The sequence below is a fragment of the bacterium genome (genome assembly GCA_016786595.1).
In the GTDB taxonomy this organism is placed as follows: domain Bacteria; phylum Bdellovibrionota_C; class UBA2361; order SZUA-149; family JAEUWB01; genus JAEUWB01.
This window is the reverse complement of the sequence record JAEUWB010000053.1, coordinates 1-56652: the sequence shown is the minus strand read 5'-3', so window position 1 is coordinate 56652 and position 56652 is coordinate 1. Positions and strand designations below refer to the sequence as shown.

Below are 56652 nucleotides of genomic sequence, written 5' to 3'. Positions count from 1 at the left end.
TGAGGCGATTAGTTTAGGTCTTCCAGTAATTGCCTCGGATTTTCCGTGCTATCGAGAACTTTTGGGAGGAGGTGAGCGGGGCATATTATGGGAGCGAGGCGGGGTGTATAGTTTAGCTCGCGAAATTGTAGAATTATGTGAGAATCAAAGTAGATTAACTTCGATGAAGCACTCGCAGCGAGAATATTACGAAAAAAGACTTTCGCCAAAAGCTATTGGCGAGGCATATTTAAAGCTCTATCAGAGTTTAGTCATATGCCGATGACCTTAGCAGAAAAGCAAGAATATTACTCCTTACCTGACGTAGTTCAGCGCTATGAATATTTGCGCTTTGGCGGAGCCGGTGGTCAGTATGTAGATCAACGTGAGTGTGAAATTTGTGTGCGCTTACTCGGTGATGCTAAATTAATTCTTGATGTTCCTTCGGGGACAGGTCGACTGACTAAGCGCTTATTGGATCGGCCAAGCAATGCGGCAAAGGTGATTGCCGGTGACTATTCATTGCCAATGTTACTATTTTCGAAGTCTGCAGGTCGAATCAATCATGCTACCCGCTTAAATGCCTTTCAATTGCCATTTCCAGATAATTCATTAGATGCAGTTGTGACTTTGCGTTTTCTTTTTCATATTGAGAGTCTCGAACCATTTTTTAAGGAAGTGTATCGGGTCTTAAAGCCCGGCGGTAGTTTAGTTGGCAATACTGCGACGTGGAGTCCAAAATCAATTCCTGGAGTGTCAAGATTTTGCGGAGGAGATGTCTATCTGCATGCCCCACGACAAGTTGTTGAGGTGGCCCAGAAGATTGGCTATCAAATTGAAGTCGAGGAGGGTGCGTTTCTCTTTACTCCGTTAATCTATCGTTACTTACCGAGGTTAGTTATTAATGCATTATTCTGGCTCGAAAGTATTGTTCCCCAGCGGGCGAGAGTTAATATGTACTGGAAACTGACTAAATAGTGAAGAATTCCCAGGCTGGAATTACTTGAATTAGACCCTCTGGAAGTTTTATTTCTTCACGCTCATCCATGCTAACTATTTGCTCATGTTTGATCGATAACTCTCTCATTGCAGATTGCAAGCCTCTTAATTCTCTACGCCTAGTGGCTTCATTTTTAAGACTTTCGCAAACTTGAATTAACTTATATTTATTACTAATCTCGGCTACTAAATCTACTTCATAATTAGCTTTGCTTTTATAATAGAAAATGTTTTTTGTTTTTCTCCTAAGTTCCAGGAAGACTGCATTTTCTAACAATAACTCTTTATTCTCTGAAAATGCTACGTTCAGGGCAGATGTTAATCCATTATCGATACTGTATATTTTTCTTGGATTTACTTGTCTGCGGGAGTATGAAGGGGACAATAATTGTACCGAAAATAATGCATAACAATCTTCTGCCCAGTCGATGTAGTCCGAGATTTCATCCTTCCTAACTTTTAATCCGAGAGAAGCAATTTTTGCAACAAGCTTATTTACTGTGTAAAATGAGGACGTTTGACTGAAAAGAGTTTTAAATGTTTCACTTACAGCTTGTGGGTTGTTAGGATTGTAGCGGTCAAAAATGTCACGATACAGCAAAACACTAAAATATTCCTGCAGTACGGGAATCTGTTTATTTTTTGTTTCGAATAGTATTTCTGGAAAGCCACCCTCCTTGGTGTATTTCCTAAAACGGCTCAATATCTTTGCTTGCTCATTAGTATTCGCATTTTTAAATTTAATATTTTCAGCAGACAGTATTTCTTTAAAACTAAATGGGAACATTTCGATACTGTGATCTACCCCGCATTGAGGTAGCGATTTCCTTGCTTAATAGTTTTGCTGAAGAGCCGCTGATATAAACATAATAATCTTTGGTGCGGAGTAAGCGGTTGACAAAAGGCTCCCAGCCATTAACGACTTGAATTTCATCTAGAAAAAAAGTGCAGTTCACTATCTGGTGCTAGCTCTGGTTTAGTGGCAGAATGAGAATTGTTAGTTGATTCTCTCAAAAAAGCGGCATTGATGAGAGTAATTTTAAAATCGATAAAACTGTTGAACAATTATGGCAAAGTCGAGTCGACCTGAGTATTTAAACTGTATCAGATTGATTACTGTTGTGATTTAAATGCATCTGAGAAGTAACGAATTATGAATGGTAAAGACAAACGACGTGAATCAACTGGAGACGTGCGTTCGTTTTACGACAATTTTTGGACTGCGCATGCAAATGATGAGCAATTTGAAAATGATCTAAATCGAGTGCGTGGTGATTTGTTAAGTGATGCTCGTGAGCGAGTGCGTAAGTATGAAGAGTTTGGACCGCTGCTTGTAATTGGATGTGGGCCAGGATCTGAGTTAGGTCGCTTCAGTGACGCGCGATGCAAAATTGTTGCAGTAGATATTTCGCTTGAAGGTCTTAAACGCGCGCGCAAGGCATTTCCGAATGCCTTTTTCGTATTAGCTGACGCGCATTGCTTGCCGTTTAGAGACGATGCCTTTGGTGTAAGTTACCAGTCATTAGTGCTGATGCATATGCGCGCTGCTGAGCAAATTAAAGAACTTTTACGAGTGATTAAACAAGCAGGGGCTGCGATAATCGTTGAACCATTAAAACATCATCCAGTGGCAATCCTATATCGTTTACTTGGCTCAAAGTTTTCCCAGACATCTCCTAATTACCTCTCAATGTCGCAACTTAATAGTGTATTATCGAAATGTAATAAATCTAAAGTGACAGCCTATTATTTTCTTACTCCTTTTCTGCTTCCATTGTTATTTGCACGTCTTACTCGAGGCATTTTATTTTTCCTTCTTCTGCCGTTACGCAAGCTCGATCTTGCATTAATGAGAACTGTACCGCGGGCCGAGCTTGTTGCCTGGATGGCGTTAGTCGAAGCAAAATCATAATGACTGCTAGTTTTTCTAAAAAGCAGTTTTTAGGTTTTTTAATATTTCTAAGTATTGCCGTACTGATGCGCTGGAATACATTCACAGCACCACTAGAACGCGATGAAGGTGAGTATGCCTATGGCGCCTGGATTATGACCAAAGGCATGCTGCCTTACGTTGATACATTTCTGCAAAAGCCACCAATGATTATCCACATTTATCGCTTTGGAATGATGCTTAGCGACCACCCCATTTTACCATTTCGACTGTTGGCTTTTTTATCATCCATTATCACTTCGCTACTTGTCGCAAAGATTGCAGCCAAATTCACTGGAAAAGAATATTTTTGGGTCGGTGCGTATTTCAACTTTGGTCTATTGTCTCTTCCTAGCTTCTTTGCATTCGTTGCCAATACAGAAATTTTTATGATTTTACCTCTCACTCTTGCATTGGAGCGATATTATTTTGCTCGCAAAAGTGATTCACTGCAGTCGGCGATTTTTGGCGCACTATTAGCGATTGCGCTTTTTACTAAACCGATATGCATGCCAGCAACAGTCCTATTGGTATTGTGCTGGGCCTATCAGGTTCAATTTAATTTGGCAGTTACCCGTTTATTCTTTGTTGTTCTTGGAGGCGCGGCTGCTATGTTGATGATCCTCGCGCCTTTTCTTAGTGTAGATGCTATATATGCTATGTATGATTCCGTTGTTAGATTTAATCGCCTATATATTCAATTTTTTGAACCCTGGGCTGCTTTAGATGTGAATATGAGGGAGTCAAGTGTTCTTGTGTTTTTCTTGATACTCGGATTTTATGGGCAGCTTAAATCTAAAAACCATATTTTACCACTTTGTTTGTTAACTCTTTCAATTTTGGTTATGCGGTGGTCGGTATTCCCACATTACGCGATCATGCTAGTTCCATATATAGCTCTCATCGCAAGCATAGGTCTTGCCTATTTATTGGCTAATATTTATACATCACATTCAACTCGAGACCGGATAGCAGTTCTAGCTGTAATTTTCACTTTTAGTATTTCCCCGAGTTTGCAATATATATTACTTAAGCCCGAACTATATTCTTGGTTCATATACAACGAGTCGAATAATAATTTTACAGGTGCAAAAAAAATAGGTGAGCGCTTAAATGAGTTAACTACTCAGAATGATCGTATATTAGTTGCAGGGCTAGAACCTGAGATTTTATGGTATGCTAAACGGCTTAGCTCTTCACGCTACATCATTCAAGCACCGCTTGCTTTAAAAACATCCGAAACGAAGCGATATGTAGAAGAATTTAAAAGTGAACTTAGTTCAAATCCACCAAAGTATATAGCAATTGCACTTGCTGAGAACTCCTATTTCTACAGGAGTATTACCGATGCATTCGACGAATATTCAAGTATCATAATGAATGAAATTTCTTCTCATTATCAATTAGTTGGTGGCGTCAACGGCTTAAATTATGATGCGGAATTTCTCTCTGAACTTAATTTTAATGTAAGCAGAAAAAGAGACCCTGCAATCTACCTATTCGGCTTGAAAAGGTAATTATAATTTTCTATGCGAGAGAATATTTTAACATGTGTCTTAATATTTACGTATTTCGTGTTTTGGGCTCTGGTCAAGCCACCTTTTCAGGCGCCGGATGAATATGCTCATTATGTACGTTATCTAAGCATTAAGTCTGGTTTGTATGTTTTACCGGGACTCCCTGTTCAAAACATTGAGCTTAAGGTTAATGCTGTTATTAAATTGTATAACGATCCTGTTTTAGAAAGAATTACAGGCCGAGACTATGTGCAAGAACAAAAGCTTAATGATACTGAGCTTGAGTACTTACTTAATATTAAAAGTGAATCGGCTATTAGGGCGCAATCATACACAACCACCGCTGCTGCCTACCCGGCAATTTATTATTTATTGCTACACTATTGTGAAAATATTACTAGCAATTTCATTGCGCCGCAAAGCGAATACTCTATTTTTCTGTTACTTCGCATCCTGACTTGTTTTCTAGCAGCATGTTTGTGGATCCTTGTTAAAATAAACTTAACACAGGTGGGGCTAAGTAATTACCTACTTACATGGTTACTGCTGAACCCAATGGTGCCGTTTTTATCATCGAGCATTAATCCGGATTCAATTTTAATACCCTGCGGACTGCTGGTAATGATTTACTCTTACAAATACCATTGTCGTGGTTCTCTAGCTGCTGGCATGTGGTTTTGTACTTTAATTTGCAATCTGATTAAACCAGCTGCTTTAGTGCTCTATCCGACTTTGATTTTACTCGAAGGAATATATTTCAAACATAAGACAAGGCCTGCAATCTATCAAAGCGCAGGGATAGGAGGTGTAAGTCTTTTAGTTTTATACTTTTTGCGTTTGAAGTGGTCACCTCCGATTTTGCAGTTTCACGGAGCAAAACCAGCTGACGTGTCAATGTTTGAATACGTTTCTTTATTATGGACTCGCTTGCCCGATTTTCTCTCAGGTTATTGGGGCGCATTAGGTTGGATGCAATTTGGACTACAAATTTATTTTTATTGGGTTGCCACAATTTTTGCTTGTTTCGGAATTATTCTTACCTTTATGCGGCCGCGATGTTTAGATCAGTATATGTTCAGCAAATTTTCTTGCATTTACTTTTTTTTATATATAGCATTTACAATCGGAGTTGATTACTATTGGTATGATGTTGTGGGGAGTCAGTTTCAGGGGCGATATGCTTTACCTGCAGCCTTAGGCCTTGCAATTTGTATGAACTGTAGATCTCATAGATATCAATTTACATTTATATCTTATTTAATACTTTTAAATTTTCTATTATTAAATGCCTCTGTTAATTTCTATTTTAGTTCTAGCTGGGGTGCTATTGGGTTGATCGTAAAAAATATTTTTATTTAAAATTATTTTTTCAGCCCAAGTGGCAGTAAGAGAAAAGTTCTGATGATTGACCATCCATCGTGCATGACGCGGATATGGGATACTCTAGATTTATGCAAATGGTCGTATTTAATTGTAACTGGGACTTCTTTAATTCTAAGTTTCAACTTGCAAGCATAGTAATGTAAATAGTATTCGAGCTCATAGCGATCGAGCCATGATTGTGAAATATGAACTGAGGCGTGCATCAAAAAGGACAGGCGGTATGCACGATATCCACATGTAATATCGGTAAATTTTCTACGCAAAATTATACTAGCAATGTTTGAAAAAATTGGGATAGTTATCTTTCGAAAAAGTGGTAACCCGGGACTACTTCCACCTGGGATAAAACGACTGCCGGTCGTATAATCTGCTTGATTCGTTAAAATCGGGTCAACTAAGTCTTTGATAAATTCGGGAGGTGACTTCCCATTGCCAGAAACCAGCGCAATGTAACTGTAGTCATGCTTTAATGCATACTCCAATCCTGTGCGAATTGCTGCGCCAACGCCCTGATTATGGGTGTGCGAGATGAATTGTAGCCCACTTTTTCGGATTATTTCGACTGAGCCATCAGTTGATCCATCATCAACAATTAATATTGTTTCTGGGCGTCTAAGCGCAATGCATGAATTTATGACTTTCTCGATTTCAATACATTGATTATAACATGTAATGATTATTAAGCCCTTTTCTTCTGATATTTTATTTTGATTAACCATCTAGTAAATTTTCACCAATTGCTAAATCGCAGTCTGCTTCAACTAATATAACCCCGTCTCTGGAGCTTATTAAGTGATAGTTCTGATGCTTTAATATGACTTGACCAGGTTGCTTGTGAATGTAGTAATTTTTGAAAGTAACTTTCTGTCCGTTGTTACGAAGACAATAAGCACCGGGATAAGGTGGCAGCAAGGCTCTAATTTTGGAGAAAATTTTACGAGTTGAATCAGACCATGAAATATTTCCGTCTTCAGGCTTGCGTAATGGAGCGTAGCTGGCTTCTTTCGGATCTTGCTTGAAGCTTTCAGGTAAACCTCCTGTGCTGTCAATTAGTCTAATGATTTGCTTAAGTAATTGAGCTCCGATGTTGAGAGCAGTTGCTCTGATAGTATTAATATTATCATTGTCATCGATTAAAAAGCGTTTCTGTAGAAAAATCTCTCCTTCATCGAATCGGCTAGATAATTTATGAATACTGACTCCAGTTTCTAATTCATCATTAATTAAAGCCCAGTTTAGTGGATGGCGACCTCGATATTTAGGAAGCAAACTTGCATGAATATTAATTCCTCCATGCCGAGCAAGTTCATAGACTGATGCTGGAATTAAAGATCCAAACGCAGAGCTAACTACTAGATCATATTTGGTTTTTTTTAGCCGCTCTTGGATCTGAGCGAAACTACCATCAAAAATAAGCATCTCAGTATTGACTCTTAGTTTTGATGGGATATTTGGCATTCTTGTGGATGTAATGACTAGTAAATCACTCACATTGAGACAGGCGTCAATAGCTTCAATTGCCACCACGCCAGTATCGCCTGAACAAAATAGTGCTATTTTCATTTTAGCTGCTTAACGTATGTGGTTCTTCTGAAACCTTGCGCACCGGTTCCTTCTTTAAAAAAGATCAAACTGCGACTGGGCTCCATCAAATTATCTGACTGTGTATTCATTGAAACGCCAAAATCGAGCCAATTATAGCCCGACTCTTTTGCCCAAACCATAGCTTCGAGAAACAGTCTATTAACTGCGCGTAGCTGTTGGTATCTATAGTAATGCGCGATATAAAATGCCAAAACCGCCTCAGTGTTGCAACTAAATAAAACAAGTGCTGCAATATTATTGTTCAATGAATCATAGGCATTGAGCAGTTTTATTTCCATTGGGAATAGTTGATGTAATTTGACTAATTCTTCTAACGTGTGAGTAGGATGTGCATCAAATTTTGATTTGTTTTCGAGAAGCATTGGATAGAAGCTGTCCCAATCATCTGAAAAATTTACTCTTATTTCAGAATTAAAAGATTTCTTAATTGCTCGATAGTGTGCATCTGAGATGAGTTGATCTATGTCTTCACGAGAGGTGAAGCGCGATAAATCTGCGGCGTGAGTGATTAAGCTTACGGTCGGGATGTAGCCTTTATAATGTAAGAGAAATTCTTCAACTTGATTATAGTTCTTTTGATAAAATAAAGGTGGGGGGGTTAGCCTTATCTCTAACCAATCCATTTGTCTTGCATAGTCTTCTAGGCAATCAAAAATTTTTTCATATTCAATCAATGAAAGGTCGCGGCAAATTAATGAGCCATAGCTTGCACCTAAGCATGAAATATATTTACCATCTTTCTCGACGCCAGTAAGGATCGCTTTGATGTTGCCGTTGTGATCAGTAAATTTTAGATTATGAAATTCAAAGCGGTCAGTGGGGTGATAGCTTAGAAATTTTAGTTTATGAAAAATTGTTCCATTATTTGACTGATCAACAAACTCATCCCAGAACGAATTATTTAGCGAATTAACACGTTCGACTCTTACTTCTAATAAGGTATTCATTTTTTAAAGTTACGCATGCAGCATTGATATTTATAAATAATAAACACATAGATCGATATAACAAGCCAACATAAATTATGATGCTCTTGTGGTTGCTGTGTGATAACATAAAATAAGTAAACTTGAATTAGTAGAATTAAAATACTTTGGAACCTAGTTTTGTTATTGTTTTCCAGCCAGCGTACAGCAAGCGGCGCAATTATCGCATAATCAAATACCCATGCTAGAGGAGCATTGGTTATTACTAAAAATAGGATCAGAGAGAACGTTTTAATATTATTTTCTAGTCTAGCAGTGTAATAATTAAATATTATTAGTAATAGTCCGCATATAAAAGGAATAATTGGATATATTCGCTGTAAATATACGTCACAGATTTCAGGGATGATACTGCGCATATAACTAACTAGGGTTAAGCTAAGCCAAGCTTTGGGATGTGGAACTAGAGCAATTGCCGTAGCTGAATTGATTGCCTGATTCCAGGCCTGAAGTAATTCAATCATGTGCGTGCAAATTATAAGTAACATTAGGAGCAATATTAATCCTGTACGGGCAACTATGGCTTTATCTCCATGAAAAAACTCTTTCCAAAAAATAAATATTGCTAGTGGAATGCAAAAATGAGGTTTAAGGCTTAGGAAAAGAATGCCGACAGCAATTAAGATTGAAATACGGGAGATTAGTCCACGATAAATGCAGGCTGCACCAAGTGCCAAAAAAGATCCGAGTTGGCCGACAAACATTGAATGCCAAAATGGTGCAAATAAAAGTGATAGCAATAACGCATCTTTGTCATTCGAATATAAACGCACAGCGATTAGATAAATTAAAAAATTAACAATCAACCAAAGTATTGCCGCAGTACTAAAGCTCAGCGATAAAATTGGGCTAAAAAGCGTTAAAATCCAAGGTGGGTTCCACATCATTAGCGGTACGTCGATACTCGGATCCACAAGCCTCTGGGTCGCTTGCATGACATACGGATCGTACGGATTTAGACCAGCCGCATACGCATGCCAGGCCGACCAATACTCAATAAAATCATTCGTGCCATATTCTCCATACACAAGTTGGCCGTCACTTAATGCTTGCGTCAATGGAACAATTTGCGTCCAAATTACAGTGCAAATACAAAAAGCTATTGAGAGCCAATAGGTTAGCTGAAGAGCTCTGTCCCTGATATCGGACATAGAATTATTTTTTTTATGGTCTTGAATATTGCACCCCAGCAAGCGTCAGAACACTCGATTGCAGGAAAATGAAAGTTAAAATCCTACAGTCACACTAGCTCGAACCATCCACACTCCAAACCCCGGTGCTTAAAACACCGGGGTTTTTTATTACACTCACATTTTGCGTAAGTTTTAAAAATTGCACAAGGTCCGCATTTGAATTAGTACATATAAAAAGCGACTTCTGAACGAAAATAGCAATAGCCTTTTATGGGCACAATCAGTGTTTAATTATTAAGTATGCACTAAATCCGTATGAGAACTTTACTGCAAATCATTTTATTCTTGATCTTCGCTTCGTGCTCGCAAAATAAATCTCCTGCAATTACAAAAGTCGAACTCGTTCCACAAGATAAACCAATTGCCTACGTAGAGCGAGGACCGATGAAGGTTTATGTCCAGGCAAATGGTCGTGATGTTAAAGATTTCGATAATAAACTAGTTGATTACTTCTCACTCACGAAGAAAGCCGTTCAATCGTTTCAGCAAAATAGTAAGCTAAAACTTGAAACAGAACTCGATCGCGAAAAGAAAATCATGGGTCTGAGGATTAGAGAAGTAGGGGATAATCCACTCGGTTTAAAAACAGGCGATATCATACTCGCCGTAGGTAAAGATAAAGTTAGCGATCCCAAACACTTTGAAGTCTTTTATGAAGATCTGCTGCGTAGTGGTAAAGAAACGATTTCTCTGGAAAGACGCTACAGGCCAAGAAAGTTTTTTTATAATATTGAATAAGTCTGAGACTGTCCGCGTTGAATTAATCAATCGGTAGACGTGTCAAATTGGGTCGTGAAAAAGGCTTGGCATCCCAGAACACATACATATTTCCACCTGGGTCTTTAGTTACGAAAGCAGTGCCACGTTCATTGGTGATCAGATTTGATAAGCCGGGTGCAGGAAGTTCTTGAGACGCCGCTAAAAGAGTATTCGTAATTAACTCTCGCACCTCACCGATGTCTTTCTTCGCAAAGCGCTTGGCTAATAATTGATGCAATTTCTTGATTGAAGTCTTGATCCTATAGACAAGAATAACAGGCTTAGCGCTTGCGTTTAACAGTAGGCGCCGCTTGTCAGGGCCCAAAAATGCCTTTAGCTCAGCATGCTTTGTGATGATTTCTTCAAAATCCAAAATCTGAGATAAAAATTCTGCTGTTTGTGAAAAATCGCTAGCGGCAATCACGATTCCGTCATACCGAACGACAAAACGGTCATAAATCGAACGCTGCTCGGACTGCCCCGACCAGATCATTGCGCCAATGACAATTGCTGTGTAAAAGAAGACTGTCAGTGGTATTTTCCACTGTGAATTTATTTTTTTTATATTCGATGACGTTACGACTTCGTTTTCTTGCAATTCTCGGGATCCTTATAAGCCTCGTACTGTTATGGGAACATAACCAAGTTAAATATGGCTTGTCTTCAGGTAATCTATCATTCTGCCATTTAAATGAAATAGTCGATTGTTCCGCAATAGCAAAGAGCCAATATTCAGAGATTTTTGGCATTCCAAATCCTGTGCTCGCAGTCGTTACGTATATTTTTATTTTACTTGGTCTGCAGCGCTATCGTGCGGATACTCAAAGGCAATTTAACTTTGCTTGCTTTTGGAGTTACCTACTCATTTTCGCGACAGTGGTTTTTGCTATAATTTCATTCGTAATCATCAAAAAAATCTGCATTTTCTGTACATTTATCTATGTTGTTAATCTTACCTTCGCGGCTGTTGTCATCAAATGGAAAAGGGAAAATCTACAAGTTGAGAGGCCCAGGCTAAGTGAACTGCTGATCACAGGCTTATCAGCTGTCGAAGCAAAAACGACTTTTCTCTCAGTAATTGCTTCAATTATCTTCGGAATAATCTGCGTAGGTTCGCTAACGTATTTTTCAAATCAACTCGCCTTAGCATATGTCGATATAAATAGTCATAAAGAGCTGCATGATAGCCGCTTAGCTCTTGAGCATTGGTTGAATACGCCTCCGAGTCAAGAATTAAAAATCGACGATCAACGTGATTTTTATAAAGGTGACGTAGATGCGCCAGTTGAAATTGTAATGTTTAGCGACTTTGAATGTCCTGGATGTAGAAAACTTTCTGGTTTTTTTGATGACCTGATTGAAGAATATAAAACTAAAGTAAAATTTATTTATAAGAATTTTCCCTTACATCAAGAGTGTAATCCAAATCTGACAACGCTAATGCATCCGCAGGCGTGCTACTTTGCTGAGCTAGCACGATGTGCAGGACGTGAAAGGCCCGACTATTTCTGGGAAATTTATGCTGCGATCATTGCAGATAGTGTGAATGAAAATAACGCCACTCAGGTATTGTCTAGTATCGGAGCAAATCCCACTCAAGTTTTAAAGTGCGTGAATGACCACGAGGAGATTCAGCAGGTCATTAGCGATGCTAAGCTTGGTGGCGATATTGGGGTGAACTCAACACCGACAGTGTTTATTAATAAAATTAAGATCGAGATTCCTTTTACGCCAGAAAGCATTAAGTTGATTGTTGATAGCCTAGCTAAATCTAAGCGCTAGAAGTGATCAGCAAACCACTCGATCATTCGTGCTTTAACTTTAGTAAAGAGCGACTGATCGTGACTTATTTTCAAGGCTTCATATTCGCCTTCTTGAGCACCGTAAAGCACTAGCCCCACGCCAGTTGCATAAGCTGGTGAATTGACCACATCAATCAATCCGCCCACGCCCGTTGGCGATCCTTTGCGCACTGGGATATTGAGGATCTGTTCAGCGAGTTCAGCAGTGCCTTCAAGTAAAGAACTTCCACCACAAATTACTACCCCGCCTGATAATAATTCATCTAGGCCAGAACGTAGCAGTTCACGGTGAGTTAAAGTGAAAATCTCCTCGGCGCGTGGTTGGATGATTTCAGCTAGAGCTTGGCGAGTCATGCTGCGCGGTTCACGGCCACCAGTTAAAGGCACGTCAACCATTTCACCATTGGCAACTAGTGAAGCAAGTGCACAGCCGTATTTTTTCTTAATCGCCTCTGCTGATGAAGTTGGAGTTCTTAACCCTGCAGCGATATCAGCGGTTAAATGGTTGCCGCCAATAGGTAGTACTGCAGTGTGTTTCACTGCGCCGTCGTGAAAGATCGTGATATCGGTTGTGCCACCACCAATATCAATCATCGCAACGCCAAGTTCTTTCTCTTCAGGTGAAAGCACAGCTTCTGCTGATGCAAGCGGCTCGAGCACAATGTCTAATACATTCAAACCAACTCGATTTGCGCACTTTACAATATTTTGCGCACTAGAAACGGAACCCGTGACGATATGCACTTTAGCTTCAAGGCGCACTCCAGCCATGCCGATCGGATCACGAATGCCATCCTGATCGTCCACTATATATTCTTGTGGGAGGATATGTAAAACTTCTCTGTCCGGTGGGATCGGAATCGCGCGCGCTGCATCAATTACGCGCTCGACATCTTTTGGTGTGACTTCCTTGTTTTTGACAGCAACAATTCCGTGACTATTAAAACTCTTGATGTGACTGCCGGCAATGCCAGCATAGACGCTAGAAATTTGGCAGCCCGCCATAATTTGCGCTTCTTCAACTGCACGCCTAATTGAATTAACGGTGGCCTCAATGTTAATCACAACTCCCTTACGAAGTCCTGTTGAGGGATGTGTGCCCACACCTATGATATCGAGTTTGCTCTCAGACTTACTAGAGCTAGTACGCTCGGCTACTACAACGGCAATTTTGGTTGTTCCAATGTCTAAGCCGACAACAATGTTAGATTTTTGAGCCACGGTCCTCCACAATACAGCTAATTTAGACCTCAAAATACTTAAGCCAGATAGTAGCGTGAGCAGGCTCAGTCGCTAATACTTGGAACAAGAATAAAGGCACAAATATACTGTAAAAGTATATCTATCAAGATATTTATTTAAATTAGTTGAACTAAACATAAAACTTTGCTAGTAAAACCATGTAATTTTTATTTGAACATGGATATTCTGAAGAAATACAGGATATTACATGTAAATTAACAAATATTGCTTAGGGAATTTACAATGGGAAAAAGCAGTAAACGTCGTAAACGCAGGCAAAATGCAAATTTGGGGCTTAATTTTTCAAATTCTAGTTCTCCAAGCGGCGGGTCAGTTGAAAATTTTTCTGAGAATTCTGCCCCAGACACTTTTTCTCCCAACGATAAAGATCTATTATCTGACACCGCCGAAGTTTGCACTTCAAGTGTGGAAAATTTAGCGCGCACAGAAATGGAATTTGCAAATCCAGTAACTGAATTTGCAAGTTATGAATCAACCGAGCAGGAATTTAGTTTCGAGAAGAATCAAACAATAGACAACCTAAAAGAGGAGCAAGTAGTACCTATGTCTGAAAATAAAAATAACTCCACTTCAACCATTGAGACAAAAACAAACGAGGCAAAACAGGGTGAAGTAAAACTTGCTCAGACAATTCATGTCTCCGGCACGTCAACGCCGACACGCTCGCCATTCAGTAATTTTGCTGATGATGGACGCGACTATAGTAATGATCCACTCGGTGCGCGCATTAAGGTTATCGGTATTGGTGGCGCAGGCGGTAATGCCGTTAATAATATGATCAAACTTGGCTTGAAGGGTGTAGAATTTATTGCTGCGAACACTGATGCGCAAGCTTTGAAGTCATCTAGCGCTGAATCAAAGCTACAACTCGGATTGGCCTTAACTAAGGGCTTGGGTGCAGGTGCAAATCCACTCGTTGGAGAAGGCGCAGCCAAGGAAAGCATTGAAGACATTAAGCAGGCCCTTGCTGGAGCAGACATGGTGTTTGTCACAGCTGGAATGGGCGGTGGAACTGGCGGTGGTGGAGCTCATGTCGTCGCGCAAATCGCTAAAGAAATGGGAGCACTGACTGTTGGTGTAGTAACTAAACCGTTTCTTTTTGAAGGCAAACGCCGCATGACTAATGCTGACGCTGGCATTGAAGCGCTCAAGCGCGAAGTTGATACATTGATTACCATTCCTAACCAACGCTTACTCTCGATTGCCGGACGCAATACAACTTTGTTGGATACATTCCGCATGGCGGACAATGTGCTCTATCAAGCGGTGCGCGGTATTTCAGATCTGATTTTATTTGAAGGTCTTGTTAACGTTGACTTTGCTGACGTTAAGGCTGTGATGAGTGAAATGGGTATGGCGATGATGGGAACTGGCGAAGGTCATGGTGAGAACCGTGCCGTTGAAGCCGCAGAAAAAGCAGTATCTAGTCCATTGCTTGAAGATATTTCAATCCATGGTGCTAAGGGCGTGCTCATTAATGTGACTGCAGGTCCAGATGTAACGCTGCAAGAAATCAACGAAGCTGCACAATTAATTCACAGCGAAGCACATGATGACGCAAACATCATTTGGGGTATGGTGATTGACCCAGAGCTTAAAGATGTTGTGCGCGTGACTGTAATTGCCACTGGTTTTGGTGATGTCGCTCAGCGCCGTCCATCAATTCCTACTGCAAGCGTAACTCCTCGATTAGATACACGTGCAGGTGAGCGCGATTTAGATGTGCCGACTTTTGTACGTCAACAGCGCGAAAATTTCGACGAAATGATGAAGCGTAAGCGGATGCAAGCACAAGCTATGCCTAGTGGAGAAGAAGATGAAAAATACGAAATTCCTACTTTTCTACGCCGACAAGTTGACTAGTCGAGACGATTGATAACCTGTTAGTAAGGCTCCTTGTCGTAAAAAAACAGGGGGCCTTCATTTTTAATCAGCCATTAAAGAATTGATATGATCGCGCAAAAAATTATTGCAGTAGCAAGTGGTAAGGGCGGGGTTGGCAAGTCTACTATTGCTGTGAACTTGGCTGTGGCGCTAGCGAATTTCGAAAAGCTTCGAGTTGGTCTCCTAGATATTGATTTCTATGGACCAAGTATCCCGACAATGATGGGTGGTGGAGAAATTCAGGCAAATCATGAGGGCAAGTTTATTCCGCCGTTAAAGCACGGTGTGAAATATATGTCGCTGGCGTTTTTTCTTAAAAATCCCGATGACGCGGTTGTTTGGCGCGGTCCGATGTTTGGTAAGGCGATTCAGCAATTACTTCAAGATGTGGAATGGGGTGGCATTGACGTACTGGTAGTTGATATGCCCCCAGGTACAGGTGATGCTCAGCTTTCGATGTCTCAACTCGTAAAAATGTCTGGCGTGGTGATGATAACTACTCCTCAGGAAGTCTCTCTTGTCGATGTGCGTCGTGCGATTAATATGTTTGCAAAAGTAGATGTGCCGGTGTTGGGCATAATCGAAAATATGGCCGGATTAAAGCTTCCTAACGGTGAAGTTCTAGAAGTTTTTGGAAGCGGCGGCGGCAAGGAACTTGCTGCGCAATATCATACGCCATTTTTTGGATCACTACCGCTAGAAATTGCAGTGCGCGAGAACTCTGATTCAGGCAGGCCCTTTGTCTTGCAGGATAGTTCTGAGGCGGCGCTTAAAATGCGTGAAGTAAGCAAAATTGTTTTAGCTACGCTAGAAAATCAAGCTCGACCCCAGGTTGAAATTGTAAATTAAATGATTAAATCTGAAGAAAAAGAATGGACAGCCCCAGATCTTGGATTTGGTAACGATGCTCCAAAGCGTAGTGAAGCACGCTTGTTGAATATTGACGGGACATTCAACGTAAAACGCACGGGACTATCTTTTTTTCGTAACCAGACACTTTATCAGTATTGCATTCGCATTAGTTGGGCGAAATTTCTCGGACTAATTTTACTTGTTTATCTTGCTTTAAATTTAGTTTTTGGCTCTGCCTATTTTCTCTTAGGGAAAGACGGCCTGAATGGATTAAAAAGCCCAACTATAATTGGTCATTTCCTGGAATGCTTTTTCTTTAGTGTGCAAACACTGGCAACAATCGGCTACGGTCAAATTGGGCCAAATAACCTCACGGCGAACTTTATTGTCACTTTCGAAGCAATCACCGGACTGATGACCGTGGCGCTGGCAACAGGGTTATTCTTTGCGCGATTTTCTCGACCAACTGCGCAGCTTTTGTATAGCAAGAACGCGTTAATTTCCCCCTATCGTTCAGGTTATTCACTGCAATTTAGAGTTGCCAATGAACGCAATAGCCAACTCTTGCATTTATCAGCGCGAGTATTAGTTTCGCGGCGAGAAAAAGTAGGAAATGATCGCGTCCGAAGATTTCATGAATTAAAGCTTGAGCGTGACCAGGTCTTATTTTTGCCACTAAACTGGAATATTGTGCATATCATTGATGAAACGAGCCCACTTTATAAAGTTACTGAGCGAGAATTACTTGAATCTGAGGCAGAATTTTTAGTGCTCATTAACGGCATGGATGATTCGTATTCCCAGACTGTATATTCACGCACCTCCTACTTGGCAGAAGATCTCGTTTGGAACGCGCGCTTCTCTAATATGCTGTCTTATGCTGATGATGGGACGGTGTATCTCAACCTAGAAAAAATTAGCGATTATACGTCAACATCATCCTAGCTCGATAAGGCTAGGGAAGTAAGGATTCAGCGATCTTCAATAAGGTCTCACGCTCGTTTAGTGTTGGGTCATCTAACACTTTCTCATGCAGCGCTCGCAAAATTTCTCCGATTCTTGGTCCAAAAGGAACGCCAAGCTCGAGTAAATCTCCACCACGAAGCGCGAGCGCAGAAAGAGGGGAGACGCTTGGCTCTTTTTGAACTTGCAACATATTTTCGTCAAATTCAGCAAGCATCGCTGACACTTCTGCTTGGGTAAAATTACAAGAACGTAAATCAGCCTCCTTCAGAGCGCGCCAGGTTTTGTAATGGTCACCCGTGTCACGTAAAATCCGGCGTAGTCCAGGCGCCTTACAATCCAGTGGTCGCATGTGCGTCTCGACAAGATTACTTACCGTTTCGATTTCATGGTTAGAGAAACGAAGGCGAGTAAGAATTTCCTTGACGCGACTGGCGCCGACATATTCATGTCTATAAAAATGCCTTTCACCGTCTATGCCAATGCTTAAGGTCTCTGGTTTGGAAATATCATGAAAGAGTGCTGCAAGGCGCAAGATTATTTCTGGCTCCGTACGCGCAACAACTTCAAGTGTATGGTAAAAGACATCGGCCTTGTGAAATTTATTTTGTTCACAACCGCGCATCGCTTCAATTTCTGGAAAAAGTAAGGCAAGCACGCGAGCCTCGGCAAGGAGTTCGAGTCCATGGTTAGGGCGATCGGAAATTAAGATTCTTGAGAATTCATCTCTGATGCGTTCAATGCTAACTGTTTTCAGAGAATCGACTAGTTTAATCGCCGCATGCCAAGTTAAACTATCAAGTGTAAAGCCGTTCTTGCAGGCAAAGCGTACCGCGCGCATAATTCTTAATGGGTCTTCCTCGAAACGCTTAAGCGGATTGCCGACAGCGCGAATAATTTTACCAGCGAGATCTTCCTGCCCACTTGCTGGGTCAGTGAGTTTACCTGTCCACGGGTCGAGGGCGATTGCGTTAATAGTAAAATCTCTAAGTAAAAGATCTTCTTCTAAGCTACGGGTCGGGCCGCGAAATGTTGTTATTTCTACTGGCGGAAGTCCTGGGTAGGGTAAGACTGTCAAGGTTTCATGCTTGAGTCCTGTTTGATAAGTTTGAATTTGAGCTGAACTTAAGCATGATTCTAACTCGCCAACAGATAAGGCGGAGGCAAAATCTAAATCACGTGAGCCAAGATGTTGTAGGGCATCTCTTACGCAGCCTCCGACGAGTGAAAGCTTGGAGCTAGACCCGAGCACCAGCGCTAATTTGGCTGTGCGGGGATCTTCAATAAGTTTGCCGATAAAGTATTTAATTTTTGTTTCCACGAGTGCGCTTATATACATGGAAATTCAATTAAAACCAAGTAAATGCACCAAATAAGAGATTGCCGTAGAGAGAATTGGCATATTCCTCTAGCCAACAATAGTATTAAGACGATATTATCTATAAGTATCACGAGAATTATGATTTTAAGATCTGCGCAACCAACTAATCAATCTGGATTTACGATTATTGAGTTGATGATGGTTGTAGCTTGTATTGGAATTTTATCTACAGTCGCTGTTACTCATTTCCAAGAATATAAAGAGAAGGTCTATGACCATCAGGCACGAATGCAAATTAGAAATTTGATCATTGCCGAAGAAGGTCACTACGTTGCAAATCAATCCTATCCTGGATCAACAGGTAAGGAAGATAATATACCCACTAGCATGGCATACTTAGCAGATGTAGCTGAAGTTCCAGGAATTAGCTATGGGTTTAGTAATAGCGCCGAGATTGGTGGTGGCGCGCAAGATGGATTTATTTTGGCGGCATGTCACCCAAAGAGTAAAAAAGTATTCTGGTTTTCATCTAATACTATTCCAGCTTCTTTGCCACTAGTCGGACCAAGAGGTGTGATTTTTGGTAAAAGCGCCACATGTCCTACGAGTGAAATGGGGGGATATGTTAAAAGTGGTGGCGCTGGATAGCTAGTATGGCCATTAAGATAAAGATGGCAGCCTAGGTTACTCTCATCTTAATCGGATTGAATGCACATCGGATGATGCATTCAATGAGTCGAATGATCCCCAATTATTATAATATAGTATTTGCTTTACAAAAGTTAAGATCAAATTCTAGATCTAGGGTATGACCACCTTATCTGCTGCGGTGCTGCTATTTTTTGTGATCGACCCACTAGGGAATATCCCGCTTTTTATGACCTCATTAAAAAAAGTGGAGGTCTCAAGGCAAAAGCAAGTTGTATTACGCGAATTAATCATTGCTCTATTTGTTTTAATGAGTTTCTTGTTCTTGGGGCAGTATTTCTTGCAGCTACTGCATCTTTCAGAGACCGCGTTAACAACCTCGGGTGGGATAATTTTAATGATTATTGCTATCCGTATGATTTTCCCTAGCCACGATAAGTCTCTGAGAGAAGACTTTGACGATGAGCCATTTATTGTGCCGCTAGCAATTCCCTATGTGGCTGGACCTTCTGCGATGGCAACATCGCTACTGCTTATGAGTAAAGATCCTTCACGTTGGCTGGATTGGACTACCGCGCTTTTTCTTGCTTGGCTAATGGCTGCAATTATTATTTACTTTTCTGGGTATTTCACTCGCTACTTAGGCGAGAAGGGTTTAATCGCGATTGAACGTTTAATGGGCATGCTTTTGATCACAGTTGCCGTGCAAATGCTTTTAACAGGCATTGCAGAATTCATTAGAACAATAATGCTTAAATAGCTTCGATCGCGATAGTTGTATGATTTTAGAGTTAGATTCGTCTATATTGCTCTTCACTAGTGCTGTAAATGTTTTACAGTAAGAAACTTTAAATTTAGGAAGGACGACTATGAACAAAATAACGACTACTACTGCTGCTTTGGCATCTGCAGCATTGATGGGCTTAATGATCGGCTGTACGCCAGCTGCCAAATCAAATTCTGGAGCTGCGACAGCTCCAGCTGCTACGGATAAAGCAAGCTGTAAAGGTATGAACGGCTGTTGCGGAAAAAATTCTTGCGACGGAAAGTCTTGCGGTACTGACACTTGTAAGTGCGATGGGAAGAAAGGAGATAAAGCATCTTGTAGTGCTAAAGCAAGTTGCGGCAAAGATAGCTGCGGTGGTGCTGCCGATAAAGCATCTTGCAAAGCAAAAGCTGGATGCGCTGCAAAGAAATAATTAAGCTCTAGTTTTAAAACTGCGAGGCTGATTCTTGATTGATTAGCCTCGCTCATCTCTACAAAAAAAAATGCCTGCAAATCGTCATAATGGGTTTACCGAACTAGGTGTCGGGCTGGGGTTACGAATTCCGCATTATGATCATATTCTCGAGAAAAAGCCTGTTTGTGGTTGGTTTGAGATTATTTCTGAGAATTACATGGTCAAAGGCGGAAGACCTTTGGCTGTGCTTGATAAAATTCTCGAGCACTATCAAGTCGTCCAGCACGGCGTTTCCCTATATTTCGGATCAACCGATCGTTACGACAGAACTCACCTAAGTCAACTTAAAGCACTGGTGCGGCGGACCAATACTAAATTTTTATCAGATCATCTCTGCTGGGGCAGTATCGACGGAACTTACACTCACGATTTATTGCCCTTGCCCTACACATTTTCGGCTGTCAAAAACACAGTCGAGCGAATTAAGTACATTAGAGATTTTCTCGAAGTTCCAATTTGCGTTGAAAATGTAAGTTCTTATGCTGAGTTTAATGAATCGCAAATGACAGAGTGGGAATTTCTGCAAGAAGTAGCTGAGAAAGCTGATTGTGGGATTTTACTCGACGTAAACAACATTTATGTTTCATCTAAGAATCATGAATTTAATGTTTTGGACTATTTAAACGGCTTAGATTTAAGCCGCGTTGGGCAAATTCATCTGGCTGGTCACAGAGATTTTGGTAGCTATTTACTTGATACGCATGACCAACCGGTCTGTGATCCAGTTTGGGAATTGTATGCCGAGTTAATTCGTAGAATCGGACCAACGAACACTTTACTCGAATGGGATGCAAATATTCCAACGTTCGAAGAGGTATATCAAGAGGCTTCAAAGGCAGAGAAATTTCTGCAGTCCTCTTTAAAAAGCGTAGCCTTAAAAGATGCTCACGTCGAAGCTGGGGCAGAATGAAAGAGGTAGCAAGCAAAGAATCTTCTCAACTTAGAGATTTGCAACGCGCGTTTGCAAGTTTTGTTTTTGAAGAATTGACGGACCAGCAAAGAATAAAACCTACAGATAGCGCTGGTCAGAATACTGCTGAGCTTGCAGCTTCACTGGTTAAACCGAATTCTAGACTAACAAGTCTAGAGCGGGTTGAGATTTATAATCGCCAGTATTGGTTTAGATTAATCGACTGCATTTATGAAGACTTCCCAGGAGTGCATGCACTCTTAGGAGATGATTCGTTTTACCAAACAGTGATTGATTATTTAAAGATTTATCCTTCTCGGTCATATTCATTGCGTGATTTAGGGATAAACTTCTCGGCGTTTCTTTTAGCAAATTGCGATAGCCGTGAAATCTTTACTGCTGCCGCTCAGCTTGCAAGTCTTGAATGGGCCCAGATTGTTGCTTTTGATGCTGCGCATCACGAGCCGCTCCAGCAAACTGACCTAGTAAATCAAGATATTTCTGCATTGACTTTAAACTTACAGCCGCACATTACATTACTGCGCCTAGATTATCCTTTTGACGATTTTGTTCTTGCCTTGAGAAATGGCAGACTGGATCAGATTACGAAATCGTATTCTGAGGCAAGCACGGGGCAGCTTGAAGCTACTGCAGTCACTCAGCGTATGCTTCCTGAAAGAGAAGACGTTTATCTAGCGGTGCACAGGGTAGAGTTTACGGTTTACTATAAGCGACTTCGAGATTATGAATTTCGAATTCTCTCTGAAATTCGTGACCATAAAGTAATCAGTCAAATCTTTGCCAGTCCTGAATTATCTGCGATTGACCCAGTTAGTGTGCAGTCTTCATTTGCAGAATGGCAAAGTCTGGGGTGGTTTTATCAAGAAAAGAACATAAGCTGACAGATATTGGGGATTCATTTCTGCATATTTGAATTTGTTAGAGATGAATCTTGCTCTGAATAACCTGAGAAGAGTTGGAAAAATGTTAATGAGTAATGCTCTGCCACGTCATCACCAACCTGTCATCTTGAGCGAGCAATGTATTCATTCGATAGAATGACTACAAGCGCAGTCGAAAGATCTCCAAGTAAATTGCATGCCTGATTTGTTAAATTTCCAGGTGGATTCCTTTCGAGATCTTTCGACTCATTTTGTGCTCACTGACGTTCACACAAAATTCGCTCAAGATGACAGTTGCGGGATCACAGCATCATTGGTCACGCCCCGGGGCGTGACGGGTTCGATCCCGACATGGCTCAAATGGAATAAATTCGGTTTTCTTTTGCTTACTTTTCTTTTTTCGTGAAAAGAAAAGTAAGTGGAGCCAGTAAGTTCGAGCTGAAGCTCGAACCGGGATCACAGCATCGTTAGTCACGCCCCGGGGCGTGACGGGTTCGATCCCGACTGGCTGGAAAAGTAAGTGGGAATTTATAAGATGAATGGAGCCAGTCGGGATCGAACCGACGACCTCCTGCGTGCAAGGCAGGCGCTCTCCCAGCTGAGCTATGACCCCATAATTGGAAACCAATGCTATCTATGTCTTTCAGCAAACTCTAGCAAGCTAGAGTTACTCATGACATTCGACTGGCTTTATTGGCTCGCGACAAGCGAGCCAATATTTAACGAGTCAAATGGTGGGCCTGGGAAGACTTGAACTTCCGACCTCACGCTTATCAGGCGTGCACTCTAACCAACTGAGCTACAGGCCCAAACAGTGTGAAAACTCTGATAGCAACACATTGATTTGGGACGTGGAAAATTATGTTTTAAAGGTCCCAATGTCAACTTTTTTCAAGATTTCCAGGATTTTACGCCCGAAAGTGTAAAATTTCCTTGTCAAATACTGGGTGATCTGAGGTAAAATGTAGCTATTAGGGAAGGGGGAAAGAACTTCGAGTTAACTCTGCTACTCAATTCTAGTTATGAACCGCTTAAGGTTATTCATTGGCAGCGTGCCCTGACGCTTAGTTTTCTTGGAAAAGCTGAAGTAGTTGAAGAATATGACCGCAAAATTCATGCGGTGTCGTTATCGATTAAAATGCCCGCTGTGATTAGATTGCTAAAATATGTGACCTTAAGTCGCCGGCGACCACCTCTTACGAAAATGAATATCTTGGCGCGTGATAATTTTCGCTGCCAATATTGTCACAGCACTTTGAATTACCGTTCTGCCACATTGGACCATGTAGTTCCTCGTTCACAAGGCGGATCGACCAATTGGTCAAATATTGTCTCAGCATGTGCAGATTGCAATCGAAAAAAGGGAAGTCGCACCCCGCAGGAAGCGCATATGATGTTGGCGCGAAGACCAGTGCAACCAGAGTGGTTGCCGCTAATCAGCTTTAAGCTTAATCACCGTTTGCCTGAGGCTTGGTTGTTGTTTTTGCCTGTTTAGTACGCGACGCTTCGCTGCAAGGAATCAAATTTAAAACTTAACTATGCCTGGACTTTGCTTGTCCTGCTTTTGCGCGGCAAGATATTGTTTGTAAACATATTCTGCGCTGATTGCGGCCTCAAGCTTTTCTAGCTCTGGGTATGCAATTTTTGGATTTTTAATTTTGTCGTAAAGCGCAAGCGTTGTTTGTCCAACTGTTGGCGCATAATTCATTGCCTGCGAATGGATTTGATTGGCAATAACTGGTACATAGTCACAAGCAGTTTTCAGCAAGGGGTGTTTAATTTCAAGAAATCTATGTTCAGCCGCATGTAGCACTGCGACTGCAGTCAAGGCATAGAATCCCCAATGAATTATTGTGCGGATCATAAACAACGTGAGTCCAAACATATAATACCAGGCTCCTTGTTCTGCATGAGCGATATCAGAATTGGCTTTCTTAAGCTCAATTCGTGTGCTTCTAGTATAACTATCGGTTAGATGAAGCAAGAACTTGCGTGAAAAATTGATGCAATATGTATACACGTGGCTTATATAGAGTTAAGTCGTTGTAATTGTATGCGATTAGGTCAAATGAGTAAAAAACATCTTACATTTGCAGTCAGTCTAATAGTTAGCTGCGTTCTAATTGTTGCTTTATTTTGGAATGTCGAGTGGGAAAAGTTCTGGCAAGTTATAGGAACAGTATCATATCCACGGCTGATCCCATTTGTGATTTGTGGCGCTCTGGCATTTCCCCTGCGGGCATTGCGCTTAAAATATCTACTGCCGAAATCCGATTTATCATTTTCAACACTACATGCAGCCAATGCCGTTGGTATTCTAGCGAGTGTAATGTTGCCCTTTCGCGCCGGTGAGTTTGTGCGTCCAGCACTTCTGCAGAAGACTGGAAGAATTAGTTTTACAGGTGCTCTTGCTTCAAGTGTAACGGAGCGAATCTTTGATATTTTGGCGCTACTTGTAGTTTTTAGCATTGCCTTGGGTGGTAGAGCGAATCTTCCAGAGTTAGCAGAGCGAGGCGTCCAGGTATTAGTTGTGCTTGTTAGTTGCGCCGGTCTTTTTGTGCTGCTTGGATATTTCAAGGCTAATTTAATTCTTAAATCAGCGCAGACTGTGCTCAAATTTGCACCACTCGGATTGAGGTCTAAATTACTAAAGTTAGTCGAGGATTTTTTACAAGGCTTAGGCGGAGTGGGGTCATTGCGGGCGTTAATTGCTGCAATACTGTTGTCGCTCGTGATTTGGGTTTTATACAGCATTAAGTATTACTTTGGATTTTCTGCATTCGATGCTCAGGCGCCGCTTGGGACGGGATTTGCATTGAGCTCAATGATTGGAATTGCCGTGGCAGTTCCTGCTGCCCCAGGGTTTGTGGGCACCTATCAAGCCGGTAGCGTCGCTGCAGTATCCGGGATTTATGGTTACAATCGTGAAATTGCTTTAGGTTTTGCAATACTTACGCATGTGCTTGAGCTTTGCGTATTAGTTATGGTCGGTGGAGCGGAGTATTTTCGTTCTCGAAAACTGAATCTCGGCAAAAATCAATAACTGCAGAGGAAATCTGTGTTAGCGCCTGCTTAAGCTTGCGCGATGCGAATCCACTTTCTGCGGCGACGTCAGACACGGCAAAAACAGCCTGCAGGCTTACCTTGTGAAAATTTGCTGCAGACAGAAGTGCCGAATATTCCATGTCAATTGTGCGTGCGCCACGGCGCATTAAATTGTAAATTTTTTCTGGGATTTCTCGATATGGCGCATCTGTGCTGGCGATTGTTGTGCGGTGTATGCCGAATGCACTGTTGGGCTCAATCTTTGCTGATAAAATAAACTGATTAAGGATATTTTGAGAGGGTTGCGCAGGCATTGCATGCGAAGTTGAGCCAGTATCTTGTAGATAGTTTGCGCTCGTCCCTTCGTCGCTGATCGCAGTAGTTGGCAATATGTAATCTCCGACTTGAAATGAATCTCCCAAGCCACCAGCAATGCTGACTAAAATAAATTCTCGTATGCCGCGCTTAACTAATTCCTCTAAAATGGCAACAGCAAAGGGGGCGCCCATGAAGGGGCCAGTAACTAATAATTTGTTGTCAGCTGTGGCGTAATAATTGGTTGCGGAAAGTAAGCGTTTGCTTGAGTTGATTGTAATGGAGCGGCTTTTGAGTTGATTTAAAAAGATATCGCGGATCAGAAAACCTGGAGTTAAAATGGCAATGGTAGGCGTGGACGGGATTGAACCGCCGACCCTCTGCACGTCAAGCAGATGCTCTCCCACTGAGCTACACGCCTCCATAGGTGCGCGGATATTAGCAGCGGCTCAGGTTGAAGTCTAGAATTAGGAGAATTTCTTGGTGAAACGGCGTGGACGGGATGCGGAGTGATGGGCGGTAGCAGACTAAGGTATGGTTTATTGTTGTCATGTATGGACCTTTCAATGATTATGCTTATCGGCCCTGGGTGGGGAGAGATTTTCAGAAATGGCTCGCCCTTGGCCAAACTTGGTCTGCAAACCACCAGCAATTACGACTCGGGCTGCGCTTTACTTTCTTCAAACCTCTCCCCACCCAGGGTCTCAGCCACTCAAGGTATTAATTTCAACTAGCTGTTTTTCTATAATTATTTGGGGTTCGAGTATTTTCAATAGAGCGTAGAGTGGGACCTCGGCGTGCCTTTGACTCGAGCGTTCGACCGAGCTCACGCCGAGGGCTCAGGCCGAGAGTAGTTCGATCGAACGCTTGATGGAAGTTTTTCGAGGGCCTACGCAGGCCGGTTTCATTTCGTTCAGTTAATCACTAAGGTTAGTTCGGCTGAGTACGACCGAGAAAAAGTTTCAGTAAGAGCACTCGGAGTGTAGAGTAAAGGGAAAGAAAAGGTCCATTTCATCATCTTGAGCGAATTGAATGCGAATATAGTGAGCATTCAACGAGTCGAAAGATCCCCAATCATTAAGACAGTCAAAAGCCCAGGGCCCAACGCTTTCTTAATAAAATCGCCTACTTTTTAGGCTCAATTATGGAAAAATCTAGGAATTTTGCTAGGCAATCTTTAGATAACCTAACCACTTTACATAACAGCCATTTTTCCCTATATTGCGCGCTCTTTTGAATAATCAGGATTTTTTATGCCAAAGATGAAAACACACCGAGGCGCGGCAAAGCGTCTCTGGACCACTGGAAGTGGAAAAGTAAAGCGTGCCAAGGCTGGTAAGCGTCACATTCTCACGAACAAGAATCGTAAGCGTAAACGCAATTTAAGGCAGACTACCGAAGTCAGCAGTGCGAATCGCAAGGATGCAAACCGCCTATTACCGTACGGCAATTAAGCGCTAAAGATATTTGAAGATTAGAGGGAGTTTTTATGAGAGTAAAACGTGGAGTAAAAGCACGTCGACGTCGTAATCGCGTATTGAAAATCGCAAAAGGTTTTCGTGGACGTTCGAAAAATACAATTCGTCAAGCAACACAACGCGCTGAAAAGTCGCTAACGTACCGATATCGCGATCGTAAGACGAATAAACGCAATTTCCGTTCACTTTGGATTACTCGCATCAATGCAGCACTAGGTGAAGCGATGTCATATTCTAAGTTCATTAACGGCTTGAAAGTAGCTGGTGTTGAGCTTGATCGTAAAGTTTTAGCTGCTCTTGCTGTAGAAGAGCCGCTTGCGTTTCAAGAAGTTGTAAAGGTTGCCCAAGGCGCAGCGTCGTAAGTAGCAGGCATTTACAACTCGTTCAGGTGCAAGGTGTCGAATTCAGCAACGCTTACGCAAGAATTAGTAGCTGCCAAAAAGACTTACATCGCGTCGATTCATGAAGTCGCGTCGACCGAAGAGCTGGGATCGATTAAGCAAGCTTTATTTGGTAAGACCGGCAGAATCACCCAAGCATTAAAAGCACTTAAAGATATACCTGAGACTGAGCGTAAGGACTTTGGCAAGCTCGTTAACGAAGTGCGAGTAGAGTTAGAGTCTGTTCTAGAAAGGCGTCTTAAAGAAATATCAGAAGCAGAAGTTAGATCTAAGCTCAGTAGTGAGTATTTAGATGTCACTTTGCCATTAAATCAAGCATTACCGATCTCGCAAATTGGATCACTACACCCATTAACTCGTGTGCAACGCGATCTGGAGCGCATCTTTACCGGCCTGGGATTTACTGTAGTTGATGGCCCGGAGGTGGAGAGTGAATTTTATAATTTTGAAGCATTGAACGTGCCTGAAACCCATCCGGCGCGGGACATGCAAGATACTTTTTGGACAACAACACGTCATTTACTGCGCACACATACTTCACCAATGCAAGTGCGTTCAATGCTGGAAATGGGCGCGCCGCTGAGGATTGTCGCGCCGGGACGTGTTTTTCGTTATGAGCGTATTGATAGCTCGCATGAACATACCTTCTATCAAATGGAAGGAATGTTAATTGATCGACATGTAACCGTTGGAAATTTGATTTACTTCATGAAGACCCTGTTGCGTGAGATTTTTGGCAGCGAGCAGAAAATTCGTCTGCGACCTGGCTATTTCCCTTTCGTTGAGCCTGGATTCGAGCTTGATATTTGGTTTAAAGACCGTTGGTTGGAATTACTACCTTGTGGACTAATTCATCCGCGCGTTTTGGAATATGGCAAAATCGATCCACGAGAGTGGTCGGGCTTTGCCTTTGGCTTAGGGCTAAGTCGCTTAGTGATGAGTAAATATAAAATTGATGACATCCGCTATTTACAAGGTGCGGATTTAAGATTTCTTAAGCAGTTCTCCAGCATTGTATAGGTATTAATGAAAATTTCTAAAGCCTGGCTTTGTGATTTTGTTGACATCAGCGATTTAAGCCATGCTGAATTTGAGACAATTGTGACTACCAAGGTCGCAGAAGTTGATTCAATTGAGGAGATCGGTCTAGGCCTTGACACTGCTGTTGTCGTCGAAATCTTAGCTACTAAAGCACATCCACAGGCTAATAAGCTGCAGATTGCAACAGTGACTGATGGTAAAACTCAGTATGAAGTTGTATGCGGAGCCCCAAATTGCCGCAGTGGCTTAACAACTGCTTTCTTGCCAATTGGGTCCACGATTGAAAGTACAGATGGTAAAATCAAAATAGAGCAGCGTGAATTACGTGGAGTGACAAGTTTTGGGATGCTTGCTTCTGAGGCGGAACTTGGGATCTCCAGCGATCATGCAGGAATCTTAGAACTTGATTTGAAAGTCGGACAAAAGCTGAGGGAGGTCTACGGTGCTTCTGATGCGATCATTGAAATTGACAATAAGTCACTAACGCATCGCCCAGATCTTTGGAGTCATTTTGGCTTTGCGCGGGAACTTTCCGCGATTTTAAAGCGCCCATTGAAGTCTGATTACGATCAATTTGCAACTAGCCCGGAATTAGTTACAAAATACATTGCTCAGTTTGCGAAAGGTAAGACTGATTTTCAAATCAAAATCGATGCCAACACGGAATGCCGACGTTTTACCGCGATTGAGATTACTGGCTTAGACTCGCGCAAAAGCCCTGCATGGCTACGCAGAAGACTTACTAGTATTGGCGCTAATCCGAAGAGCTTATTAATTGATCTTAGTAACTATGTAATGTTTGATCTTGGTCAACCGAATCATACTTACGATGCAGATCGACTTTCGGGAAAAGTGCTTCAGATTCGCAATGCCGAGCCAGGGGAGAAATTTGCCGGTCTTGATGGAGAAACTCGAGCACTTAATCCTCAAGAAGTTGTCGTTGCCGATGAAAATGGTTGTCAGTGTCTTGGCGGAGTACTCGGCGGTGCGTTAAGCTCTATTTCTGATGTAACGACGCGAGTTCTACTTGAGACTGAAAATTGGAACCCAACGCGTGTGCGACGCACGATGAAGCATACTGGAATTCGCACAGACAGTTCAAATCGTTTTGAAAAAGACCAAAGTGCTGAGTCAGTCGTGCTTGGAACTGTGCGCTATCTGGAGTTGCTAAATCAGTGCGGGGTTAAATTTGAAGTTCGCGGTGAATTATTAGATGTCTATCCAATTAAGCAGCAGGTGGTTAGCATCCCTTATGCTCCAGTAAAAATTCGTGAATTGCTCGGAGCAGAAATTTCCGACCCAGAAATAGCTGAGATCTTAACTGCACTTTCCTTTAAGATTGAGCGAGAGACAATTACTGTCCCATACTACAGAGCAACTAAAGACGTAGGGATTCTTTATGATTTAGTCGAAGAAGTTGGACGTATTTATGGCTATGAGCGTATACCAGAAGCCGCACCGCTCTTTGCAGCATTAGCTCCACGATACGATGAGCTCAAGGGTTTCGAGAATAGTGTGCGTGAGTTATTACGCGGCGCTGGATTTAATGAAATATCTACATACTCTTTTGTCAATGAAGAGTTTTCACGGCGCTGTGGTTATAATCTACAAGCAGCGATTGAATTACAGAATCCAATCTCAGCTGAAGAGCGATTTATGCGGTCTTCGCTGATACCAAATTTACTAACTGCGCTGGAGACTAACGCACGTCATACACGTGAAATTATGGTCTTTGAGTGTGGTCGAGTTTTCGAAGCTTGGAATGATACCGAAGCACTTGCCCAACCATGCAATGAAAGACGTATGCTATCGTTGGGGCTGGTTGCTGATGACGATAAACTCTTTTATGCCTTAGTCGGCATACTTAATCGCATCGTGAGGCAAGTGACGATTGAGACAATGGAAATACTGCCAGAGTGGAAAAGTGCTGAGCATGAGGATTTATTTGAAGAAAAGCGCTGGATGCATCCTTATCGCAAGGGTTTATTGAAGTTAGCGACCAAAGGCCGTACGGATGACCTTGGAGTGATTGCGCAAGTTATTCCTGGGGCCATTACGCTTGCGGGGCAGAAAGTAGTCTGCGCTGAAATTGACCTAGGGCGACTTTATGCTTTGCGTGATGAGCGTGATTTCTTTACTCCAGTCAATCGCTACCCAGAGTCATTCTTTGAAATGTCGGTGATTATGCACGAGCACGCAGAATTTTCGAAGCTGCAAAGACTACTGAAAAACTCAACACCGCAGGGGTTACTTCGTGGAATGGAAATTTTAAGCGTCTATCAAGGGAAACCTCTTGAACCTGACGAAAAAAGCATTTCAGTTAAAATGCGTTTTGCTTCAGATGCGGGAACAATTAGTAACGAGGAGTTGCAAGAATTACAAAAGGGGTTAATGCATGCAGTCACAGCAAACGGCTACAGATTGCGTCAGTGATATTACTTTAATTGACCAGTTCGGCGCTGACTGGGTTGATCAGATCCTTGAGATCGAGAAGCTAAGTTTTTCCAATCCATGGAGTCGAGATAGTTTTCTTTCCGAGTTAAATAGTAAAAATTCTATTAGATTTGCTGCTTTGAGTGATTCCCAGCTAGTAGGATATCTATTTGCTCATCGAATTGAGGACGAACTTGAAGTATTAGAGTTTGCAGTTAGTAAAGCTGAGCGAGGCAAGGGAATTGGTAGGCGATTAATAACCAAATTAATCGATCATGCTCGAGCGACTTCTACCAGTAGAATTTTACTTGAGTTAAGACACTCTAATCATGAGGCTTTTTGCTTATATGATACTTGTGGTTTTAAGCCATACGGAGTTCGACAAGCTTATTACCGTAATCCTCAGGAGGATGCTCTCCTAATGCAATTTGTCACTAATCGCCCTAATTTATAAAATCACTGTAGTAATAGCGACTTATATTGACGAAATTAATTAGTTATTGTATTATCCATCGTCCGTTTTAAGCGTAATAAATATACATTTATGCTCAAAAAAAGCGGCTAAACGGAGACTAAGATCCTGTGACAACTAAGAAAGTGGCTATCAAGAAAACAAAACCAGGTAAGAAGGCAACTAATGGTGCTGTCACCAAAAAGAATGTTGCTGCACCTAAACTATTAGTAAGTAAGACAAAGTCAAATACCAGTAACAGTAGTGCGATTACAAAATCAATTTCTCCGTTAAGAAGCGCTATAGTTCAAGAAACCACTCAGCGACCAGTAAGTGCTCAAATCTCAACATTTAAAGTAGGGGATAAAGTTGTTTATCCAGCGCAAGGCGTCGGAGTTATTCAGAGCATCGAAGCTCGAAAGATTGGCACTTTTGAACAACGCTTTTACAAGATAAATATTCTCGAAAATGGTGCTACAATTATGGTGCCTGTCGGCCAAGTTGAGACTGTTGGTTTGCGCCGAGTAATTGACACTAAGACAATTGAAAAAGTGTACGATATTTTGCGTGATCGCAAAATTACCGTTGATACTCAGACTTGGAATCGTCGTTATCGTGAGTATACTCAGAAATTAAAGACTGGTTCGCTTTTCGAAATCGCTAAAGTCATTCGCGATCTGTCAGTGCTTAAATTAGACAAGGAGCTTTCCTTCGGTGAGCGTAAAATGTTGGATGCTGCTGAAGGGCTACTCGTTAAAGAAATCTCAATTGCTAAGGCGCGCACTGAAGACCAAATCAAGAAGGAAATTCAAGGCATTTGCCACGCTTAGCGGCTAGTGTTTTTGTAATACATTTTTGACTTCCAGAGATTCCTAGTTTTTAAGCGTGTTTCTGGACGTCTTAAATCTAACCATAGCAAATTTCCTTCAGATCGAATATTAAACACAGTCATGTCGGTTGAGGTCAGAGCAAAAGTTGGAGTTGTAGTTGTCGCAGCAGGTAATAGCATTCGCTACCGACCAAACACTCAGAAATTATTAGAGACAATTGCACCTGGAATTCCAGTGATTGCCTCGACACTGTTTGCACTAAAAAGATCCAATTTAATCCACTGCTATGCGCTTGTGGTTTCCAAGGAAATTGAAAAGCATATCCAAGATCTTGCCGGGAAAATTTTGGCTCAGAGTCCTTATCAAATCATTCGTGGCGGTTTGTCTCGTCAAGAATCAGTCTACTTAGGCTTACAGTCACTGCCTCAGAAAGTAAATTATGTATTAGTGCATGATGGCGCCAGGCCTCTACCTTCAGTAGAGTTAATTAAGCGCGTGATTGAGGCAACCACCCTCAGTGGGGCAGCAGTTCCCGTTGTCGCAGTCACTAACACAATTAAACATGCAAGAAATAATGAAATTGTAAAAACAGTTCCTCGTGAAGGCCTCTTTGAGGCCCAGACGCCGCAGGGCTTTAGCTATCAAGACCTTGTCGACGCTCATCTCAAGGCACGACAACTCGAACTAAACACCACAGATGATGCTGAATTAATTGAAAAAACATTAAAATCAAAGATTGTCACCTGTGAAGGCGACCCAGATAATATCAAAATTACAGTGCCCGCAGATTTACGCCTTGCCCGCCTGATCTATAAAGAGCGGCTTTAGGGGTCTCACGCAAAACCAAATTTCGTGACAAACCCGTTAAATCTGCACCGCAGGTTGAAACACCTTTTGCTTTAAACCTTGAATCCGCTCGGGTAGTAAGGTCATGCGCTTTTTGCTACGTTCACGTTTGATGGCCATTGCCAGTGCGCGCTTAGTTCCTACGATAATCAATAAGCGCTTCGCTCGAGTAATTCCTGTATAGATTAACTGGCGCTCTAATAAAATGGCGTGAGAATCATGCAGTGTCATTACGACAACAGGCATTTCCGAACCTTGCGAACGGTGAATTGTAATCGCATATGCCAAGTCAAGTTCGCTTAAGTGCTCAGCTGGATAAGTAATCAAGCGACCGTCCCAAAGTTTGACATCGATGGACTCAGCCTTAGGATCAATTGCCGTGATATAGCCTTGATCGCCGTTAAAAACCCCTGAATCACCCAGATCGTAATTGTTTGCACGCTGACAAACACGGTCTCCAACTCGATATTCGATGTTTCCGACACGCACTGTTGGGCCACCGTGCTGCTTTGGATTTAAGGCGGCCTGTAGCGTTTGGTTTAATGCAATCACGCCCAGTGGGCCTTGATTTGTGGGTGTGAGCACGGAAATATCTTGTGGAGAAAAATTAAATTTTTCAGGAATAAAACTTGAAATCAACTTAGTGACAATCTCACTACCATGCTCTGGGCCTGTGGCAGCGACGAAAAAGCTATCTGTCGCTGTGGGACGATTAGTTAGCAGCTGAATATTAGGAATAACAGCATTGTTAATCGAGTGTGCAATTTCAGTGATTTCTGACTCTGCCGACCGACGAAACAAACGCGAAAGTCGGACTTGGGGGATTGCAGGCACGCTCAGTAGATCAGCAAAGAATAGCCCTGGGCCTACACTCGGTAGTTGATCGGCATCGCCGACTAGAATTAGCCTGGTGTTGTCAGATACAGCGGCAAGTAAGTTTGCTGCAAGTGGGATATCGACCATTGAACATTCGTCAATAATTAAGGCTTCGCAGGGAAGTTGATGATGCTGATTGTGTACAAAAGAGTTGGTGAAAGGGTCATATTTGAGTAAGCGATGCACTGTTGAAGCTTCTTCTTCGCAAACTTCTGCTAGACGCTGAGCTGCACGCCCAGTTGGAGCGGCAAGCTTAAAGCTAATACGTGCGCGTTTGAAAAGTTCGACAATTGTTTTAACTACTGTAGTTTTACCGCATCCAGGACCGCCGGTAATTAAAACAGCTGACTGGTTAGCAACTAGCTGGAGTGCGCGGTGCTGGTCTTCGGAGAGAGAGAAACTGCTTTGTGCAACGATCGAATTAACTTGGTCGGTAGGAATCGTTTTTTCTAATGAAAAATTACGTTTTAAGCGCGACTCAAAAAACTCTGAAACACCTTTCTCTGCGGTATGTAGTTGCGGTAAGTAAAGTCGCCCATAATCACGGATGACTTCGCCATAACTGACACAATTCTCAAGCTCTTGGCTAAGAATTTCCGCATCATTAAACCCTAACACAGACTGCGCTTTGGCGAGTAAAATTTCTTGAGTTAGAAATAAATGCCCTTCCTCACTAGCACGCTTGAGTGTGTATGCTAATCCTGCGCGAAGTCGGATCGCAGCGCTGGGGTCAATACCAATCAATTGAGCGATGCGGTCAGCCGTTTTAAAACCTATGCCCCAGACAGTTGAGACAAGTTGGTACGGATTTTCCTTAACAATTTTGATTGCATTTGCTTTGAAGTGCTTAATAATACGATTAGCTGTGCCAATTGGAATGTTGAAGCTTGTGAAGAAAAGTAAACTCTCTCTCTGGCTGCGTTTACTTTCCCACTCACTAACGAGTTCTTCAGCTTTTCTCCTGCCGATTCCCGGGACTTCGGCGAGACGCTGCGGATTTGATTCAATAATGTTTAGTGCCTCTGTGCCGAAATGATCCACAATCCGCTCAGCAAGGACTGGCCCAATACCTTTTAATTGGCCTGCGCCGAGATAGCGAATGAGTCCTTCTTTTGTTGGAGGCGGAGTGTCGACGATGGAGCTTGCCTTAAATTGCTTGCCGAATTTAGGGTGCTCGATCCAGCTTCCATGCGCAAGAATATGAACCCCTGGAGTAATTGATTTTGTGTTGTAGCCAACTACGGCAATTTCTTTAATTGGAAAATCAAGACTGACCTTGAGCACATGGTAGCCCGTATCAGCAGAAAAATAAGTCACACGCTCGACGATGCCACGAATTGACTGCTGTGCGTCTGTGGCCTTATCGTTCTGTCGTTTTTGCTCCAAATTCATATATTTGCTAGAGAGATATAACCTATATGAGCTTGGAAATTGCAACAATAGTAGTATCTGACTTTTCACAGAACTGCAGGATTCTGATTGACCGATCTACCAGTTCTGCTTGCGTAGTGGACCCCGGGAGTGATGTGCAGCTAATTACCGATGAGATTCAGGCTAGAAAAGTGACGATTGAAAGTATTTTTCTTACGCATTCTCATATTGATCATGCTGGGGGAGTTAAAGACCTGCAAATAGCATTAAGAACGATACAGGGTCAGCAGGCTAAACTCTATGCGCACCCAAATGAACGTGACTTTCGAGCTACGATAGAATCCTTAGTTCCAGTGTATGGACTAGATCCGGCTCAATATAAAAATTGCCCCGAACCAGATCATGAACTTAGCGGAGGAGAAGAGTTTAGAGTCGGTAGCCTATCTGCGCTGGTAATTTATACCCCTGGTCACTCGCCAGGGCATTTGGCTCTTTATTTCAAGAGTCATCAGATTTTAATCGCAGGCGATACTGTTTTTAGTGGTTCCGTCGGTCGCGTAGATTTGCCCGGCGGAAATGAACAAGTTTTAAAGTCATCAATTCTAGATAAAATCCTCAAACTTCCGGGAGAGACAAAACTACTCTCTGGACATGGCCCAAATACGACTGTGGCAGCTGAGCTTGGTAAAAATCCGTTTGTGAAGATCTGGCAAGCAGGGGCAACTTTATAATGGCGCAGCTAACGGCCACACTTTTGGTTACCGGGTCAATTGCAGCGTACAAGGCAATCGATTTAATGCGCGACTTACAGAGACGCGGTTTGCGTGTGCGTGTTGCGATGAGTAAGGCAGCGCAGGAGTTTGTGCGGCCACTTAGTTTCGAAGTCTTAAGCGGTGAGAAAGTTGCTATCGACTTGTTCAACCAAAACGAAGAACAGTCAATCGGACACATCTCACTGGCCAACGACACCGATTTAATTATTGTGGCTCCGGCAACGGCAGATCTCCTCAACAAAGCCGCTCAGGGAATTGCAGATGACGTAGTCACGGCGGTTTTATTGGCAACAACTAAACCAGTAATTTATGTTCCGGCGATGAACGTTAAGATGTGGCAAAATTCTGTAACACAAGAAAGTATTAAAGTACTTAAGACTCGTGGCGCAATTTTTGTCGACCCTGTTGAGGGTAAGCTAGCTTGTGGTTGGATGGGTAAAGGGCATTTTCCAGAAAACGCTGAGATTATGTCCGTCGTGGAAACGCTCTTAAATTTGAGTACAGATTTAAAGCGAACACGGGTGATTATCACTGCAGGACCCACTCGTGAGTGGATTGATCCGATTAGATTTCTTAGCAATCGTTCCTCAGGATTAATGGGTCAAGCCTTAGCTGAAATAGCAAAAAAGCGCGGTGCCCATGTCGATCTGGTCTTAGGTCCAGTAGATCATGCGTTAACGGGGGCAGATCGAGTCGTCCAGGTCAGCACCGCACTGGAAATGGCACAACAGGTAGAGACTTACCTCGGCGAGCAAGTGCCTGGAATTGAACACACGATTGTAATCTTTGCTGCAGCAGTGTGCGATCACCGTCCAAAATCGGTTTCCTCGAACAAGCTCAAAGTCAGCAAAAGTGAGAGTTACTCAATTGAGCTAGTTCCAAATCCAGACATTGCATTTGAAGTTGGTTCCCGACGTGAAGTTTATCAAGCAGCGCTCAAAACAAAATTGACGCTAATCGGTTTTGCAGCTGAGTCTGGTGACTTTTCAGATCTTGAAGCGCTTGCCAGAAGGAAACTTCAAGCTAAACATTTGGATTATGTTGTGGGTAATTTGCTTGATTCTTTCGAGACAGATCGGACGCGTGCGGTCATGGTCAATCAGACAGATGCTAGTGTATTTTCCAAGGGCAGTAAGATTGAACTTGCAGATTTCATTTTTACTAACGTAAGTAAGTTATGAATAATCGCTTACTAGAGGTCCTGAAGCAGAGCTTGGAGGCTCAAGGGATAACTGGCCTTCCACGGGACTGGTTTGCGCACCAGCAGGTTCAAGAGCAATTTGTAACAGGTGAGACGTCAGCAATGAATCAGAACAATATGGAGCAAGTAGGCAAAAGCACTGGGGCATCAGCGCAGCTAGTCTCTAGTGATTTGCGCTACGGGCAGACTCTATCTGAACTTAACACTGAGGCCCAGCAGTGCACCCGCTGTCGTCTCTGTGAGACCCGCAATAAGGTTGTCTTTGGTGTGGGCAATACTAAGTCACCTAAAATTTGTTTCGTTGGCGAGGGGCCAGGTGCAGATGAGGATCAGCAAGGAGAACCCTTCGTTGGTCGTGCAGGGCGATTACTCACAGCAGCAATTACTAAAGGAATTGGTATTGCGCGTGAGGAGGTCTATATTTGTAATGTGGTGAAGTGTCGTCCGCCAGAGAATCGTGCGCCACTACCAGATGAAGTCGAAGCCTGTAGACCTTTTTTGGAACGACAAATTGCCTTGATTAAGCCAGAAGTTATTATTACTTTGGGTTCGCCTGCCTTTGTCACGTTAACTGGCAACAAAACCGGAATTACTAAAGTACGTGGAACATGGTTAGAGTGGCAGGGAATACCCTTGATGCCGACCTTCCACCCTGCATATTTACTGCGAAATCCGCCCGCAAAAAAGCCCTTCTGGGAGGATTTAAAGACTGTGATGCTCCGACTAGGCATCCCCATTAACGCGCAATCGATTTAGTTATATGATCAAGTTTTTCTGGCGAAAGGTCATTATTCTTGTCTGCATCACTCTTAGCTTGATGCTCTTAAGCTCAGCAGGCACTCTCTATGCTCAACTAACGCCAGAAAAGGCAAACCCAGAAACGACAAACTCAGAAAAGACAAACCCAGAGAAGACAAACTCAGAGAAGCTAAATTCAGAGCGGAGTCTAACCGGGCCAGTACTGGTTCTTACGATTCACGGACCAATTACTCCGGCAACAGATGATTTTTTAAAAACTAGCTTAGCTGCAGCCGTAGAACGTAATGCTGCGATGCTAGTACTTGAACTTAATACTCCCGGTGGCCTCGTAACTTCAATGCAGAGCATGGTCGAGCAAATTTTAAAATCTCATACCCCAGTGATGGTTTACGTATCACCAAGTGGGGGCGGCGCTATCTCAGCGGGTGCTTTTATTACTATGGCAGGTCATCTAGCAGTCATGTCACCCGGAACGAACATCGGCGCAGCACACCCGGTGCAAGCTGGTGGGCAGGAAATGACTAAGGAGATGAATGAGAAAGTTGAGAATTTCGCAGTCTCGCTAATTAAGGCAATCGCAACAGAGCGCGGGCGTAATGCTAACTGGGCTGAAGAGGCTGTACGTAAAAGTGTTGCAATTACAGATGGTGAGGCTCTAGATAAAAAAGTCATTGATTATCTTGCGGGCGATCTAAATTCAGCTTTAGTAAGCGCTGAGGGGAGAAAAATTAAACTTGCCGGCAGAGATTATACTATGCCTAAAGTCTCAACGCTCGAGCGACATACTCTAGAGATGACCTTCAAGCAGCAGGTCGCAAGTGTCTTATCCGACCCAAATATTGCAATTTTGCTCGGCCTTGGTGCAATGCTTGGAATTACAATTGAGCTTTATCATCCGGGAGTTATTTTGCCTGGGGTTGTCGGCGTGACGTGTTTAATTTTATCACTAATTGCTGGACAGATCTTGCCGCTCAATTCTGGCGGAGTTGCTTTGCTGATACTGGGCTTTATATTTTTTGCAGCAGAGCTTTTTTCAACAAGCTTTGGCGTTTTTGCCATTGCAGGCTTAATTTGCACTGTGCTTGGTGCAATTTATGTAATTGATACGAGTGTAATTTGGGGTGCGGGTAGTATCGAAGTAGATTACTTGCTGCTCGGTTCAGCTGCTAGTCTAGTTGGTTGCCTACTATTAATCTTGTCTTATTTGGCAATCTCTGCGCAAAGGCGTAAGTCAGCTAGCGGCAAGGCTGGGATGGTTGGTCAGAGAGGTAAAGTTTTAACGAATTTTGTACGTAATGATTCCGGTCGTTATCTGGGGAAAGTCGCTGTATTTGGAGAAATTTGGGATGCAGAGTCAGCAACTAGCGAACTTTTGCGCGATACGCCAATTGAGGTAAAGTCTTTCGCAAGCAGTCGAGTTTTAACAGTAGAGAAAGTGAGTAGCTAACTATGCCAGCGTTGATGCCGATAATTATTATTTTTGCTGCACTTATTTTCAGTGCGATTAAAATTATTAAGGAATATGAACTTGCCGTGGTTTTCCGCTTCGGTCGTCTCGTCGAGCCTCGTGGTCCTGGAATTGTTTGGATTTGGCCTGTGATTGAGCAAATGCGACGCGTTGATTTACGTACTGTAACAATGGACGTGCCACCACAGGACGTAATCACACGAGATAACGTGTCTGTGAAAGTTAACGCAGTGGTTTATTTCCGCGTAATGGATCCAAACCGTGCAATCAATCAAGTTGAAAACTATCTCTATGCAACGAGTCAGCTTGCTCAGACTACTTTACGTAGCGTTTGCGGCGAGGGAGAGCTTGACGATCTATTGATCAATCGCGAGCAACTAAATAACCGCTTGCAGGAAATTCTTGATCACTCCACCGACCCTTGGGGAATTAAAGTATCGATGGTTGAGATTAAGCATATCGACTTGCCTGTCGAGATGCAGCGCGCGATGGCTAAGCAAGCTGAGGCTGAACGTGAAAGACGTGCAAAAGTTATTGGTGCTGAGGCTGAGTTTCAGGCCGCAGAGAAGCTTTCTATGGCTGCAAAAATCATCGCCACCGAGCCACAAGCGTTGCAATTACGCTATTTGCAGACCCTACGAGAAATTGCGACTGAGAATAACTCAACGACTATTTTCCCGATTCCAATTGACTTTATTAATGCTTTCATGAAGAGAAGCTAGACTGTGACTGCAGGAGCGGAATTTAGAGATTATGAAATCTCAAAAGATCGTATTGCTCTCTGGCCTCGCAATAAGCGCCGTGGTGAGTCGAAGCTGCTTGTCGCTACAAGGCAACGAACTGGGTCAAGTATTACCGACTCGAGTTTTAGCCGAATTATCGAATATTTAACTAGTGGCGACTTACTTATCGTAAACACGAGTCGAGTCGAACCTTGTCGGGCATATTTTAGTCATACTGGCTCAGGTCGAGAAGTTGAATTCTTTTTTCTTGCTGCAGTTGGGGCTAATCGCTGGCGTGCGTATGTGCGCGGTGGTGGGCGTTATACGACCGCTGACAGCTTTTCCCTAGGCCCACTTGTTGCGAAAATTTGTGGACGCGGGGAATCAGTCAAGGAGTTTTTGGTTGAAGTTTCAAGCAGCGAGATTTCAGATACTGAGAGTAAACGAATTACTGAGATTCTTAGAGCACATTCTGTGATGCCAATTCCACCTTATATTAGAGACGGCCGTGCAGTCGCAGAAGACCAGAAATATTATCAGACAGTTTATGCCGCAACTCCTGGGTCTGTAGCTGCACCTACAGCAGGACTTCATTTTACAGATAATTTACTGGCTACACTAAAAAGTCGCGGAGTTGAGATCTTGAATATCGTGCTGCATTTAAGTGCTTACAGTATGCAGGATTTGGAAGTTGAGAATGAAGCAAATCCGACTGCTACTGAGCACTACATGATCACTGAGCAAGTGTGGCAACAAATTCAAGCTAAAAAATCAAAGCAGCAGCGCATTATTGCTGTTGGCACCTCGGTAACGAGAGCACTTGAATCATTTGCTTTACTCGACAGCGCTACCAGAGAGACTAGTTTTAATCGCTTGCTCAAGACAACGCTTTACATTACTCCAGGCTTTAGATTCCAAGTTATCGATGCTTTGTTGACAAATTTTCATTTGCCGCGTTCGACGCATCTCTCTCTGGTTAATGCATTTTATGGTGCAGATCGAATTCAGCAAATCTACACACATGCACTGACAGGGGATTACATGTTTTATAGCTATGGAGACTCGATGTTATTGTCATGAAATCTAGCGCCGATCACGTCAAGCCGTTTACGATTCAAGCTAGTGACAAGCTCGCGCGTAGTGGCCTCTTTCGGACTGCACACGGAGATTTCAAGACACCGGCTTTTATGCCTGTTGGCACACAGGCAACTGTCAAAGCGCTAACGCCAGCAATGCTTAAAGAAGCTGGTGCCGAAATCATTCTCTCTAACACTTATCACTTGCACCTGCGTCCTGGTGAAAAGCTCATCCAATCACTTGGTGGATTGCACGATTTTATGGGTTGGCACGGCCCAATCTTAACTGATAGCGGGGGATTTCAGGTTTTTTCACTGGCAAAACTTCGTAAAATCACAGCTCAAGGTGTTGAATTTCAGTCGCACCATGATGGAACTAAGGTTTTCTTCAGCCCCGAGAAGGTGCTCGAGATCCAAGCTGATTTAGGAGTTGATCTCTTGATGATCCTGGATGAGTGTCCTGCGCATACCTTGCCGAAGGACGCCGTACGTAAGTCGCTTGAGCTAACACTTGATTGGGCAAGACGTAGTAAACTTCACTACAAACGCAAGCAAAATTTCATACTTGGTATTATCCAGGGCGGTCTATTTGATGATCTACGGATTGAAGCTGCAGAGCGCATGGCACTTTTAGACTTTGATGCTTATGCGATTGGTGGAGTGAGTGTGGGGGAGGATGTTGAAGATTTAAATCGTATTGTTGCTGTCACAGCACCAAGGTTACCAACCGAGAAATTACGTTACGTGATGGGGCTTGGTAGTCCTGCGGAAATGCTACTTGCGATTCAGCATGGTGTTGATTTATTTGACTGTGTGATTCCAACGCGCAGTGCCCGCTTTGGACGCGCTTATACGAGCAGTGGAACCATTAATCTACGCAACTCTCGATTCCGAGCAGCCCGGGATCCAATCGAAGAGACTTGTGATTGTTATTGCTGTAGAAATTTCAGTGCCGGCTACATTTCCCACTTAATTCATGCACAAGAAATATTAGGAATTACCCTAACAACCTTGCATAATATCAGCTTCTTTCAAAACCTCATGAAAAGGGCCCAAGAAGCAATTCATAGACAAGATTACGATAATTTTCTAAAGAGCTTTGTCGGTAATTTTAACGCAGGCAACGAAAATCAAAATTTGGAATAGACTGAGTGCCATAATAAATACATACCAGTTGACGAAAGTTTCGTTAGCCACAAAGAGATGTTCAGAATGAAATTTACTAAATCAGCACTACCACGTATGGCAGCAAGTCACTTCGTCGGACTACTTAGCCTAGCAATCTTAAATGTGTGTCTAGCTGATTTAGTGCTGGCTAATCCTGCGCAGTCAGTGCCAGCTACGACACAGCAGCCTGTACCAAACTCTACTGAGTTTTGGCTGAATACGATTTCCTTTATCATGTTTGGCTTTTTTGTTTACTACTTTATGGTGATCAAGCCGATGTTTGATAAGGAACAAAAGCAGAAAAAGTTTATCGAAAACCTTAAGAAAAATGAAATTGTACAGACAACTGGCGGAATTATTGGAAAGGTCATGTCGATTGATGCAGATGCAATTACAATTGAATCAGTCCCCGGCACTAAATTGAAAATCGCGCCCGCGCATATCATCATAGCAGCAAGTGAGTCAACGAACTCAGCTGCAAAGAAAGCATAGTTTGAGGAATAATGCATGAGTAATCTAAAGTACAAGCTACTATTTATCTTAGGATGCACGCTAGTTTCAGTGTACATTCTAATCCCAACATTTTTTAAGGATTCACTACCAGAAAACTGGCCCGGTAAAAAATTAGCTCTCAAGCAGGGCCTAGATTTAAAGGGCGGAGTGTCGTTTTTAATGCAAGTTAAAACTGATGAGGCTGTAAAGAGCAGGCTCAATGCCGATGCTCAGACTATCCGCGCAGAGTTACGTAAGGAAAAAGTGCCGGTGCTTTCTGCTCGCGCACTTGATGATCGCAAAGTGGAAATTACACTTGCCCAAAATAAATCGCTAACTGAGCTTGATACATACATGCGCAGCAACTTTCGCCAACTGCAGAAAGGGGCAGAAATTCCAGCAGGTGAAGGTCTTAAAATCGAGTATCAACTAAGCGAAAAAGATGCTGCAGAGATTAAGAAGAATGCCGTTGACCAGGCAATTCAAGTTTTGAATAACCGCGTCAATCAATTCGGGTTGACTGAACCTACAATACAAAAGAGCCAGGACGAACGTATTTTAGTGCAACTTCCTGAGGAGAAGGATATCAATCGTGTCCGTAAATCGATTGGGTCTGTTGCTAAGCTCGAGTTCAGACTCGTCGCTACACAAGATCGCCCACGTAGCCAAACAGTAGAATTTAAAACCAAAGATGGCGGGGAACTTACGCTTGAAGATGAAATCTTGATGACAGGAGATGGAATCAGTAAAGCTTTCGTTGAGTTTGATAACAACTCCGTTGATGGAGCGCAAGTTGGACTCGAGTTTACTGCTGCCGGTGCGCGAACATTTGAGCGCATTACTTCAGAAAACGTCGATCGCAGGCTGGCAATTGTGCTTGACGGAATCGTGCAATCGGACCCAAACATCAATGAACCGATTCGTGGTGGGCGTGCACAAATCACTGGAAATTTTACAACTGACGAAGCCCATTTGCTGGCAATTGTACTTCGAGCTGGTGCATTACCTGCGCCTTTAGAGTTTCTTGAGGAGCGTGTTGTAGGGGCAACACTAGGAGCAGATTCGATTACCAAGGGAATCTACTCAGCGTTAATCGGAAGTCTTGGTGTGCTTATTCTAGTGCCGCTTTACTATCGTAAGGCTGGACTGCTCGCGGTTGGTTGCATTTTTCTAAATATCTTGTTTCTACTCGCGTTACTAGCACTCTTCGGTGCTACCTTAACCTTGCCAGGTATTGCCGGACTAGCCCTAACAATGGGAATGGCCGTAGATGCCAGTATTATTATTTATGAGCGTGTCCGTGAAGAACGCAGAAGGGGCGCAAGCTCAAAAGCAGCTGTTGAAGCCGGCTTTAGTCGCGCATATGCCACAATTATTGACTCAAATCTAACAACTCTCATTGCTGGAATTGTGCTCTATGCCTTTGGATCTGGACCAATCCGCGGTTTCGCCGTGACTCTTTCGATTGGTATCTTGGCGACACTTTTTACAGCCGTGTTTGTATGTAAGGCGGGTTTCTATTTCTTTAATATGACCGATCGCAACGGTGAAGTTAGTATCTAGGGGTATTTCTAATGGAATTGTTTAATCCAAATTCACGTATCAATGTCATGGGGTGGCGTCACCTGAATATGGCTTTGTCCGTAATCTTAGCGATTGTTTGCTATCTGAGCTGGGTCGAGCGCGGGGATGCAAAGTTTGGTGTGGATTTCCGTGGCGGTGTAGAAATTGCCATTAAAACTCCTCAGGACCCAGGTATTGATGTGGTCCGTAAGGCAGTCAGCGCTGCTGGTGTGAGCGATGCCGTAGTTCAGGCTTTCGAGGATAATCGCGGTGAATATTCGATTCGCATGGGTAGTGGAGATGATAAGTCTCACATCCAAGCCGTTAGAGACGAGCTCCTTAAATTGCCTCAGGTTGAAGTCCTCAAAGAAGACATTGTCGGACCTGCAATTGGAGAAGAAGTCAGACGTAGCGGATTAATTGCATTTTTAATCGCACTAGCTTGTATTTTTGTCTATGTGATGATCCGTTTTGAGTGGACATTTGGACTTGGTGCAGTAGTTGCAACTCTGCACGACGCATTATTAACAACTGGTATTATTGTCATGGTCGGAAAGGAAATCAACGGCGCTGTTTTGGCCGCTTTACTTACGATTGTAGGTTACTCAGTGAATGACACAATCGTAGTATATGACCGAATCCGTGAGAACCTTTTTAAGCCTGTCAAGGGTGCGAAAGAAAGCTTAATTGAACTTTTTAACCGCAGTATTAATGAAACATTCAGCCGTACTATTTTAACTAGTACAACCACTCTCTTTGTCTGCGCATGTTTTTATTTGCTCGGAAGTGGACCATTAATCGATTTAGGATTTACGCTTGCGGTGGGAATTATCCTCGGGACTTATTCCTCAATTTTCATTGCCAGTCCGATAGTCTTGTTATTGCAGAAGGAGCGTCCAAATGCGGCTGCAAAAACTGGTAAAGACGCTGTAAGCAAAGGCGATTATAAGCCAAACAAGGCGCAAGCTGCCTAAGTTTATGGGGTCGTTAATTGAACTAAACGACACCTTGAAACTAAAGCGCGATCAAGGTTTTCCGCAAGACCTCAAGCTTGACCGTCAATATAGTTTCCAAATTAGCGGTAGAAGACTCTATCATCTTGCACCGACAAGAGTTTATTTAGTCGAAGAAGTAGCGGGTTTTTGGAATTATCGTGGACACGCTTTAATTCATTCACTTGAGATTGATGCGGCAACTGATACTACTAGTGGAATGTTCACTGTTAGCCAAATCTATACGGACGAACAGCGCCTAGTGATCAATCAGACCGAGCCGCCTGTGGGTAAACAGTGCTTTAGAGACTAGCCAAAGACCGATCCTGAAAGTCCAACCCAAACAGGGCTATCGTGTCTACAATTTTTTAAGCTGTGGGAGGGCGCTTCGCAGGTCTTGTCCATTTGCAATCGTATCAAGTTGACCCGCAATATTGGCGAGCCAGTCTGGACGATCGCTAGGGCAGACCACAAATGGTCTTAAGTGTAAGTCACCTCTTCGATTAAGTCCCTTATGTAATAACCCTGCACCACGAAGCGTGAGGGTGCTTGCAGCCCGATCCAATCCAAGACGCGGTAACTTGACTAATTTTTCGCCATCTAACGTTTGGACGATAATTTCTTTCTGTAAGAGCGCTTCAGAAATCGTGATCGGAACATGCAATGTTAAATCCTCGCCATCACGTTCGAGGAAATCGTGAGCAACGATTTCAATCTTGACCCGGACAGTAAATTCGCTTGTTGGCGCAACGTTTAATCTTTGCCCTTCGCGAATGCCTGCAGGAATTTTAACACGTATCGTCTTTTCCTGATCGTCCTCAACATAGACGACGTCTCTGGTCGTGCCAATTACTGACTCCAAGGCGTCGATTGTAAAGATATATTCACGCTGACCGCGAAGTAGATGTTCCACGTCTGTAGATTTATGTGTAGCTGGCTTAGTGACGCCTTCTGCTGTAAGTGGAGATTTTCCTTTATTGCTTAGCTTCGACTTCAGCGTATCGAAAATGCCGCTAGATTTACTCTTCGGCGCTGAATGCTTCTGCCTAGCTTCTGTTTCTTGTGGATGATCTTTTGGATCCTCAGGTTTGAATTGTGTCCATTTCGGAGCTTCATTATTTACACGCTGATTTTTAAGGAGTGATTGAATATTAGGATTTGCAGCTGCAGACTGCTCAAATGTTTTTACCTTTGGAGCATCGCCAACTCCAATAGTTCTGTCGTAGCGTGCGCGCGACTCAGGATCGGATAAAACGTCGTAGGCCTCAGTTACTTGCTGGAATATGGCTACGCTTTCCGCGCCTTCAGCAGAATCAGGGTGGTATTTCCTGGCCAGCCGACGAAAGGCTTGCTTTATTTCTGCCTCACTTGCAGTGGTTTCTAGATCAAGAATTTCATAGTAATTAGCTGTTACCATGTATTAATCATCATGAAAGAATATCTTTTGGCAATGATAATAAATTAATCTCTCGTGTAAGGGTTGATTTTCGTAGGTACAATCATGTAACAGTAGCGCTTCTTTCTTGTGTATCGGGGCGTGGCGCAGCCTGGTAGCGCACTCGTCTGGGGGGCGAGTGGTCGCTGGTTCAAATCCAGTCGCCCCGATTCTTGCTAGTGTAAATCCAAACGTAAAAATTATATCTTGCATTAAACTAGTGTTAGATTCTATAGTTCCCTTTCAGATCATGAAATCAGCGCACAAACAACTCACTGATTCTTCTAGTAGGTCACCAGACGACTACACTCGTCTTTTAGTTGCCCGTGCTTATGGTTCTATCGACCGTAGTCTATTTGTATCAAGACAGTATTGGCAATTAGCTGACAAAGATGTTGCTTTACCGATTGGCTTTTCTCAGACCATCTCTAAGCCATCAACAGTTATTAAAATGTTGCTACTCGGTAAGATTCGTGAAGGCATGCGTGTCCTGGAAGTTGGTGCTGGCTGTGGTTATACTCTGGCACTGATTGCTGGATGTAAGGCTCACGCTTATGGGATTGAGCGTATTGGCAATCTTGCACAGGATGCCAGGAAGCGTTTGGACTATCTTGGATTTCACGAGGCACTAATCCGCTGTAGCGATGGTAAGAAAGGTTGGCCTGAATACGCGCCTTTCGACTTGATTATACTTTCAGCAGCATTCAATGAAGTTCCAAGCGAACTTTTTGATCAACTTGCAAACAATGGCCGCTTAGTTGCGCCGCTAACTCTAAAAACAGCTCAGAGCAGTAAACTGCAGCAAAACCTAGTAATTTACGAACGCGACCACGATCGGCTTAAATGTTACAACGAAGGCGAATGCCTATTCGTAAGAGCCTCTTAAGCGCATATGTCTAAGACAGTCTTTTTTCTATTTGCTTCGATTATTTTCATTTCTGGATGCAGCATTTTATCCAGAGAACCTGCTAGAGATCTAGCTCGTTCGACGAAGCCCATTTTTTATCGAGCTCAAATTGGCGATACAATTTATTCGATCTCCAAACGCTTCAATCTAACACCACAAAGAATCGCCAAACTTAATGGCTTAAATTCAACTCAAGTAGTGCCACCTGGTAAGCGACTTTTTCTTGGATTCAGAACTGAGAATGTGACGCTATTTAAAGATCAACTCGTGCGCGGTGACAAAATTACCAACAATGAACAGGCGCTTAAGAAAGCGCAATTAAATAATTCTAACGCCTTGTATTGGCCTGTGCGCACAGGAAAGATTGGGTCGACTTTCGGTTATCGCTCAAAGCGATTCCATGATGGTATAGACATTGTCGCGCCCAGCGGCACTCCCATATTTGCCGCGCATGATGGAATTGTACTCTATTCAGATAACGGCATGTCTGGCTATGGGAACTTAATTATCATCCGCGCAAATGATGGTTTAACGACAGTTTATGCCCACAATAGAAGAAATTATGTTGATGTCGGAACGTTTGTTAGACGTGGCGACAAAATCGCAGAAATCGGCCAAACTGGTCGTGCTTCTGGACCACACCTGCACTTTGAGGTGCGCATTCAGGCCCCAAGCCAACGCTATGTAGCGGTCGACCCGCTACCATTCTTACGGCAGACTGGCCGCAGTTATGTCAGTAATAGACATTGACGGCAAAGTAACAATCGGAGTAGAATTTGCCTTAAATGTTAGGGGTTTGAAGGGATTGAACCATTATCAGTTTGAGGTATAGAGTGCAGGTAGATGCATGCCCTCGTAGCTCAGCTGGATAGAGCACAGGTTTCCTAAACCTGGGGTCATAGGTTCAAATCCTATCGGGGGCATTTTAAAGAATTTAGTATTTATTAGTTCTTGGGAGACACTTATGAACAAGTCCGAATTAGTTGAAGTTCTTGCAGAGCGCAATGGCCTCGGTCATCAACAGGCTGAAGACATTGTAAATTTAATTCTGACTCAGATGAAAACAGCGCTGCAGACTGGTAAGCGCATTGAAATCCGTGGATTCGGAAGTTTTGTCGTTAAGGACTATGGCAGTTATTGGGGACGTAACCCAAAGACTGGTGAGAAAATATGGGTCAATCCTAAGCGACTACCTGCATTTAAGGTCGGTAAGGAATTAAAAGATCGCCTCAAAGTTGAAGATTCTGCCTCATAGGATTGGTTGTGCCTAATATTTCGCGACGTGTCGTAATTAAGGATGTATTACTCGGGGCACACCAGCCCGGCATTAAGCCTAGCAAATGGGACGAAAGGAAGGATCGCCTTGAAATCGTAACCACATGCTCAGGAGAAGAATTGGCTCTGATTTCAAAGGGCGCACAGTCGACTCCTGCTGCTGGATGGGAATTGATGCTCTCTGGGCAGTCGCTTTGGCAAGGGCAGACTGCGTATTACTGGACACTTTATGGCATTACTAACTCAGCTCAAGTACTAAATTAGTTTAGTAAAAAGTAACCAAACAAATGCTACCAGCAGGAAAGATACTTGGATCATTTCTAGGCATTTTACTGATTTCATTATTTTTAAAGTTTTGCGTTGACCGTTGTGTTGATAATCCGGGTGCGACAAGATGGTTTGCCCGGCAACAAGGCGAGTCAACAGCTTACTGCAGACAAATCAGACATTGGAACAACTGGGCTCTACGCGTTGAGGCCCAAAGTCAAGGACGGGTTAATTTTTACAATTCGCAAAGCAGTGCAGCCATGCAGAATGCCGATGGTATGCCGACTCTGCTACTTTTCACCAAAGACATTCAGACGCTACCGCTTTTTCTAAGTAATGTTCCAGGGCAAGGCGGTCGCGGGTTGGCAAAGTTATTAGTTGTAGCTTTTCTAGGCGGCCTTACCATTGGATTTATACTCGATCTTTTTGGTTCAGTTTATTCATTAATTACCACCGGCAAGGCACCGACCAAACGCTATGAGCGAGTGCGACGTGCTGCAGAAATTGACATCTTACCTGAGCATAAGGATCAAAAAGAGTAGGATAATATGCCGCGAGCAAAGCCGTCGTTTTTTAGCTCTCTGTCTGCTATTGCAACAATACCGTACAGGCCAGATCGAAGCTTTCGTATCTTGTTTTCAACAGCCTTGCCACGCTTCTTTTTTTCCTTAGTGATAGCGGCAATCCTCTTGCCAGCCTTAAGAATCATGCTTGGGGCAAAGGCCTGGACGCTAATTCAACTCTTGATTTCTGTAATTTGTAGTGGCAGTAATGCCGATCGCATTTCACAGCTTTCAATTTTTTGCTCAGTTTTTGCTCTACTAGCTAGCGTTTTGGTATTAGCATTCGGTCAGTATGGGGCGGCTAAGTATCAGCGCTATCAGGCGCGCTATGTGGATCTTGTGGCGGCTCTTCTTTATTCAAGCATACCAATCATGGCCATAATGTTAATTGAATGCCTGTATCTGGCATTTCTATACGAGCATCCTGCTCAGACACTCATGACCCCCAATCAAGTTCAGACGATCAGCGTTGGTGGCACAAACAAATCAATTGTCCCGCTATTTCTAACTGTACTGTACGTGTTTGCTAGCTTTACTAGTTTTTATTTATGGTCACGTGCAACTAAACTGCTACTCGGTGCGAGTTCACTCTTTACTATCTGCAGTATACTTTTTGCTATTTCTGTGCCAGCAACTATCATCTGCTTGATTCTAGTGATCATCGGCATTTCCTCAGGAGTACTGAGATCGAGCTCAGCAAACGACCTCGAACATATTTCTGATTCGCTGAAATCAACCACTGAAAATGAGTAAATGCTAGTAGGGTAGGAGAGGGTAAGTGAAGACCTTAATCGATTTACTTACATTAACATTTCTCAATTGCTGTTACCTAGCAGTCAGAATTTTACCTGCAAAGCTTGGCAAGCAAATCTGCATGACATTGACTGCGCTTGGGATTTCAGCTGTGCCCAAGTTTAAGGCCGTTGCCTTACGAAATTTGGAACATGTATTTCCTGAACTTACTCAAACTGCGCGAGTTAAAATCTTTCGTCAGTCGATTGCTGGCTTAGGCTTAAATTTTTACTATTTTTTGACGCTAGAGAATTATTCCCTGGAGTGGGCCAAGCAGCATTTTGAATATGCAGAGGCTCACAAAGTTTTTGATACTGCGCTAAAACAGGCAGAAGGTAAGGGGATTATTATTGCAACTGTGCATTATGGATGTTTTGAATTACTCGTGCATGTACATGCCTTACTCTCTCGCCCGACATCGATCCTGGCACGTGGACTCGACTTAAAGTATACAGATCGCTGGATCAATCGGCGCCGCAATCTAACAAAGAACACTGTTTTCGAGCGTAAAGGTGCATATCAGAAGATTGTGTCAAATCTACAGAGTGGTTGCGATGTAGCTATGCTAATCGACCAAAATGTTAAAATTAATCACGCAGTATTCATTAACTTCTTTGGCCACACAGCATCGGCTACAAAGTCTGTTGCGCTTGCTGCGGAAAGAACTTCTGCTCCAATCATTTTTGCTGCGATACGATCACTCGGTGATGATCGGTTCTACATTCATGCTGAGTTGATGCAAGCTAAGTTGCAGGGCAAGAGTGTTACCGAGAAGGTTCATGACCTTACTCAAGAATTACATTCCCGTATTGAAGTATTAGTTAAAAACTATCCTGAGGAGTGGTTTTGGATACACCGACGCTGGAAGACGCAGCCACCTGGAAAAAACGAAGATTTCTACTCCACGAATCCTAGTTAGAAGTTTTGCATCCTAAGTATGGTAGTAGATTTTCTGTGGTAAAAAATTCTAAGAAAGAAAGTTCATTCTGCAGATATTACTTTTAAGTCCTATAGATACGAAGTATTAGTTTGTATAGGATTGCAGAAGTAGCAAATGTTTTATAGGTTTTTGTTCAGTTTTGCTTGGTTTTGGCAGTCAGCGGTAAGCTCCGTAAGAGCGCATCTAGAAGGTGATCTTATTGAGCTTACCGCAATGCAACTCGTTTTTAGTTTTTCTTTTTTTCCCTCTTTACGGTTCGGCTATTCTCTGCAATCCCCACATTTTCAGACAATCCTCAGCTATTTCCTTTGACATGCTTATTTTACGCACTAGCTGCTAAGTGGTCTAAATTCACCTTCGTATGCGGGTTTATGCCCGATAATGTTTCTTATCAGGCGTAGAGCGATTTCGGAATGCTTTAGAAATAATCAGATTCATCCGACCCTATAGATATAGGTCATTTAAAGGCCAATAACAGGTTTTAATCGGATTTATGCACGAAGAGTCACCAAGACGGTTTTTACTAATTGATGAGTCACAGGCTTCATTTCAAGTCTGGGAATGCATTGCGCGTGTACTGACTGGGCTTCCACCCTTGGAGTTCATTTACGCTGAGGACAGTGACGAGGCATTTACAATTCTAGAAACCCAAGCGATTGATGCGATTTTAGTTAATTTAGACGATGAGTATTCTGCCGAACGCGAGGCCTTCTTGGAAGGTCTAGTCGGAACACATCCGCCGGTCTTCGTGCAGACATCCGGTAAAACTGGCATGCGTGAGACAGATATTTTCTTTACAAATAAAGCTGACAGTCTAGAAGCAATTCAAAAAACTCTTTTAATGGCTACAGCTGCAGCAGACCAAAACAAACAGCCGAAAAAATCCAACTACATGCATTAGAGCGTTTCACCTTTTGGTGTAACAATAAAAGGCCTCGCCTACGGCGAGACACTCGCTAGGCATCTTCAGCGCTCGGCAACTCATCAGTCGCTAACTGTTCCAATTCCTGTTTGATCTCACTTAAACGCAGCTGAGTTTTAGACAACATTGACTTGCAAACTTGTAAGGAATCTAAGGCAGATTCTAAGCGCGGAATCAGCTCATCTACGCTAATTTTATTCGTTTCTAATTCCTTCACTAAGGTTTCGATCTTAGTATAGTGACTGGTAAAACTCCCCGTTTTATTTTCCGTCGTATCTTGCTTTGCCATCTCAAGTTTCCTCTGTGCTTTATCTTATAAAAGTTTTGCTTTTGCGACCTTGTCTTTGAACTGCAATTCAAGCGGGTTCTCGTAGTCAGCAGCACTTAGCGACTTAACTAGCCGACCATTTTGTCGACAGAGAATAAAGCCGCGTTCGAGCTGTCGTTGCGGCGAAGATAAATCAAGCAATTGGCTACGCTGCTCAGTCCATTGGATTTTTTCAAGAACTAGCTGCTGGGCAAGCATTCCGGCTTTACTAGAGAGTTGCTGCAGCTGTAATTGCGCCCTATCTGGAATCGAAGCGCTTCGAGCTAGTGCTAATGCACTTAACGACTGGAGGCGTTGTTGCCAGTAGTTAATAATCTCAGTTGATAAATTTCTAACTTGTAGCACGCGCTGCTCTAACTCTTTGCGTAAGTTAAGAATTATATCAGCAAGAAAGCGTCCGATGTCTTTAGGCACTCCAAATGCTTGATAGCTAACGTCTTGAGCTGATGATTGATCAGCTTGGTGGCCAATCGCTGTAAGCACTGGAATGTCTGCTAGGCAAATTGCCTTAGCTATCTCGTAAGAATTAAAAATCGATAAGTCCCCTGCACTTCCGCCGCCGCGGATGAGAATGATTGCATCGACCTGGTGCTCCTCAGTGTTACACGCAAATGAGCGCAGAGCCTCAACAATTGCCCGTTCTGCCGAGTGTCCTTGTACAGGAATATGTCTCCAAATTACCTCGAAGCCAAATCTAGCGACCTCTAAGGAGGATAAAAAATCATTAATTACTGTGCCAGATTTGCTAGTGAGGACGGCCAATCTAATCGGCAACACAGGCAGTCTTTTATTGCGATTCAACTCAAAAAGACCTTCCTTTTTCAGCCGCTCGTTTGTTAGCTCCCTCGCCTGCTGTGCCTTACCCAGTGTATACTCCGGAAATACCTCGATAATCTTTAACAAGACTCTGCCGCCGCTACCTGCGATAGAGACTTGCACAGAAAATAAGACATTTAAATCTAGATCTAGAGGGAAGCCTATTTTCTCGTATGCATCAAAGAACTTCTGCATGTCGGTAGTTGCCATGCAACTCATTTCACATGTTGCGTCTAGCTCATCCCGGATTTCGATAAAGGCTCGATTTGTTTGTCGCTTAACGGAACTAACGATTGCTTTGAGCAGAATAGTTCCGGGAAATGCTTGATGGATTGCAGCTTGAAGTTTAAGGTTAAGTTCAAATACGCTAAGTGCAGGCACGCTAGAGTTTTCTGCTTGAACTGTGCTCGACTGCTCAATTTTAACTTCGTGTGGGAATTTAGCGAGTAGGCTTGAGAGCTCTGTATTCGCTGGTACTGACACTTCCCAGCATTTTATATCTCCACGCCAGCGCGCTTTGCCAAGTAGCTTAATATCGTCTTTGGCATTGTATGTGTCGCCAAAGAATTGAAGGATCGCAAGCGTTTCGTCATATTTAGCTCTAAGCATCAGCTACTGATAACATAGAGAGTCGGCAGAGAAAACTCGCTAATCTACTTACTGACAACGAGCTTAAGTTGAGTATTAGTCTGGGCTTCTTGTTTACGCCGACCGCGTCCACCAGTGTATTTGCTGCGCGCTTCATTCTTTTTTGCAAGTGCAGCCGATCCAAGCCCGAGTGGCTTAGTAATTACTCCTACTGTTTTACTCAAGCTGCGGATTGCTTTATTTTTTACTCTTGAAATATGGCAGCGGCAGTATCCAAGTTCGTTGGCAATATCGACAATATTCTGATCGTCTACGAAATGTCGCTTAAGTACTTCTTTTTCCATTTCATCCAATGTCGCTAGTGCGTCTTTGCACAAGTTTGCCTTCTCACGATGGATGATCATGCTTTCTGGTGTATTGTATTCGGTTAACGGCTCAAGCACCCTTTCCACAATTACTTCGCGATCATCACCGAGAAATAGCACAAGTGGTATATTGCAACGTGCTCGTACTGAGGCCGTAATTTCTCGTAGTAGCAGGCCTCGCAAGTGGTAAAAAAGAAATGTCTTAAAGCTGGCATCAAAGGATGTGTCGTAGCGTTCTGCTGCTTCGCACAGAGCGCAGCCAACAACGCTTTCCACTTCATCGCTCTCGAGGCGGATGCGCCAGTGGTTGAGCATTTTCCAGGCGATTCTTCGTGCAAAGTCTTGGTGTTCGAGAATAATTACTACTTTCTCTTCACTATTTAGTGTCTGAGGGGTCTTCTTTGTGGATTTAAGAAGTGGTGCTGACATATTATGAGCGCTCCGAAAAAAAACCTTTCTAATCCTGCAATTGCTTGCTTAAACTGGTTATGGCTCAGGTGTTCGAATCTGTGCGCTTGAGTAGGAATTTATATTTTCCTGGCATGATTAGTTTTGTATAAGATGCTGTTATGATTAGAGATCTTCAATCTGGGAAGTTGAAAATATTTGGCAGTACTGAGCTTACCGTTTATCGGGCTGATACATTTTTTGCGCGGCTTTTTGGTCTTTTAGGTTCTCCTCGTTTAGAGGCGCATGAAGGTTTGGTCTTAGATCGAGCGAGTTCGATTCATACTTGTTTTTTGCGTTATCCGATTGATGTTTTATTTTGCAACGCCGATTACTATATTTTAGCGCTGAAGTCCGACCTTAGGCCCTGGCGTTTTTCGCGTTATATTAAAAATACAAGTATTATTATTGAATTGCCCGCTGGTACAATTTCAAAACTACAAATCACAGCAGGGATTAGGCTTGCCATTAAGTGGGATGTGACTAGCTAAGCAGTTTTTCTTTTTATAAACGCTTTAACTTCTGGTACTGGGTTACTTTCTAGCGCTCTTTTTAGAACCTGAAATTACACCTCCAACTACTGTATCGTCCAGATTTATCTATTTGTTGCGTGCTGTCCGAAATATTTTAGTTTTTAGTACCATTTGAGATTATGTGCGTTTGCTTGGGAAAGTAACCCTGTACCAGCTATCAAAAACCCTGTACCAGCTATCAAAACAGCATATGTCATTGTAATTCATGGCCGTGTGATTTGACGAACCTTACCACATCATTAAGCAATTTATCCTGTCGCGGTATTGTTGACTTCAGCTTTTTAATGTTACTTCGGCCCTCAGACCAGTAAACTTCACATGGGGAATAATTATCTGAAATGCAGTTTGATATATTCTCAAGACTTACTCCAAATTTACTTAACCCGAGAGATCTAGACACAATTGACTTATTATTGACTCTGGTAAGGGGTGTTTTTTTTGTGCCGCAATTAGCACGCTTAGATGCATTCATAAATACCTTATATGCATCGTGCGGATTATTGGCATAAGCTACTAAAAGCCTTTTTTCAAATTTTCCCACGTAATTCTTTCTATTAAGATCTTTCGTGACAATATAAGCCACTACGAGCTCTGCCCAATACCAATAACATTTCTTACTTGCATTTCTATTTTTCATAATACTAATAAAATAAATATATTAATTTTCGCTCTTATTATTTCTTACTTTCTTCTACCACTACCGTACTCGTTTCTACAGTAAAATTTCCATAATTGCTTAAGATCGTCATATTTTTGCTGATTTTCAGGAATCCGCCTTTTACCTTTAGATAGATTATGCATTTCTTTCTTAACCCACTTACATCTGTCTTTCGGATTATTGCTATTTGTAGCTTTGCCAGCTAGTACCCACAATATATTCATCACTGAGTCATACGATTCGTCAGACTGAACCTCCCCCAGTTTTCCGGACAGGTATAAACCTGTGATAAGGAGAACGTATGAGAAAGAGATACAGTAAGGAGTTTAAGGCCGAGGCGGTGCGATTGGTGCGGGAGGAGAGCCTGAGCGTAGCTCAG

Annotated in this window: 60 protein-coding genes and 5 tRNA genes (1 of these 65 only partly in view); 45 read left to right on the top strand and 20 right to left on the bottom strand. The window is 42.8% G+C overall.

Going from position 1 to position 56652, the window contains the following annotated elements:
* Together JNK13_08820 and JNK13_08815 are read left to right on the top strand one after the other, a co-directional pair.
* Positions 1-265: the 3' end of a glycosyltransferase family 4 protein gene (locus JNK13_08820; protein MBL7662837.1), read on the top strand. Its footprint begins 902 nt before the window's first position; the window shows 265 of its 1167 coding nt (coding positions 903-1167); its start codon lies beyond the left edge, outside the window; its stop codon occupies positions 263-265.
* Entirely contained in the window at positions 256-957 is a 702-nt protein-coding gene (locus JNK13_08815) for a methyltransferase domain-containing protein (GenBank protein MBL7662836.1), read from the top strand. Before JNK13_08820 ends, JNK13_08815 begins: the two co-directional genes overlap by 10 nt.
* On the opposite strand, the gene JNK13_08810 is transcribed toward JNK13_08815, so the two are convergent.
* Positions 950-1765, bottom strand: a complete 816-nt coding sequence (locus JNK13_08810) for an ATP-binding protein (protein MBL7662835.1) — start codon at positions 1763-1765, stop codon at positions 950-952. The genes JNK13_08815 and JNK13_08810 overlap by 8 nt on opposite strands.
* A complete protein-coding gene (locus JNK13_08805) occupies positions 1752-1934 on the bottom strand; it encodes an AAA family ATPase (GenBank protein ID MBL7662834.1) in 183 nt (60 codons plus the stop codon). The genes JNK13_08810 and JNK13_08805 overlap by 14 nt, the downstream gene beginning before the upstream one ends.
* Before the next feature lie 197 nt (positions 1935-2131).
* Here JNK13_08805 and JNK13_08800 point away from each other — a divergent pair, with 197 nt between their 5' ends.
* The 3 genes from JNK13_08800 to JNK13_08790 are packed head-to-tail and all read left to right on the top strand — an operon-like array spanning position 2132 to position 5784.
* Entirely contained in the window at positions 2132-2890 is a 759-nt protein-coding gene (locus tag JNK13_08800) for a class I SAM-dependent methyltransferase (GenBank protein ID MBL7662833.1), read from the top strand.
* The gene (locus tag JNK13_08795) at positions 2890-4425 is read left to right on the top strand and encodes a glycosyltransferase family 39 protein (protein ID MBL7662832.1); all 1536 of its coding nucleotides are present in this window, start codon (positions 2890-2892) and stop codon (positions 4423-4425) included. The genes JNK13_08800 and JNK13_08795 overlap by 1 nt, the downstream gene beginning before the upstream one ends.
* A 12-nt stretch (positions 4426-4437) precedes the next feature.
* Positions 4438-5784 carry a DUF2142 domain-containing protein gene (locus JNK13_08790; GenBank protein ID MBL7662831.1) on the top strand — a complete coding sequence of 449 codons (1347 nt, stop codon included), beginning with the start codon at positions 4438-4440 and terminating at the stop codon, positions 5782-5784.
* A 2-nt stretch (positions 5785-5786) separates the two neighbouring features.
* Here the strand turns inward: JNK13_08790 and JNK13_08785 are convergent, their stop codons facing one another.
* From JNK13_08785 to JNK13_08770, 4 genes are read right to left on the bottom strand one after another with little or no spacing between them, the layout of a single operon-like run.
* Positions 5787-6527, bottom strand: a complete 741-nt coding sequence (locus tag JNK13_08785) for a glycosyltransferase family 2 protein (protein MBL7662830.1) — start codon at positions 6525-6527, stop codon at positions 5787-5789.
* Entirely contained in the window at positions 6520-7371 is an 852-nt protein-coding gene (locus tag JNK13_08780) for a hypothetical protein (protein ID MBL7662829.1), read from the bottom strand. Before JNK13_08780 ends, JNK13_08785 begins: the two co-directional genes overlap by 8 nt.
* Positions 7368-8360, bottom strand: coding sequence for a hypothetical protein (locus tag JNK13_08775; protein ID MBL7662828.1), 993 nt, complete (start codon positions 8358-8360; stop codon positions 7368-7370). Before JNK13_08775 ends, JNK13_08780 begins: the two co-directional genes overlap by 4 nt.
* The gene (locus JNK13_08770) at positions 8357-9550 is read right to left on the bottom strand and encodes a DUF2029 domain-containing protein (protein ID MBL7662827.1); all 1194 of its coding nucleotides are present in this window, start codon (positions 9548-9550) and stop codon (positions 8357-8359) included. The genes JNK13_08775 and JNK13_08770 overlap by 4 nt, the downstream gene beginning before the upstream one ends.
* A 297-nt stretch (positions 9551-9847) precedes the next feature.
* Between JNK13_08770 and JNK13_08765 the strand changes: the two genes are divergently transcribed.
* Entirely contained in the window at positions 9848-10330 is a 483-nt protein-coding gene (locus JNK13_08765; GenBank protein ID MBL7662826.1) for a hypothetical protein, read from the top strand.
* A gap of 22 nt (positions 10331-10352) precedes the next feature.
* Here the strand turns inward: JNK13_08765 and JNK13_08760 are convergent, their stop codons facing one another.
* A complete protein-coding gene (locus tag JNK13_08760; GenBank protein ID MBL7662825.1) occupies positions 10353-10949 on the bottom strand; it encodes a hypothetical protein in 597 nt (198 codons plus the stop codon).
* On the opposite strand from JNK13_08760, the gene JNK13_08755 reads away from it, so the two are divergent.
* A complete protein-coding gene (locus tag JNK13_08755; GenBank protein ID MBL7662824.1) occupies positions 10922-12133 on the top strand; it encodes a thioredoxin domain-containing protein in 1212 nt (403 codons plus the stop codon). The two genes, JNK13_08760 and JNK13_08755, sit on opposite strands and share 28 nt — an antisense overlap.
* On the opposite strand, the gene ftsA is transcribed toward JNK13_08755, so the two are convergent.
* Complete coding sequence (gene ftsA / locus JNK13_08750; protein MBL7662823.1) at positions 12130-13374, bottom strand: cell division protein FtsA; 1245 nt, start codon at positions 13372-13374, stop codon at positions 12130-12132. The genes JNK13_08755 and ftsA overlap by 4 nt on opposite strands.
* 585 nt (positions 13375-13959) lie before the next feature.
* Here ftsA and ftsZ point away from each other — a divergent pair.
* The 3 genes from ftsZ (at position 13960) to JNK13_08735 (ending at position 17097) form a co-directional block, all read left to right on the top strand.
* Complete coding sequence (gene ftsZ / locus JNK13_08745) at positions 13960-15279, top strand: cell division protein FtsZ (protein MBL7662822.1); 1320 nt, start codon at positions 13960-13962, stop codon at positions 15277-15279.
* An 87-nt stretch (positions 15280-15366) separates the two neighbouring features.
* Positions 15367-16149, top strand: coding sequence for an Mrp/NBP35 family ATP-binding protein (locus JNK13_08740; protein ID MBL7662821.1), 783 nt, complete (start codon positions 15367-15369; stop codon positions 16147-16149).
* Positions 16150-17097 (top strand): hypothetical protein, encoded by a 948-nt coding sequence (locus tag JNK13_08735; GenBank protein ID MBL7662820.1) that lies wholly within the window; start codon positions 16150-16152, stop codon positions 17095-17097.
* Between the two features lie 10 nt (positions 17098-17107).
* Here the strand turns inward: JNK13_08735 and JNK13_08730 are convergent, their stop codons facing one another.
* Complete coding sequence (locus JNK13_08730; GenBank protein MBL7662819.1) at positions 17108-18436, bottom strand: HD domain-containing protein; 1329 nt, start codon at positions 18434-18436, stop codon at positions 17108-17110.
* A 138-nt stretch (positions 18437-18574) separates the two neighbouring features.
* On the opposite strand from JNK13_08730, the gene JNK13_08725 reads away from it, so the two are divergent.
* A complete protein-coding gene (locus JNK13_08725; GenBank protein MBL7662818.1) occupies positions 18575-19084 on the top strand; it encodes a prepilin-type N-terminal cleavage/methylation domain-containing protein in 510 nt (169 codons plus the stop codon).
* Positions 19085-19244: 160 nt separating this feature from the next.
* The gene (locus JNK13_08720; protein MBL7662817.1) at positions 19245-19844 is read left to right on the top strand and encodes an NAAT family transporter; all 600 of its coding nucleotides are present in this window, start codon (positions 19245-19247) and stop codon (positions 19842-19844) included.
* Here JNK13_08720 and JNK13_08715 read toward each other — a convergent pair.
* On the bottom strand, positions 19800-20363 hold the full coding sequence (locus JNK13_08715) for a hypothetical protein (GenBank protein ID MBL7662816.1): 564 nt from the start codon (positions 20361-20363) through the stop codon (positions 19800-19802). The genes JNK13_08720 and JNK13_08715 overlap by 45 nt on opposite strands.
* Here JNK13_08715 and JNK13_08710 point away from each other — a divergent pair.
* Both JNK13_08710 and JNK13_08705 read left to right on the top strand, forming a co-directional pair.
* Entirely contained in the window at positions 20354-21235 is an 882-nt protein-coding gene (locus JNK13_08710) for a DUF692 domain-containing protein (protein ID MBL7662815.1), read from the top strand. The two genes, JNK13_08715 and JNK13_08710, sit on opposite strands and share 10 nt — an antisense overlap.
* Positions 21232-22137, top strand: a complete 906-nt coding sequence (locus JNK13_08705; protein ID MBL7662814.1) for a putative DNA-binding domain-containing protein — start codon at positions 21232-21234, stop codon at positions 22135-22137. Before JNK13_08710 ends, JNK13_08705 begins: the two co-directional genes overlap by 4 nt.
* Before the next feature lie 540 nt (positions 22138-22677).
* Here the strand turns inward: JNK13_08705 and JNK13_08700 are convergent.
* Together JNK13_08700 and JNK13_08695 are read right to left on the bottom strand one after the other, a co-directional pair.
* Positions 22678-22750: transfer RNA gene (locus JNK13_08700), tRNA-Ala, on the bottom strand.
* Positions 22751-22869: 119 nt separating this feature from the next.
* A tRNA-Ile gene (locus tag JNK13_08695) sits at positions 22870-22946 on the bottom strand.
* Positions 22947-23107: 161 nt separating this feature from the next.
* Here JNK13_08695 and JNK13_08690 point away from each other — a divergent pair.
* Entirely contained in the window at positions 23108-23632 is a 525-nt protein-coding gene (locus tag JNK13_08690; GenBank protein ID MBL7662813.1) for an HNH endonuclease, read from the top strand.
* 30 nt (positions 23633-23662) lie between these two features.
* Here the strand turns inward: JNK13_08690 and JNK13_08685 are convergent, their stop codons facing one another.
* Entirely contained in the window at positions 23663-24022 is a 360-nt protein-coding gene (locus JNK13_08685) for a hypothetical protein (protein ID MBL7662812.1), read from the bottom strand.
* A gap of 183 nt (positions 24023-24205) precedes the next feature.
* On the opposite strand from JNK13_08685, the gene JNK13_08680 reads away from it, so the two are divergent.
* Positions 24206-25180 carry a flippase-like domain-containing protein gene (locus tag JNK13_08680; protein ID MBL7662811.1) on the top strand — a complete coding sequence of 325 codons (975 nt, stop codon included), beginning with the start codon at positions 24206-24208 and terminating at the stop codon, positions 25178-25180.
* On the opposite strand, the gene JNK13_08675 is transcribed toward JNK13_08680, so the two are convergent.
* A complete protein-coding gene (locus JNK13_08675) occupies positions 25119-25691 on the bottom strand; it encodes a hypothetical protein (GenBank protein MBL7662810.1) in 573 nt (190 codons plus the stop codon). The genes JNK13_08680 and JNK13_08675 overlap by 62 nt on opposite strands.
* Before the next feature lie 152 nt (positions 25692-25843).
* Positions 25844-25918 (bottom strand) — tRNA-Val (locus JNK13_08670).
* Positions 25919-26750: 832 nt separating this feature from the next.
* Here JNK13_08670 and rpmI point away from each other — a divergent pair.
* The 7 genes from rpmI to JNK13_08635 all read left to right on the top strand — a co-directional run bounded on the left by rpmI (position 26751) and on the right by JNK13_08635 (position 32959).
* Positions 26751-26951, top strand: a complete 201-nt coding sequence (gene rpmI, locus JNK13_08665; protein MBL7662809.1) for a 50S ribosomal protein L35 — start codon at positions 26751-26753, stop codon at positions 26949-26951.
* Positions 26952-26986: 35 nt separating this feature from the next.
* Entirely contained in the window at positions 26987-27337 is a 351-nt protein-coding gene (gene rplT / locus JNK13_08660; GenBank protein MBL7662808.1) for a 50S ribosomal protein L20, read from the top strand.
* Positions 27338-27370: 33 nt separating this feature from the next.
* Positions 27371-28396: a phenylalanine--tRNA ligase subunit alpha gene (gene pheS, locus JNK13_08655; GenBank protein MBL7662807.1), complete on the top strand. Its 1026-nt coding sequence runs from the start codon at positions 27371-27373 to the stop codon at positions 28394-28396.
* Positions 28397-28402: 6 nt separating this feature from the next.
* Positions 28403-30850 (top strand): phenylalanine--tRNA ligase subunit beta, encoded by a 2448-nt coding sequence (gene pheT / locus JNK13_08650; protein MBL7662806.1) that lies wholly within the window; start codon positions 28403-28405, stop codon positions 30848-30850.
* Positions 30813-31304 carry a ribosomal protein S18-alanine N-acetyltransferase gene (rimI, locus tag JNK13_08645; GenBank protein ID MBL7662805.1) on the top strand — a complete coding sequence of 164 codons (492 nt, stop codon included), beginning with the start codon at positions 30813-30815 and terminating at the stop codon, positions 31302-31304. The genes pheT and rimI overlap by 38 nt, the downstream gene beginning before the upstream one ends.
* Before the next feature lie 338 nt (positions 31305-31642).
* Positions 31643-32131, top strand: a complete 489-nt coding sequence (locus JNK13_08640) for a CarD family transcriptional regulator (GenBank protein ID MBL7662804.1) — start codon at positions 31643-31645, stop codon at positions 32129-32131.
* A 120-nt stretch (positions 32132-32251) separates the two neighbouring features.
* Positions 32252-32959, top strand: coding sequence for a 2-C-methyl-D-erythritol 4-phosphate cytidylyltransferase (locus JNK13_08635; GenBank protein MBL7662803.1), 708 nt, complete (start codon positions 32252-32254; stop codon positions 32957-32959).
* A gap of 36 nt (positions 32960-32995) precedes the next feature.
* Here JNK13_08635 and JNK13_08630 read toward each other — a convergent pair whose 3' ends face one another.
* Positions 32996-35245 carry an ATP-dependent RecD-like DNA helicase gene (locus JNK13_08630; GenBank protein MBL7662802.1) on the bottom strand — a complete coding sequence of 750 codons (2250 nt, stop codon included), beginning with the start codon at positions 35243-35245 and terminating at the stop codon, positions 32996-32998.
* Between the two features lie 26 nt (positions 35246-35271).
* Here JNK13_08630 and JNK13_08625 point away from each other — a divergent pair, with 26 nt between their 5' ends.
* The 11 genes from JNK13_08625 to JNK13_08575 all read left to right on the top strand — a co-directional run bounded on the left by JNK13_08625 (position 35272) and on the right by JNK13_08575 (position 45750).
* Positions 35272-35955: an MBL fold metallo-hydrolase gene (locus JNK13_08625; GenBank protein ID MBL7662801.1), complete on the top strand. Its 684-nt coding sequence runs from the start codon at positions 35272-35274 to the stop codon at positions 35953-35955.
* Positions 35955-37178, top strand: a complete 1224-nt coding sequence (coaBC, locus tag JNK13_08620; protein MBL7662800.1) for a bifunctional phosphopantothenoylcysteine decarboxylase/phosphopantothenate--cysteine ligase CoaBC — start codon at positions 35955-35957, stop codon at positions 37176-37178. Before JNK13_08625 ends, coaBC begins: the two co-directional genes overlap by 1 nt.
* The gene (locus JNK13_08615; protein MBL7662799.1) at positions 37175-37954 is read left to right on the top strand and encodes a uracil-DNA glycosylase; all 780 of its coding nucleotides are present in this window, start codon (positions 37175-37177) and stop codon (positions 37952-37954) included. The genes coaBC and JNK13_08615 overlap by 4 nt, the downstream gene beginning before the upstream one ends.
* 4 nt (positions 37955-37958) lie before the next feature.
* On the top strand, positions 37959-39404 hold the full coding sequence (locus JNK13_08610; GenBank protein MBL7662798.1) for a nodulation protein NfeD: 1446 nt from the start codon (positions 37959-37961) through the stop codon (positions 39402-39404).
* A 2-nt stretch (positions 39405-39406) separates the two neighbouring features.
* Positions 39407-40147, top strand: coding sequence for a slipin family protein (locus JNK13_08605; GenBank protein MBL7662797.1), 741 nt, complete (start codon positions 39407-39409; stop codon positions 40145-40147).
* A 3-nt stretch (positions 40148-40150) separates the two neighbouring features.
* Complete coding sequence (gene queA, locus JNK13_08600) at positions 40151-41227, top strand: tRNA preQ1(34) S-adenosylmethionine ribosyltransferase-isomerase QueA (GenBank protein ID MBL7662796.1); 1077 nt, start codon at positions 40151-40153, stop codon at positions 41225-41227.
* The gene (gene tgt, locus JNK13_08595) at positions 41224-42369 is read left to right on the top strand and encodes a tRNA guanosine(34) transglycosylase Tgt (protein ID MBL7662795.1); all 1146 of its coding nucleotides are present in this window, start codon (positions 41224-41226) and stop codon (positions 42367-42369) included. Before queA ends, tgt begins: the two co-directional genes overlap by 4 nt.
* Before the next feature lie 66 nt (positions 42370-42435).
* The gene (gene yajC, locus JNK13_08590) at positions 42436-42882 is read left to right on the top strand and encodes a preprotein translocase subunit YajC (GenBank protein MBL7662794.1); all 447 of its coding nucleotides are present in this window, start codon (positions 42436-42438) and stop codon (positions 42880-42882) included.
* A gap of 15 nt (positions 42883-42897) precedes the next feature.
* Positions 42898-44445, top strand: a complete 1548-nt coding sequence (gene secD / locus JNK13_08585) for a protein translocase subunit SecD (protein ID MBL7662793.1) — start codon at positions 42898-42900, stop codon at positions 44443-44445.
* An 11-nt stretch (positions 44446-44456) separates the two neighbouring features.
* Positions 44457-45419, top strand: a complete 963-nt coding sequence (secF, locus tag JNK13_08580) for a protein translocase subunit SecF (protein ID MBL7662792.1) — start codon at positions 44457-44459, stop codon at positions 45417-45419.
* Positions 45420-45423: 4 nt separating this feature from the next.
* Positions 45424-45750, top strand: coding sequence for a hypothetical protein (locus tag JNK13_08575; GenBank protein ID MBL7662791.1), 327 nt, complete (start codon positions 45424-45426; stop codon positions 45748-45750).
* 45 nt (positions 45751-45795) lie between these two features.
* Here the strand turns inward: JNK13_08575 and JNK13_08570 are convergent, their stop codons facing one another.
* Complete coding sequence (locus JNK13_08570) at positions 45796-46854, bottom strand: J domain-containing protein (GenBank protein ID MBL7662790.1); 1059 nt, start codon at positions 46852-46854, stop codon at positions 45796-45798.
* 114 nt (positions 46855-46968) lie between these two features.
* Between JNK13_08570 and JNK13_08565 the strand changes: the two genes are divergently transcribed.
* From JNK13_08565 to JNK13_08520, 10 genes are all read left to right on the top strand, one after another.
* A tRNA-Pro gene (locus tag JNK13_08565) sits at positions 46969-47042 on the top strand.
* A gap of 80 nt (positions 47043-47122) precedes the next feature.
* Positions 47123-47758, top strand: coding sequence for a methyltransferase domain-containing protein (locus tag JNK13_08560; GenBank protein MBL7662789.1), 636 nt, complete (start codon positions 47123-47125; stop codon positions 47756-47758).
* A 6-nt stretch (positions 47759-47764) separates the two neighbouring features.
* The gene (locus tag JNK13_08555; protein ID MBL7662788.1) at positions 47765-48529 is read left to right on the top strand and encodes a peptidoglycan DD-metalloendopeptidase family protein; all 765 of its coding nucleotides are present in this window, start codon (positions 47765-47767) and stop codon (positions 48527-48529) included.
* A 99-nt stretch (positions 48530-48628) separates the two neighbouring features.
* A tRNA-Arg gene (locus JNK13_08550) sits at positions 48629-48702 on the top strand.
* A gap of 41 nt (positions 48703-48743) precedes the next feature.
* Entirely contained in the window at positions 48744-49034 is a 291-nt protein-coding gene (locus JNK13_08545; protein MBL7662787.1) for an integration host factor subunit beta, read from the top strand.
* An 8-nt stretch (positions 49035-49042) separates the two neighbouring features.
* A complete protein-coding gene (locus JNK13_08540) occupies positions 49043-49318 on the top strand; it encodes a hypothetical protein (protein MBL7662786.1) in 276 nt (91 codons plus the stop codon).
* A gap of 23 nt (positions 49319-49341) precedes the next feature.
* The gene (locus JNK13_08535; protein ID MBL7662785.1) at positions 49342-49863 is read left to right on the top strand and encodes a hypothetical protein; all 522 of its coding nucleotides are present in this window, start codon (positions 49342-49344) and stop codon (positions 49861-49863) included.
* 90 nt (positions 49864-49953) lie between these two features.
* Positions 49954-50637, top strand: a complete 684-nt coding sequence (locus JNK13_08530) for a hypothetical protein (protein ID MBL7662784.1) — start codon at positions 49954-49956, stop codon at positions 50635-50637.
* Between the two features lie 25 nt (positions 50638-50662).
* Positions 50663-51595 (top strand): lysophospholipid acyltransferase family protein, encoded by a 933-nt coding sequence (locus JNK13_08525; protein ID MBL7662783.1) that lies wholly within the window; start codon positions 50663-50665, stop codon positions 51593-51595.
* 514 nt (positions 51596-52109) lie between these two features.
* Entirely contained in the window at positions 52110-52517 is a 408-nt protein-coding gene (locus JNK13_08520; protein ID MBL7662782.1) for a hypothetical protein, read from the top strand.
* Between the two features lie 55 nt (positions 52518-52572).
* Here the strand turns inward: JNK13_08520 and xseB are convergent, their stop codons facing one another.
* The 3 genes from xseB to JNK13_08505 are packed head-to-tail and all read right to left on the bottom strand — an operon-like array spanning position 52573 to position 55064.
* Positions 52573-52827, bottom strand: coding sequence for an exodeoxyribonuclease VII small subunit (xseB, locus tag JNK13_08515; GenBank protein ID MBL7662781.1), 255 nt, complete (start codon positions 52825-52827; stop codon positions 52573-52575).
* A 24-nt stretch (positions 52828-52851) separates the two neighbouring features.
* The gene (gene xseA / locus JNK13_08510; GenBank protein ID MBL7662780.1) at positions 52852-54291 is read right to left on the bottom strand and encodes an exodeoxyribonuclease VII large subunit; all 1440 of its coding nucleotides are present in this window, start codon (positions 54289-54291) and stop codon (positions 52852-52854) included.
* 44 nt (positions 54292-54335) lie between these two features.
* Positions 54336-55064 (bottom strand): sigma-70 family RNA polymerase sigma factor, encoded by a 729-nt coding sequence (locus JNK13_08505; GenBank protein ID MBL7662779.1) that lies wholly within the window; start codon positions 55062-55064, stop codon positions 54336-54338.
* Between the two features lie 140 nt (positions 55065-55204).
* Here JNK13_08505 and JNK13_08500 point away from each other — a divergent pair, with 140 nt between their 5' ends.
* Positions 55205-55573, top strand: coding sequence for a DUF192 domain-containing protein (locus JNK13_08500; protein MBL7662778.1), 369 nt, complete (start codon positions 55205-55207; stop codon positions 55571-55573).
* The last annotated feature ends 1079 nt before the right edge of the window (positions 55574-56652 follow it).

What these genes read in the sequence shown, in the direction of transcription:
- JNK13_08675 (MBL7662810.1), bottom strand. Translation starts at nt 25,691, where the DNA reads ATGGGCGCCCCCTTTGCTGTTGCCATTTTAGAGGAATTAGTTAAGCGC.
- JNK13_08705 (MBL7662814.1), top strand. Translation starts at nt 21,232, where the DNA reads ATGAAAGAGGTAGCAAGCAAAGAATCTTCTCAACTTAGAGATTTGCAA.
- JNK13_08790 (MBL7662831.1), top strand. Translation starts at nt 4,438, where the DNA reads ATGCGAGAGAATATTTTAACATGTGTCTTAATATTTACGTATTTCGTG.
- JNK13_08815 (MBL7662836.1), top strand. Translation starts at nt 256, where the DNA reads ATGCCGATGACCTTAGCAGAAAAGCAAGAATATTACTCCTTACCTGAC.
- JNK13_08535 (MBL7662785.1), top strand. Translation starts at nt 49,342, where the DNA reads ATGCTACCAGCAGGAAAGATACTTGGATCATTTCTAGGCATTTTACTG.
- JNK13_08680 (MBL7662811.1), top strand. Translation starts at nt 24,206, where the DNA reads ATGAGTAAAAAACATCTTACATTTGCAGTCAGTCTAATAGTTAGCTGC.
- JNK13_08555 (MBL7662788.1), top strand. Translation starts at nt 47,765, where the DNA reads ATGTCTAAGACAGTCTTTTTTCTATTTGCTTCGATTATTTTCATTTCT.
- secF (MBL7662792.1), top strand. Translation starts at nt 44,457, where the DNA reads ATGGAATTGTTTAATCCAAATTCACGTATCAATGTCATGGGGTGGCGT.
- yajC (MBL7662794.1), top strand. Translation starts at nt 42,436, where the DNA reads ATGAAATTTACTAAATCAGCACTACCACGTATGGCAGCAAGTCACTTC.
- secD (MBL7662793.1), top strand. Translation starts at nt 42,898, where the DNA reads ATGAGTAATCTAAAGTACAAGCTACTATTTATCTTAGGATGCACGCTA.
- JNK13_08810 (MBL7662835.1), bottom strand. Translation starts at nt 1,765, where the DNA reads ATGTTCCCATTTAGTTTTAAAGAAATACTGTCTGCTGAAAATATTAAA.
- coaBC (MBL7662800.1), top strand. Translation starts at nt 35,955, where the DNA reads ATGGCGCAGCTAACGGCCACACTTTTGGTTACCGGGTCAATTGCAGCG.
- JNK13_08560 (MBL7662789.1), top strand. Translation starts at nt 47,123, where the DNA reads ATGAAATCAGCGCACAAACAACTCACTGATTCTTCTAGTAGGTCACCA.
- xseB (MBL7662781.1), bottom strand. Translation starts at nt 52,827, where the DNA reads ATGGCAAAGCAAGATACGACGGAAAATAAAACGGGGAGTTTTACCAGT.
- JNK13_08605 (MBL7662797.1), top strand. Translation starts at nt 39,407, where the DNA reads ATGCCAGCGTTGATGCCGATAATTATTATTTTTGCTGCACTTATTTTC.
- JNK13_08720 (MBL7662817.1), top strand. Translation starts at nt 19,245, where the DNA reads ATGACCACCTTATCTGCTGCGGTGCTGCTATTTTTTGTGATCGACCCA.
- JNK13_08740 (MBL7662821.1), top strand. Translation starts at nt 15,367, where the DNA reads ATGATCGCGCAAAAAATTATTGCAGTAGCAAGTGGTAAGGGCGGGGTT.
- JNK13_08775 (MBL7662828.1), bottom strand. Translation starts at nt 8,360, where the DNA reads ATGAATACCTTATTAGAAGTAAGAGTCGAACGTGTTAATTCGCTAAAT.
- JNK13_08625 (MBL7662801.1), top strand. Translation starts at nt 35,272, where the DNA reads ATGAGCTTGGAAATTGCAACAATAGTAGTATCTGACTTTTCACAGAAC.
- ftsZ (MBL7662822.1), top strand. Translation starts at nt 13,960, where the DNA reads ATGTCTGAAAATAAAAATAACTCCACTTCAACCATTGAGACAAAAACA.
- JNK13_08785 (MBL7662830.1), bottom strand. Translation starts at nt 6,527, where the DNA reads ATGGTTAATCAAAATAAAATATCAGAAGAAAAGGGCTTAATAATCATT.
- rimI (MBL7662805.1), top strand. Translation starts at nt 30,813, where the DNA reads ATGCAGTCACAGCAAACGGCTACAGATTGCGTCAGTGATATTACTTTA.
- JNK13_08635 (MBL7662803.1), top strand. Translation starts at nt 32,252, where the DNA reads ATGTCGGTTGAGGTCAGAGCAAAAGTTGGAGTTGTAGTTGTCGCAGCA.
- JNK13_08570 (MBL7662790.1), bottom strand. Translation starts at nt 46,854, where the DNA reads ATGGTAACAGCTAATTACTATGAAATTCTTGATCTAGAAACCACTGCA.
- JNK13_08610 (MBL7662798.1), top strand. Translation starts at nt 37,959, where the DNA reads ATGATCAAGTTTTTCTGGCGAAAGGTCATTATTCTTGTCTGCATCACT.
- xseA (MBL7662780.1), bottom strand. Translation starts at nt 54,291, where the DNA reads ATGCTTAGAGCTAAATATGACGAAACGCTTGCGATCCTTCAATTCTTT.
- JNK13_08685 (MBL7662812.1), bottom strand. Translation starts at nt 24,022, where the DNA reads ATGTTTGGACTCACGTTGTTTATGATCCGCACAATAATTCATTGGGGA.
- rpmI (MBL7662809.1), top strand. Translation starts at nt 26,751, where the DNA reads ATGCCAAAGATGAAAACACACCGAGGCGCGGCAAAGCGTCTCTGGACC.
- JNK13_08770 (MBL7662827.1), bottom strand. Translation starts at nt 9,550, where the DNA reads ATGTCCGATATCAGGGACAGAGCTCTTCAGCTAACCTATTGGCTCTCA.
- JNK13_08615 (MBL7662799.1), top strand. Translation starts at nt 37,175, where the DNA reads ATGAATAATCGCTTACTAGAGGTCCTGAAGCAGAGCTTGGAGGCTCAA.
- JNK13_08765 (MBL7662826.1), top strand. Translation starts at nt 9,848, where the DNA reads ATGAGAACTTTACTGCAAATCATTTTATTCTTGATCTTCGCTTCGTGC.
- JNK13_08500 (MBL7662778.1), top strand. Translation starts at nt 55,205, where the DNA reads ATGATTAGAGATCTTCAATCTGGGAAGTTGAAAATATTTGGCAGTACT.
- JNK13_08545 (MBL7662787.1), top strand. Translation starts at nt 48,744, where the DNA reads ATGAACAAGTCCGAATTAGTTGAAGTTCTTGCAGAGCGCAATGGCCTC.
- JNK13_08800 (MBL7662833.1), top strand. Translation starts at nt 2,132, where the DNA reads ATGAATGGTAAAGACAAACGACGTGAATCAACTGGAGACGTGCGTTCG.
- JNK13_08630 (MBL7662802.1), bottom strand. Translation starts at nt 35,245, where the DNA reads ATGAATTTGGAGCAAAAACGACAGAACGATAAGGCCACAGACGCACAG.
- JNK13_08725 (MBL7662818.1), top strand. Translation starts at nt 18,575, where the DNA reads ATGATTTTAAGATCTGCGCAACCAACTAATCAATCTGGATTTACGATT.
- pheT (MBL7662806.1), top strand. Translation starts at nt 28,403, where the DNA reads ATGAAAATTTCTAAAGCCTGGCTTTGTGATTTTGTTGACATCAGCGAT.
- rplT (MBL7662808.1), top strand. Translation starts at nt 26,987, where the DNA reads ATGAGAGTAAAACGTGGAGTAAAAGCACGTCGACGTCGTAATCGCGTA.
- JNK13_08780 (MBL7662829.1), bottom strand. Translation starts at nt 7,371, where the DNA reads ATGAAAATAGCACTATTTTGTTCAGGCGATACTGGCGTGGTGGCAATT.
- JNK13_08795 (MBL7662832.1), top strand. Translation starts at nt 2,890, where the DNA reads ATGACTGCTAGTTTTTCTAAAAAGCAGTTTTTAGGTTTTTTAATATTT.
- JNK13_08735 (MBL7662820.1), top strand. Translation starts at nt 16,150, where the DNA reads ATGATTAAATCTGAAGAAAAAGAATGGACAGCCCCAGATCTTGGATTT.
- JNK13_08755 (MBL7662824.1), top strand. Translation starts at nt 10,922, where the DNA reads ATGACGTTACGACTTCGTTTTCTTGCAATTCTCGGGATCCTTATAAGC.
- JNK13_08505 (MBL7662779.1), bottom strand. Translation starts at nt 55,064, where the DNA reads ATGTCAGCACCACTTCTTAAATCCACAAAGAAGACCCCTCAGACACTA.
- JNK13_08520 (MBL7662782.1), top strand. Translation starts at nt 52,110, where the DNA reads ATGCACGAAGAGTCACCAAGACGGTTTTTACTAATTGATGAGTCACAG.
- tgt (MBL7662795.1), top strand. Translation starts at nt 41,224, where the DNA reads ATGAAATCTAGCGCCGATCACGTCAAGCCGTTTACGATTCAAGCTAGT.
- JNK13_08575 (MBL7662791.1), top strand. Translation starts at nt 45,424, where the DNA reads ATGGGGTCGTTAATTGAACTAAACGACACCTTGAAACTAAAGCGCGAT.
- JNK13_08710 (MBL7662815.1), top strand. Translation starts at nt 20,354, where the DNA reads ATGCCTGCAAATCGTCATAATGGGTTTACCGAACTAGGTGTCGGGCTG.